Source organism: Thermodesulfobacteriota bacterium (assembly GCA_040753795.1).
Classification (GTDB): Bacteria; Desulfobacterota; Desulfobacteria; order Desulfobacterales; family Desulfosudaceae; genus JBFMDX01.
This window is the reverse complement of record JBFMDX010000021.1, coordinates 7,653-65,323: the sequence shown is the minus strand read 5'-3', so window position 1 is coordinate 65,323 and position 57,671 is coordinate 7,653. Positions and strand designations below refer to the sequence as shown.

The following is a 57,671-nucleotide window of genomic DNA, read 5'->3' as shown; positions in this document are numbered from 1 at the left end:
CAGGGAGACATCGGCCGATCCGGTACTCAGGGCCGACACCATTTCCGGTACCGCCAGCGGCGACGGGGTGATGCCCAATTCCTGGTAGAAGGTCGTTTCCAACAGCCCGAACCAGGACACCACCTTCTGTTTTCTCAAATCGGCCAGGCCGGTTATCTTGTTCCTGGAAAACAGGTAATGGAATCCGCTGTCGACCAGGGCGGCCAGGACGTAGCCCTTTTCCTCAAAAGCCCGGTCAAGCCGCTTTCTGAATTTTTCGAAGATGTAGTCCACTTCCTCATAATTGTTAAAGAGGCCAGGCAGCAGCAGCACGGACGCCTCGGGTGAGGCCGCCAGTACGCCCAGGCTGGAACAGCCGCAGCCATCCAACTGACCGCCGTCCATTTTCTTCAGGACATCCGTATCCTCGCCCATGACCCCGCCGCCGTAAATCTTTACCTGAATAGCGCCGCCGGTCAGCCTGTCGATCTCGGCAATGGTGAGGGTTTCCGGGACATTGATCCAGGGGGTACCCGGCGGCGCCAGGGTAGCGGTTTTAATGGTGACGGGGTTTTCTTTCTTAATCGGCGCGGAAGCCGCCCGCCAGAGGATCTGTTTGACATCCGACCAGGGCAGAACCGGCGAGAAAAGCGCTTCGACGCGTTCCGGCAACTTGTGCAGGTTGTATCGGGAGGTCTGATGCTGATCCAGCAGAAAACCGAACGACCTGCCGACCATCTCTTCCAACCCGGCCTTGTTCACCGCGCCGGAAGTCATCAGTTGCTTTAACTCCTGCTGCTTCCGCGCCAGTTCCGGACCGTAGTCTTCGCCCAGCCACATGGCCTTGAGGCTGTCATTAACGATGCCATAAAGTTCGCTTCCGGCTGTATCCGCTGCGCCGGCAGAGGGCATCGGTCCATAGATAACGATCATGAGAACAGCCGCGGACAACACCCGCGTCAGCGTTTTCCCGGACAACGATTCCCTGATACGCATAGCCCACCTCCTGATGATCGATGATAAGCCCTGATTTACCACAGCAGTCCCGGCTGGAAGAAACTTTTTGATCCGATATAATATGGGCATCTCTAAAAATTAGAATTTTGGTTCGAGGTCAAGGCGTGCGAGAATTTTAACCGGAGGAATACATTTTAGTATTTCGAGGATTAAAATTTGAGCACAACGCCGACATCGGGCCAAAAGGCAATTTTTAGAGATGCCCATATATCTTACAAGATCGGCAATAGGTGTCAATGGTTTTGAAATCCGCGTTGTCCTGCGTCTTGCGAAAGCGCCTCAGCCAACTTGTGAAATTCAGGTCAACCCGGTTCTTTGTGAATAAAGCAATAGATGATGGTCAGCAGAAACAACAGGGCGATCAGGCCGCTGAACATCTCATTCAGCACGGACCGGTGGAAGAAAGCGGCCGCCGCCAGCGGAACGCAGACGACAGCGGCCCCGGCAATAACACGGGAATAGAGACCGCCCCGGGAAAAATAAGGAACCAGGAGAAGGAAAACCAGGGTCAGACTGCCCCACTTGGCCCAGGTCATCATGTGCAGCCGGGCCAGGCAGGGCCCGATATCCATGGATGCCAGATTGGCGGTAATGCCCAGGAGCTGAATGTTTTCCAGGGCGTCGGCCGCCAGGGCGACTCCCGCCAGGCCCATGGAAAGATAAAACAGCTTCCGCCCGGTGATCCGGGCGCAGGTCCGGGAAAAGGCGGCCAGAAAGGCCGCGTATAAGACCATGTAGATATAGTCCAGCCGGTTGCCCAGGTCCATGGCCCTGACGATTTCCCGCCTCCGCGGCGAGTCTTCTGATCCAAAAATGGTTTGAACGTCGTCCGTCGTACGGACAAACTCAAAGGCGATGATCGGGGTGACAAAGCCCGTCGGCAATGAGGGCAACCTTGAGGGGAACACGCCCAGCAAAACTACGCTCATGACGATCACCGCCAGTCCGATTATTCCGGGCACGAAAAACGGTCGGGTCATATGGCAATCTCCGTCGATATCATGCTCATCGGGACAGGAGGTCGACATCGATCATGTCCTGGGGGCGTCCGGAAGCAAGTTTGGCGGTTATCAGGTCTTGGCGGGATATGATAAAGACCGGCAAATCGTCAAACCACACCGTTTCACGGCGTTCCCAGGCTTCGGAAAACGTCAGCCCGGGAATCCCCATAAGCAGGTCTACACGCACGGGCGGCACGCCCATCTGATAGAAAAAACCGTCTTCTGTAAAATCTTTTTCTGTCAAACCATTCAGCGGCGCGCCAAAGAGTTTAAGGGAATGGTACACGGCGGCGGCGTTTTCCGGCCCGGTTCGGATCCAGAGATCAAGGTCTTTGGTATATCGCGGTTCAGCGTATTGAATCAGGGCGTAACCGCCGATGACCAGATATTGAACGTTATTGTCGTTGAAAATTCTCAACAGTTCGCTGAAGTCGGAGTTGACGAACATGGTATCCTTTCACCCGCCCGGCGTGCACAATCAATTCCCAGGCGGCGTCAAAGCGGGCTTTGGGTTCCTGTCGCTGCCAGAACTCAATATCAAAGGAACGATCAAGGTCCTGGATACGCCCTTTTCTCATCATGGTAAATGGTTTCACCCCGGCACCTTATGATCTGGTTATGGCAAATGCCTATAATGTTACTTTACCATAAATTTCAAATATTTCAATACTCTTTTTCCGGCGCTGCCCCCGCCCGTTGCAGCGCCGCCGAGCGCGGGCGATTTTTTCGGAAAAAGCGGGCAGACTGTCCGAGCGCCGCAACCCGAAAAAACACAAAAAAATGAGCAATAATAAGTCACACGGAAATCGACTCCAGAGACGATTCTTAAGCGAGTTTCTGCCCGCGCCGAAAAAATTGCCCGCGCGAGGGGAGCCACGCCGGTGGCGTGGCCAAGCTGCCGGGCAATGTTTCTTTTAGTCCTTTTCTTTGCGCCAAAGAAAAGGACACATATAAGATTAAGAGAGACATTCACCTTCCCTGAAGGAGTATGTCTCTCTTCTGATAACACTGCTCGGCAAACACCGCCATCTCCGCCTCCAGGTTGGGGTTGGGCGAATCTCCGAAAAACCCATGGAGAACCGGAAACATGGCGTCCGGATCGCGGCGGCGCAGAGCGGTCGCCAGGGAATCGATCTTGGCCGCGGCCACCCCCTCCTGCATGCAGGTAAAGGGGCCGACATGGAACATGCCGGACAGATGGGCGCCGTTACGGGAGCGGACCCGATCGTTCATCAGAAAATAAGCCAGACCGATGCTTAAGGCCGCCTCCCCCGTAATCTGGCCGTGAAATTCTCCGGCCTCTTCCAGGATACGGATCAATTCATCGGCTTCGGGCAGAACGTGCCGGTCGGACAAATGGGCCGCCACCGGTTCCGCCAGTTCTTCCCGGGTTTTTTCGATTTTCCGGTAATTGGCCCGATAGAGCACCAGCCGCAGCAGCGATTGCGCCGCCCGTTTGAACTGCCTGCCCCGAACCGCCCATTTCCAGGCGCGCCGCATGACGCCGACATTGGTTATGTTGATATATTCGATCCATTCCATGACCGGCGGCCGGATCATCTCCAGCCCCTTTTCTTCCAGCCGTTCGATCACGTGGGACGTGTAGGGATCGTGCTTGCGCATGTAGATTTCCCCGGCATAAAGGACCAGGGGATAGCGCCGGCCGCGGTCGTATTGCCGGAATTTCTCCAGGGTCGAAGCGGCCCATTGCCGCAACCGGGCCATGTCGCCGCCGGCTTCCAGGACCGCCACCAGTTCGTCCAGGCATTGTTCCTTGAGGCGGTTGGCGGCCGCGCGGTCTCCGGCATAGGGCCGGTACCGCAGCACGATGTCGTCCAGCAGATCACTGGCCAGCACCGCTTTCATGACCAGGCGATAAAACCGCATCTTTTCGCGCAGGGAGTAGCCCTCGCCCAGCAGATCGGTGTAGTTGGTCTCGGTGGTGGGCCCGGCCACGGGCACCTTTTCAAACCCTTCCCTGTCCATGAACTGCCGCAGCACTTCACCGTACTTGCCGAACCGGCAGGGACCGCAGGTGGTCGGCAGGGCCAGCAGATAGCGGTTTTCCGTGGTCTCCTTGCCCAGGCGCCGGCTTTCTTCGGCAAGAAAGCTCAGGGTGTCGCCCACCACCCCTTTTAGCGGAAAACAGGTCTCGGTGTAGACATGCTTGTCGGCCATACGGAAGGCGTCCTCCCCGGCGGTGGGCAGGGCCCGGCTGTCAATGCCGAAATGCCGCATGGAGGCGGCCAGGACATGGCTGATATCCCCCATGTACGGAATCAAAAAAGTGCGGTGCCGCAGGGCCTTGCCGTAGACGCCGTTGTTTTCAGCCATGATAGACCCCCCCGACCACCCGCTCGAAGGCCTCGGTCCGGGTGACAAACGGCGCGTTATTGGTCTGGGCGTCCGTCAGCAGGGTCAGCATGGGCTTGCCGGCCCGTTCCTGGAACCGGTCTTCCTGAAACAGCTTCATGCTGTCCGGCCCGCAGCCGAAATTCATCATGCGCACCGGAAACAGATTGGCGCTGCCGGCGATAAACCGGTGGGCCTTGAGGATATCGACGCTCTCCACCCAGTATTCATTTTTCGCCATATCGTGAATGGACAGATGCTGATAGCGGTGATGCAGGAAAATCTGCGGGAGATAGTGCAGCCCGCGCAGGGCGGCGAACATGCTGCCGGAATTGGAACTGGCCTCGGGATCAAGAACCACGTAGTCCCGGCCCACGCCCACATAGGCGATTTCCCCGGCGGTCCGGGCCAGGAATTTATCCCCCAGCCCGGCCAGTTCCCGGAGGAACTCCGCTTCGGCGGCGTCGGCCCGGGCCAGGGCCCGTTTCATCCGGCGGCGGTCAATGGCCAGGCCGAGGCGCCGGAACTCCCTGATGAAGGTCTCGATCAGGGCCTCCGGTTCGCCGAACTCCAGGACCGGCAGGATCTGCCGCTCTTTATCCAGGGCCAGTTCGCCGTTGATCAGGTAGGGTTCGGATTCGGTGTAGACGCAGTATTTCAGGCTGGGATCACCGGCCACCTCGACAAAGGCCGGATTATAGAGGAGTTTTATCCCGGGATGATCCGCCAGCACCTTGGCGTGACCCGTGGCCAGCTTGCGGGCAATGCAGAAACTGGTCTGGGAATGGTCCACACCGATCCGGGCGATCTGCTGATCGCTTCGGGGTGTAACCACCGGATGCAGGCCCAGGCCGGCCAGCAGGGCGGCGCTCCAGATGCCCTTCGGGCCCAGGGTGGAGGTGCTGCGACGCACGCCGATGGTCGTGCCCGCGGACGGTGTTCCGTTCAGCAGGGAACCGTATCGTTTAAAATGCTTTTCGTAAACGGAATGATAAATATCCACGTAATTGGGCCGGGGCTTGCCGGTGGCCTCCGAGTTTCCCCGGGGGCAGAACCCGTTGCTGATAATGGTTTCCTCGCCGATCTTGAAAAGATGAAGCCCGCAATCCCTGATTCCGCAGGACTGGCTGCCGAAGACTTCCCGGCAGCTTCTTTTATTTTTGTCAAAGGGCATATCCATCACCGACCAGCCCCGGAAGGCGGTATCCCAGGCAGCGCCGCCTTCTTTCTCCAGGGACTGAATCTCCCGGATCACATCCAGGGCCGCGCCCCAGGCGCCGAATATCTCCCGGTCGGGATAGGCGTACAGGGTCCTGCCGGTGACCTGGCTCAGGGCGGCCAGAAACGCATCGCCCAGACAGGGCCCGCCCTGGGCCGAACAGGACTCGCCAACCTGCTGGGCCCCGCCGACAAACTTGTAAAAATAACTGGCCGCGGTCCCCCGCACGATGGCCGCCGCGATCTCTTCCCGGGAGAACCCCTCGGCAATGAGCCGGTTTTCGTCCATTTCCATGAAGACGCCGCAGGTGGCGTCGATAATCGGCACCCGCTCGGCCCGCAGGGCGTAGTCCTGAAGGGTGGAGGTGACATCCAGCCCGATCAGGTCGGCCATATTTTCCATGGTCTGGCCGGAGCCCGCCTGGCAACTGTAATTCATCTTGGCGTTACGCACGGCCCCGGTCTCGGTATTGAAGGTGGTGAACTTCATGTCCTGGCCGCCGATCTCAAAAATAGTATCGATACCCGGATTATAATATTGTACGCCCAGGGCGTGACAGGTGATCTCATCCGTCACCCGGTCGACGACCGCCCGGCCGTTCTTCTTCAACTCCTCGGCCCGTTTCCGGCTGATAAGAATTTTCTCGTACAGCTTGCGGGCCGATCCGGTGACGCCGATGCCCCTGACGATCACGTCCGACTGGTGGCGGCCCAGATACCGTATTACTTTTTTCAGGCTGCCTTCCGGGTCTCCGTGGGTTTTGATGTAGAGTTTATCCAGTAACCGGCCGGAGGAGAGATCGACCAGAGCGCCCTTGGTGGTGGTACTGCCGCCGTCGATCCCGATGACGATCTCCCGGCCGGCCAGGGTTTCATCCTTACGGTTTGGCTCAATTATCCTGACCCGGTCCAGATGATGATAAAGCGGCTCGGTGTATTTGCGCTGCCGCCGTCCATATTCCCGGGCCGACTCAAGCTGGCCGGGCGTGAAGACAAAATCGCTGTTTCGTTCCCTGGCCGCGGCAGCCGCGCCGATGGCCCCCACGTTTTGGTACCCTTCCGGCCGGGCAAGCGCCACGTCGAGAAATTCAGACAGGGCCCCGAGCACCAGCTTATTGGCGACAACGCCGCCGGTGGCCATGGCCCGGCGGCCTTGCAGGGACTCATTGCCCATGACGTCGATTTTGTAATTACGGGCCACGGTCCGGAAAAGACCGGCCAGGTTATCCGCCCGGTTGGCACCCTCGTTCTGCTTGTGGATCAAATCCGACTGAATGACCACGCCGCAGCGGGCCAGAAACTCACTGGGCGATGAAGACCTGGCCGCCTCTTTTTCCGCGGCTGCCAGGATGGCTTCGTCCATCTCCTGGAGCAGGTCGGCCCGGCGGTCCTGGGCGCTTTCCCGTTGATTCGCGTCCAGGCCCCCGGATTTTTCCGGATCGACACCGGCGACTTCATTTTGAAACAGGCGCCGGCATTGTTTCTGGATCAGGGTCCCGGTTCCGCCGCCGCATTTGGAACCGGCTTTCCAATCCTGCAAAATCGTCCGATCCTGCAGCCGGCGAAGCCGGAAGAAATAAGCGTCCTTGGCGCCGATATGGATGACGCATTCCGCCTCCGGATTCAGAATGATGGCCCCGGCAGGAATGCTGACGCTGTCATAAAGACAGACCGCGCCGGGCATGACCTCCGGAAAAAATTCCGCGCCGCTGCCCGTAAAAGCGGTCGCCTGGATGGTGTCACGCGGGAACCGGCCGACGACATCGGCCCAGGCCCGGCGGATGGCGCTGATAGGGTCGGCGAAATGCATGAACGGACGGGCGGAGTAGGCCACGGCACCGGAGCCGTCAATGACGGCATAATGAACGGCGCTGCTGCCGACGTCAAAACCGGCATAGTAAGAACGAGTCATGGGTCAAGTCCCCAGGGTATATTTTGGAAAGGAAAAGTATAGGCAATCGACCGGTGGCTGTCAATTGCTTTAAAATCGGTTTAAATTAATTTAAATCATTAACACAGGAGAATGCCCCGCAGGGGCACGGGGATATTCCGGTTGACCTGTAAAAGGCGGCCTGAAGGCCGGCCCTGCGGACAAACGTGCCATTCTTTTTTCTGAATTCGGTTGCGTTTTTATACAATATGATTCAAAACCGATAATGCACAAACGGCATGGTCAACACGTCTGATCCAAAAGGAGTTTTCATAATGTGTAAAAAAATTATATCCATCGACGAAAAACCCGGTTTTCTGAAGGCCGTTGTTCTGGCCATCTTCGGAACCGCCCTTTTTCTTTCAACCGCCGGATGCCTTCCGGGCATCAAACTTCAGCCCGACGCCACCGTCCCTTTGAGGGAATACACCCTGGAAGGAACCGGCCGGGAAAAAGTGGCCGTCATTAACATCAATGGCATGATTACGGACAAGACCGAAGAAAAATTCATGTCCGGTAAAGAACCGAGCATGCTTCAGGAGACCATCGCCCAGTTGAAACTGGCGGAAAAGGATCCGGACGTCAAGGCGGTAGTGTTGAAAATCAACTCCCCCGGCGGCACCATCACCGCCAGTGATATTTTGTATCACCGCATCCTGCAATACAAGAAAGCCACCGGCGCGACGATTATCGCGGCCCTGATGGACGTGGCGGCCTCGGGGGGATATTACATTGCCCTGCCGGCCGATCAGATCATTGCCCATCCCACCACCGTTACCGGTTCCGTGGGCGTGATCTTCGTTACGCCTCAGGTCTATGAACTGCTGGACAAGATCGGCGTCGGCGTCAATGCCCGCGTTTCCGGGCGGAACAAGGACATGGGTTCTCCCTTCCGCGCGGCCACAGAAGAAGAGGACGCTATTTTCAACGCCCTGATCCGCTATTACGCGGATCGGTTTATGTCCCTGGTCAAACTGCATCGCGACGGCCGCGGACTGACCGTTGAGAATGTGGAGACCGCCCGTATTTTCACTGCCGACGGGGCCCTGTCGGCGGGCCTGATCGACCGCATCGGCTATCTGGAAGAGGCCATCGCCGCGGCCAGACAAATGTCCGGTCTGCCGGCCAACGCCCGGGTGGTGGTCTACCGCCGGACCGCCTATCCCAACGACACCATCTACAACTCGCTGTCGGCCCAGTATGAAGGCAACGGCCCGGCGCTTGTCAACGTGGACCTTTTGAATGCCCTGCCCGTTTGCGAAGCCGGATTCTATTATCTGTGGTGGCCGAGAGCGCCGTAACGGAAGGGTTCAAGGGGTCGAGGGGCGTGGAAGGTACCCACCACTTAATCACTTAAAACTTAATCACTTAAACACTTAAAACTTAATCACTTAAACACTTAAAACTTAATCACTTAAACACTTCCTACAGGCGCTCGCGAAATCCTCGGGGTAGTGACCGTTGATCCAGCGGAGCTGGGCCTCGCTGAAGGCGCCGGGGGATTCCGGCAGCCGCGGCAGAAAACTGTAGATCAGCCGCTGATCCGGTTCCGTTGACGCTATCCGGCCGGCATATTCAATGGTGGTAATCATCCGGGCGCCCAGGCCGCCCAGTACGCGCACCGCCGTGTGAATCCCCCGGTCCAGGGATCGCCGGGTCCCGGTATCGGCCTGAAGAATATTGGCCACCGGTTTTACGGTCATCAACTGCAGTTCCCACTGGGAGGTCTGGGCCTTGGGAACGAACAGGAGCACGTTATCATCCCGATAAACCGCCAGACTGCTTTCTCCCGAACGTCCGTCGGTGCGGGTATTGTTGTCAATCGCCTCCAGGTATGCCTCGAAAAATTGCCGGCCGGTCTTCCGGAAATATTCTTGAATGAATTCCGCTACCAGGTCTCCGCAGGAATAGGACGGAATCTGCTGCCCGTCTAAAGTCTCCACCTTGGCCGGAGTCAGGGCGAACTGCTGATGGGTCTGCTGATGGGAAGCGTGAAGACGATAACCGGTCGGAGCATAATCAAAGCCGAAATTCCAGCCCCAGACCGTGGCGTCAAAAGGCAGGGGCCGATCTTTATCCGCGGCGAAGGCGGCCTCCAGAATCCGCCCCCGCAAGTGTTCCAGGTCTCCCTCCGTCAGGGTCCGCCGTCTTTCCGGAAAATCCAGGCCCAGTATTTCCGCTATTCGGACGAAAGTCCGCTGGTAATACAAATGACGCATCCCCCGCACGTCTTCCGGCGTCAGGTCGCTGATCCGGTAGCGGACGGCGTCATCGGCCATGTTGGCGGCATAATGGCCCCAGGGGATGTAGCTGTTCCGCCGCAGGTATTCAAAGACGTGGCCCGAATCCTCCCCGCGCCACTCCGCCGTGATTTCGCTGCCGCCCTGGGCACCCGGACGCAGTACCATGACCCGCTTGTAGTCATCGGGAAGCCGGGGGTTGTTGGCCACGGCTTCAAACAGCTTTTCATTCCTGATCTCCGGCCGCGCCGGACCGTTTTCACTGTTGGAATAATAAAGGCCGGCAGGTCGACCGGAAGTCCGATCCATCACGAAATCGCAGCTGATGGCCGCCAGCCTTACCAGATCATCCGGATCGGTCGTGGTCGTCGCCAAAGCCAGTTGCAGCGACTCCGGCAGCAGCGCCAGCAGAAGGTCGGGGTTGCCGCCCCCGCTCCACTGGCCGACCGTTTCCATGAACGAAACCCGGGGAGGACTTGGCAGACAAATCCGTTCCGGCGCGGCGGCGTTTTTATCCGCCCAACTTCCGGCGATATAGGTCACCCCCCGGAAAGGAAAGGGGTTACGAATCTCGTACACCCGATCGGCGTTCTCTTCGATCACATCCTTGGCCGGGAAGTTGGCCTGATTGGTATAAGGTCGTCTATCGCGGGTAATCCCCAGCGTATCAACGTAATCCTTTTCCCGAAAGTTCGCGACCCGGAAAGCGGCCCGGTGAACCCCCACGACAAACCGGCCTTCCGGCGCCACGCAGGTAGAAAGTTCTATCATTCTGGTTTCCTCGTCATCTTGCCCCTTAACCCTTGAACCCTGAGCCTTAAGCCTTGTACCTTAAACCCTGAACCTTAAACCTTAAACCTTTTTAAACACACGAACCACTGGACATCCATACACAAATTGATTTATATCATAGATAAACACCCAACCAATCCAGATTTTATAAATCCGACAGGTTTATGCCCTTGGAACTGCTGAAACCGACCCTGACAATCCTTATCCCCGCCATCGAAATTCTGGGTATCCTCACCGCCATGCACGCCATCCTCTTTATCCGGTCCGCCCAGGGCGCCATCGCCTGGGCCATTACCCTGGTGGTCGTGCCCTGGATCGCCCTTCCCCTTTACTGGGTTCTGGGTCGCAACAAGTTCTTCGGCTATATCGAGTCCCTGCGGGCGGGTAATATCCAGTCCCATCACCAGCTTGACCGGACCATCAAACGGATGGAACGGTATGCCAGCCCCATGGACGGGAACCAGATTGGAATAAACGCCGGTGACGAAGTATACGCCAGTCTGGCCGGCATTCCCTTTACCGGCAACAATACCGCCGAACTGCTGATCAACGGCCGGGCAACCTTTGACGCCATGTTCCGCCGCATGGACGCAGCCAGGCACTACCTGCTCCTGGAATTTTTCATTGTCCGTGACGATGAGATCGGCACCAGGCTTCAGGAACTGCTGATCCGGAAATCAGCGGAAGGCGTCAAAATTTTTTTTCTCTACGACGAAATCGGGTCCCGTAACCTTTCCGACAAATATATAGAAAGGCTTCGGGACGCCGGCGTGGAGATTTACCCCTTCTTTACCACCCGGGGATGGTATAACCGGTTTCAGATCAATTTCCGCAATCACCGTAAAATCGTGGTGGTGGACGGACAGACCGGCTTTGTGGGCGGCCACAACGTTGGCGATGAATACCTGGGCAGAAAGAAAAAATACGGGGCCTGGCGAGACACCCATGTCATGGTCGAAGGCCCGGTTGTACTGGGCGTCCAGCTGGCCTTTGCCGCCGACTGGTTCTGGGCGGTCCGCAGAAAACTGGAAATCGCCTGGAATGTGCATCCGGCCCCGGCAGGCGGGATGAATATTCTGCCCCTGGCCACGGACCCCAGCCAGTCGCTCGACACCTGTCTGCTCATGTTTCTGCACGCCATCCTCTCGGCCAGAGACCGCGTCTGGATCGCCAGCCCCTATTTCGTCCCCGATAACGCCATCATCAACGCTTTGCAGGTGGCTGCTCTAAAAGGCGTGGATGTCCGCATCATTCTTCCCGGCCGGCCGGACAAAAAAATCCTCTACCTGGCTTCGTTCTCCTTCTTCCCGGCCTTGCTGTCCGTTCCCGGCATCACGGTCTACCGGTATTCTCCCGGATTCATGCACCAGAAAGTCATGATCATCGATGACCATACGGCCATCATCGGCAGCGCCAATTTCGACAACCGCTCTTTCTATCTGAACTTTGAAATGAACCTGGTCATCAAAAACAGGGAATTTACGACCCGGGTGGAAAGAATGCTGCAAGACGATATCGGGCACAGCCGCCAGGTCATCTATCCGAGCAAGAAGACGTCGCTCCTGTTCAAGCTGATGGTGAGGCTGTCCAGCCTTTTTTCACCGATCCTGTAATACCAAACTGGAGGGTTCAATATGGGAACCAACAACCTTGTTTTTCTGGAAAACCTGGAATGGCTGGATGAAAGCGGCAAACAGCTCGTTCACCGCCTGCCGGAGACCGGCTCCGGAGAAATCAAATACGGCGCCCAGCTGACGGTCAGGGAAAGCCAGGCCGCGGTTTTTTTCTACCAGGGCCGGGCCGTGGGTGCTTTCGGCCCGGGGCGGCACACCCTCAAGACGGCCAACATCCCGATCCTGACGAAAATTCTCAGCCTGCCCTGGGGCATGTCCAGCCCTCTCCGGGCCGAGGTTTACTTCACCAACCTGAAGACGTTCACCAACCTCAAATGGGGCACCCGGGACCCGGTGGCTTTCAAGGACGCCGAACTGGGCCTGGTGCGGCTGCGGGCCTATGGCGTTTTCAACATCCGCATCGTCCAGCCGGTGCTGTTCATCAACAGCCTGGTCGGCACCCAGGGCCGCTATACCACCGACGCCATCGAAGATTATTTAAACCAGGTCATCGTCTCCCGGTTCAACGACCACATCGGCAGCCGCATCAAGACCATCCTGGAGCTGCCCTCCCGCTATAACGAACTGGCCGACGGCCTGGTCCTTTCCCTGAAGGAGGATTTCGGCCGGTTCGGGCTGGCCCTGACGGAGTTGTACATCAACGCCATCACCCCGCCCCCGGACGTGCAGGCCGCCATTGACGACCGCAGCCGCCTGGGCGTATTTGACGACATGAACAAGCTCATGCAGATGAAGACCGCCATGGCCATGGAAAAAGCGGCCCAGGGAGACGGGTCCGGCGCCGGTGCGGGCATGGGCATGGGGCTGGGCGTCATGCTGCCCGGCCTGGCCGCCCAGTATATGGCCACCGCGAAAAACGGCCCCGCCGCCGGACCGCCGACCGTAGCCTGCGCCGAATGCGGCAGCCCCATCCCGGCCGACGCCAAATTCTGCACCCAGTGCGGACACCAGCAGATCATCTTCCAGAAATGCGGCAACTGCGGCAAGAACATCACGCCGGGGGCCAACTTCTGCCCCCGCTGCGGCCACTCTACCGCCGAAAAGCGGCTACCGGTCAAATGCACCGGGTGCGGCTTTGAAAACCTGGCCGACGCCCTTTTCTGCAACCAGTGCGGGGAGAAACTGACGCTCTGACAGGGACATCCCGCCATGAATGATAAAAGAACAACTGGGGGGCTGACGCCTTCCGCTACACACCGGAGGCCGTCATCCAGTTTCAGGTAACCCATCAATGCCCCCAGTGCGGCGCTCCGGTCACGCTGGGCGAAGCGGACCGGTTCTTTATCTGCGGATTCTGCCGGGTGCGCTCCTGCATCGATCAAAAGCGCTATTTCCGCTACCGGTTCGAGCCGTCGGCTCAGGCGGCGGAACACAGGGAACTCGTCTTTATTCCCTACTGGCGGTTTAAGGGAACCCTTTTCTACGCCACCCGGGAAAAAGGCGTAGCCAATCAGTTTCTGGACATCAGCCGCATCGCTCTTCCTGCCGGTATCAACTTTCTTCCCGCCTCCCTGGGCGTGCGTTCCCAGGCCCTGCCGCTGAAGCTGGTCTCGGCCGACCATCAGGGCCGATTTCTGACGCCCTGCCGGTTACAGGAAACAATGGATGAATTCGACCGGGTCAACCAGGTTGTACGACTGAAAGTGGCTACCATCTTCAGGGAATACATCGGTGAGACCGCCAGCCTGATTTATTCGCCGGTATACGTCGAAAACAGGCAGCTCTATGACGCGGTCCTGGATCAGCCCTTGAGCCTGGCCATGCCGGATGACCGGGACGTCCGCGACATGGACACCTGCCGGCCGGAAGGAGAAACGATTTTTATTCCCGGTCTTTGCCCTGACTGCGGCTGGGACCTGGAAGGCGCCGCCCAGTCCCTGACCCTAACCTGTCTTAACTGCCGGAGCCTGTGGCGGCCGCGCCGCGGCGCGCTGGTCCGCGTCCGTTTCGGACTGGTGGCGTCGGACAACCCGGACGCGGTCTATCTGCCCTTCTGGCGCATGGAGGCGGACGTGGCCGGCGTTCCCCTGGCTTCCTACGCGGATATGGTCAGACTGGCCAATCTTCCCCGGGTCGTCCAGACGGCCTGGGAAGAAATGCCGCTGGCCTTCTGGTCAACGGCCTTCAAGGTGCGCGGCGACATATTTCACCGCCTGAATCAGCAATTGACCTGTGCCCAGCCGCGGACGGACCTGGCGGAGACCATCACCAACCGCCGGCTTCACCCCATCACCCTGCCGGCCGCTGAAGGACTGGAGAGCATCAAGATCACCCTGATCTCCATTCTGCGGCCGCCCGAAGACTGGCTGCCGCGATACCCGGACATCAGCGTCTTTCCCACCCGCGTCACCCTGGTTTTCCTCCCCTTTGAAGACCGCCGCCTTGACCTGTATTACCGCGACATCAATCTCAGCATCGACAAGAACGTCCTGGCCCATGCCGGCAACCTGTAGACGGCCCAGCCACCGGAAATCCCTATCAACCCGATCAAGGGGAACATTACACCGCCGGCCGGGGAAGCATGCCGGCACGTTCGGCGATTTCCGGGACCTTTTCCTCCCATTCGATGGCCATCAGATGAACGCCGGCAACGCCTTCCATCTCCTTGAACGCTTTGATCTGTTCCAGGGCGAAGCGGATGCCCTCTTCCGGCTGGGCGGCCTTGTCCACGCCCTTTAGTCGTTTGATGAGCGCGTCCGGAATGTCCATGCCGGGAACGTTTTTTTTCATGAAGTTGGCCATGCCGGCGCTCTTCATGGGCGTTACCCCGGCCAGGATATAACATTTTTCATGGAGCCCCATATCCACCGCCATTTTCATGAACTGGCGGAACTTGTCCATGTTGAAAATGCACTGGGTCTGGATGAAATCGGCGCCGGCGGCGATTTTGTTGGCCAGGCGGTATACCCGGTATTCAAAGGGGTCGGCAAAGGGATTGCAGGCGGCGCCGACGAACATCTTCGGCGGGCCGTCGATCGCCTCTTCTTTATCGTTCATGAATTTTCCCTCATCCCTCATTTTAGTCACCAGCCGGATGAGCTGCATGGAGTCGATATCGTGCACGTTCTTGGCCTGGGGATGATTGCCGAAGGTCTGATGATCGCCGGACAGGCACAGGATATTGCGGATGCCCAGGGCATAGGCGCCCAGGATGTCGCTGGTCAGGGCCAGCCGGTTGCGGTCCCGGCAGACCATCTGGAAATTCGGCTCCAGCCCCTCGTGAATCATGATATGGGAGGCCGCCAGGCTGGACATGCGCACCACGGCCGTCTGGTTGTCGGTGATATTGACGGCATCGACCTTGCCTTTCAGGTAGCCGAATTTTCTGGTCAGATGGTCCACGTTGGCGCCCTTGGGCGGACCGCATTCGCCGGTAAAGGCAAAATGCCCGGCTTTCAGCACCTTTTCCAGATTACTGCCTGATTTATATTCCGTCATGGGGTCTCTCCTTGTGGGTTTTGGATCAGCTCTTCCCGGATGCTCCGCCGGGGACCGCCGTCCCTGGCCGTGCGCCAATCCCTGGCGTCCTGCACCTGCAGCAGATCCGCCAGACGTCCGTGGGCCATCTTCTTTTTCACGATGGTGTCCCAGACGCATTCGGTCTCTTTGGACACTTCACAAACGCCGCCGGAAGATCCGCCGCAGGGACCGTGCAGAAGGCTTTTGGCGCACCGGGCGATGGGACATAACCCGTCGAACCGGTGAATGATACAGGTACCGCAGCCGGCGCACCGCTCCTCCCAGACCCCGTGACGAACGGCGCCGCCGTAGAAGGTGGTGTTGACCGTCGGGAAGAAACGCCGGTCCGGGTACATCTCGGACAGGAACTGCGGCCCCACGCCGCAGGCCATGGAGAACACCGCCTCATAGTTATTGACGTCCTCCCGCAACTGTTCGACATACTCCCGGTCACACTGCCTTTCCAGCACCCGGGTATCGATATTCAGCGGCTGCCCATCTTTTTTCCTGGCAATCCTCATGGCGGCGGCCAAAATCTCCACCTCCTTGGCGCCGCCCACGTTACAGACGGTAACGCATCCCTTGCAACCGACCAGGAGGATGCTGGCAAACGGCGAGGCCATGGCCAGCAGCTCTTCCATGGGTTTGCGATCGGCAACGATCATGGTTCACCTCTTTTTTGAATTCGAATGCGATAACAGTACCCCGGTCAGGCGGCCGCCTTGTTCACCCGGAGCGGCGAAGGACCGATGACTTTTATTCTTTCCACCATCTCCCGGGCGATCTCGGCAAACCGCTGTCCCTGGGCCGAGGAAAGGTTGAACATCTCCACCCGTTCCGGCTCCAGGCCGATATCCTTCAGAATTTTTTTCACGTACGCCACTTTTCTGGCGGTTTTCAGATTGCCGGTCCGGTAGTGGCACTCCCCTTCCAGGCATCCGGCCACGTAAACGCCGTCGGCCCCGTCCTCGATGGCGTTGAGCAGATGAATGATGTCGACCCGTCCGGTACACGGCACCTGAAACACCCTGACGGCCGCGGGGTAAGAAAGTCGCATGGAACCTGCCAGGTCCCCGGCTGCGTACGCTCAATACTGACAGCAGAAGGCGATAATTCTGGGCTCAAAAGTTTCCGTCATGATAATCTCCTCCAGGCATTAGGCTTCTTCGAATAAAGCGTGCGTTTTGGCCCTGATCTGCTCATCGGTAAAATGTTTCAGGGAGATGGCTTTGCCCGGGCATTCGGCCACGCAGGCGCCGCAGCCATGGCACTCAAACGGTTCGATGACGGCGTAGCCGTCTTCGTGAATATACGGAATTTCGTAAGGACAGGTGCGGACACAGGTCAGGCAGACGGCGCATCGGGTCGGGTCCACCACGGCCACCACCCCGCCCACCATGATGGTGTCTTTGGCGATAAGCGTAAGCGCCCGGGAAACAGCCGCCCTCGCCTGGGCGATGCTCTCCTCCAGGGGCTTGGGGTAATGGGCCAGGCCGGCCACGAAAAGGCCTTCCGAGGCGAAATCAACCGGCCTGAGCTTGGCATGGGCCTCGACCAGAAAGCCCTCGGCATTGACCGGCACCTTGAACAGCTCGAACAGCCGCTTGTTGTCCCCGGGAACGATGCCCGAGGCCAGCACCAGCAGGTCGGGCTTTATCCGGACGGGAATCTGCAGGACATGATCGACGACCGTCACCGTCAATTTCTTTTCCGGGCTCAAGGCCACCTCGGGCGCCCGTTCCAGGTCATACCGGATAAACAGCACCCCTTTCTGTCTGGCCTCCTTGAAAAGGTCCTCCCTGAAACCGTAGGAACGGATATCCCGGTACAGAATAAACACTTTCGTCCGGGGATTGCGCTTCTTGACCTCCAGGGCGCTCTTTAAGCTGTGGGTGCAGCACACCTTGCTGCAGTAAGGATGAGTTTCGTCCCTCGACCCCACGCACTGGATGAACACCATTGATCTGGCGCCGGTGATCCGGGCATCATCCGATGCCAGGGCCTGGTCCATGTCCAGATGGGTCAGAACGTCGGGATGCTGGCCGTAGAGATATTGTTCCGGTTTGTCTTCCGCCCCGCCGGTGGCGATGATGGTGGCGCCGTGTTCGACCGTAATCACTTCTTTTCCCGGACCCCGCCGGGTAACGGTGGAAACAAAATTCCCCAGGGATCCGGTCGTGGCCGTGATTTCGCTGCTCAGGAGCAGGGTTACCCGGGGATTGCCCTTTACTCTGGCGATGAGGTCGTCAAGATAGGCCGGGATGTTTTCGCCCTGCCAGGTGGCCCTCAGGGACCGGGCCACGCCGCCAAGCTCGGCGGTCTTTTCCACCAGGATGGCATCGAATCCCTGATCGGCCACGCCCAGGGCCGACTCCATTCCGGCCACGCCGCCGCCCACCACCAGGACGGACTTTTTAATTTCCAGGCTGACCTGATGCAGCGGCTCCACGTAGGCGACCTTGGCTACGGCCATGCGCACCAGGTCTTTGGCCTTGGCGGTGGCCCTGTCCGGATCATCCATGTGAACCCAGGTGTTCTGGTCCCGGATGTTGGCCATCTCAAACAGGTATTTGTTCAGTCCGGCATCCCGGATGGTTTCCTGGAAGAGCGGTTCATGGGTCCGGGGGGAACAGGAGGCGACCACCACCCGGTTGAGCTCCTTATCCGCGATGACTTTTTTCATGCGGTCCTGGGAGTCCTGGGAGCAGGTGAACAGATTGTCCTCCACGTGAACCACATAGGCCAGGGTGGCGGCATAATCCCGGACCGCCGGGACATCGGCCACGCCGCCGATATTGATCCCGCAATTGCAGACAAACACCCCGATCCGGGGAGACTGGCCGTCGAATTTTTTCTCCGGCGGGAGATCCCGGGTCCGGGTCAGGCGCCAGCGTTCCGACTTGAGTTTGCTGGAAGCCGTGGCCGCCGCGGCCGAGGCCTCCATGACGGAAAAGGGGATGTCCTTGGGCTCCTGGAAGGTGCCGCAGACATAAATGCCTTCCCGGGACGTGCTGACCGGCGACAGATTGCGGGTGGCGGCAAATCCGTGGGCGTTCAGTTCTATGCCCATCTTGCGGGCCAGGTCGGCGGCGTCCTGGCACGGCGACAGGCCCACGGACAGCACCACCATATCGAAGATCTCCTCGGCGGTGGAGCCGGATTCAGTGGCATAGACGATCCTCAGCCGGTCGTCGGGCAGGGGGAAAACAGAGTGGATCCTGGACCGGACAAACCGGACCCCGCTCTCGTCTTCGGCCCGGATCTGGTATTTGTCAAAATCCTTGCCGTAGGTCCGCATGTCCATGAAAAAGATGACCGTATCCAGATCCTGTTTGCTGTGTTCCTTGGCGATCACCGCCTGCTTGTTGGCATACATGCAGCAGACCCCGGAGCAGTAGCTGTGGTCTCCCTTGTTGATATCGCGGGAACCGACGCACTGGAGCCAGGCGATCTTTTCCGGCTCCCGGTGATCCGAGGGTCTGACCAGGTGCCCGCCGAAGGGGCCGGAGGCGGACAGAAGTCGTTCGAACTCCAGGCTGGTGACGATGTTCGGACTCTGCCCGTATCCGTAGGAGACATATTTGACCGGATCAAAGGCCGAAAACCCCGGTGAAAGAATGACCGCGCCCACCCGCAGGTCGATCTCCTCCGGCGCCATGAAGTGATCGACCGCTCCGGCCAGGCAGGCCTCCACGCACTGCATGCACTCGGAACAGTAGCCGCAGTTGAGACACCGGCCGGCTTCTTTCCTCCCGGCTTCTTCTTCATATCCCAGTTCGACCTCGTTGAAATTCCCGGCCCGCTCCGAAACCGGCAGCTCGCGAGTGCGATAGCGGTTCTCCTTCACGGGATGATCGGGAACCGGGCGGAAATCGGGCTGTTCCTTGATCGCCGGTTTCCGCCCCGCGGCCAGGTCTTCGCCCCGGAGGTAGCGGGAGATGGATTCGGCCGCCGCCATACCGGCGGCAACAGCGCCGATGGCCACGCCGGGACCGGTCTGCAGGTCACCGCCGGCAAAGACGCCTTTTGCCCCGGTTTCAAACGTAACGGGATCGACTTCCGTGGTCGCTCCCCGGGAAATTTTGATTCCAGCAATCCGCTCAATCGCGGAAACATCCGGACGCTGGCCGATGGCCGGAATGAGTTGATCGACTTTGATTTCATATTCGCTGCCGGGAATCGCTACCGGACGGCGCCGGCCGGAGGCATCAGGCTCACCCAGTTCCATTTTTATGCATCTGAGGCCGGAGACCTTGCCGTTTTTTCCCAGGATCTCCAGGGGCGCCGACAGGTAAGTGATTTCCACGCCCTCGGCTTCCGCCGCCTGGATCTCCTCTTCCCAGGCCGGCATCTCCTTCCGGGTCCGGCGATAGATGATGCGGACGTTTTCCGCGCCCAGGCGCACCGCGCTCCGGGCCACGTCAATGGCCACGTTGCCGCCCCCGATAATGGCCACATGACGGCCGACGGGAGCGGTTCCGGAGAGATTCATCTCCCGCAGGAAATCCACTCCCTGGCGGACACCGGCGAGGTCTTCTCCGGGAATATCCAGTTTCATGCCCTGATGGGCGCCCATGGCCAGAAACACGGCTTCATAGCCATCCTTGAAAAGGTCATCAATCGTAAAATCGACGCCGAGGCGCGTATTGACTTTGATCTCAACCCCCAGACGGGTGATCACCTCAATATCCTTGTCCAGCACATCCCGGGGCAGGCGATGGGCCGGTATCCCCACCCGCAGCATGCCGCCGGCAAGGGGCAGGGCCTCAAAAACAGTCGCCCCGATTCCTTTTTTGGCCAGATGATAAGCCGCCGTCAGGCCGGCCGGACCGGACCCGATAATGGCCGCCTTCTTCCCCAGTGGTTCGGCGCGGGGGATGTCAATCTCCCGGGGATCGGCCATGTCGGCGGCCAGCCGCTTCAGGTCCCGGATGGCCACCGGCTGGTCCACCTGGCACCGCCGGCAGGCGTCTTCGCACTCGTGCGGACAGATCCGCCCCAGCACGCCGGGCAGCGGCAGTTGCTCCATGATGATCTCAAGGGCTTCTTTGTACTTGCCCGTCTTGACCATCTGCACGTATCCCTGGACGTTCAATCCCGCCGGGCAGGTCAGCCGGCAGGGCGCCCGGTCGCCCTTTTCTATGGCAAAGGCGCTGGGCATGGCCTGGGGGTAAAGCTTGTAAGCCGCTTTCCGGTCACCGAGTTTCTCGTCGAACAAATTGGGCAGCTCCACCGGGCAGACCTTGGCGCATTCGGCGCAGGCGGTGCACTTTTTCAGATCGATATAACGGGCCGTCTTTCTGATTTTTACCGCAAAATTTCCGGCCTGGCCGGAGATGCTCTCCACCTCGGCCATGGTCAGCAGTTCAATATTCAGATGCCGGCCGGCCTCGACCAGTTTGGGAGAGATAATGCACATGGAGCAGTCGTTGGTGGGAAAGGTCTTGTCCAGCTGGGCCATTTTCCCGCCGATGGCCGAAGACTTGTCGACCAGATAAACCAGAAACCCGGATTCGGCCAGGTCCAGCGACGCCTGAATGCCGGCGATCCCGGCGCCCACCACCAGTACCGATCCGGTCACGTTGTCGGTCATTCTTCCCGTCCCTTCTTTTGAAGTATGTTGACGTCAGCCAGGTCCGGTCCCAGATAGACGCGTTCGTTCTCAGCCAGAACCCCCATGGCCAGACAGAGGATCGTCCACAGATGGACCACATGGTAATCACCGCCGTAATGGTCGCCCATGTCTTCGATCTGGGAGTGGCAGTTATGACAGGGCGCGATCACGTAATGGGCACCGGTGGCCATGATCTGATCGAACTTGACCTTTCCGTACGCCCGCCGCTGATCGGGATAACCGCCCTGAAGCGCGCCGCCGCCGCCGCCGCAGCAATAATTGTTGGAGCGGTTGGGAATCATTTCGACATAATTCTCCTCCCCCACCACGGTTTTGACCACGAACCGCAAATCGTCCACGATTTTGTCCGAGCCGCTTTTCCGGCCGATATTGCAGGGGTCCTGAATGGTAAACTTGGCTTTGATGTCTTTGTTCCAGTCGGAATTGACCTTGAGGGTGCCGTTTTTGATCCACTCGGCATAAAGCTCGATGATGGTCGTCAGCTGGAAGCGGTGGGGAATCTGATATTTTCTCAATCCTTCCAGGATTGAAAAGTAGGAATGCCCTCACTCGGTATTGACCACCGTCTCACACCCCAGAACATTGTCCACATGATAGACGAACTCCTCCATGATATAGCGCCAGCCTTCGTCGTCGGCCAGAAACATGCAGTAATTCTCGCCGCCCCACATGACCGTGGGATAGGTCCAGTCCGCGCCGACCATATGGAGCACCTTCCACAACGGGCCCAGTTCATCCGGTTCCGTGACCGGTTCCCGGGAGTTCTGGTTCAAGGCAATTTTGGCCCCGACCCGATCGACCGATACCTGGAGATCCTCAAACCCCGGATGCTCGTCCCGGATCTCCTGGGCCACGTCCTCGATGGTAAACCGGAAATCATCGGACGACACGCCCATGGCGTTCCCGGCCCGGATGTGCTGATCGCAGGAACCGCGAATGCCCTTGGGCCGCTTTTCCCGGGGCCAGGAGGCCCGTACATTGTAAATCAGCTTGGGAATGTCGATGTCCATGGGACAGGCGAACTTGCACCGGGCGCACATGGTGCAGACCCAGGCCCAGGGACTTTGCCTGACCTCATCGTCCATTCCCAGGAGCAGCATGCGCAGGAACTTTCTGGGATCCAGGTCAAACTGCTCCGAGGCCGGGCACCCGCCGGTGCAGGTGCCGCAGGTCAGGCAGAGATCGAAATTGGCCTGCGGCAGGCGTTCCAGGACCTCCTCTTTAAACTCACATACCAGTTCATCGACATCGAGCACCTTGGTCATGTCGGATCTTCCTTATTTGAGTTTGGCGGCATTCAGATAATCGGATAGTTTTTCTTCACCGCCGATGGTGATGATATGAACCCCCTGGCAGAGGTCCTTCAGCCCTTTGACCGTCTCGGCAAACAGTTCGATGCTGGCCCTGGTCTTGTCCGGCGACTGCAGGAGCCGTTGAATGACCCAGTCCGGTACAAGGCCGGAACGGAAATGACGATTCAAAAACTTGCCCATACCCGCGGTCCGCAAAATCATCACCTCGGCAATGACCGGCACGTTGAAGTCCTTGACCTGTTTCATGAACCGCTCGAACTGGTCCAGGTCAAACACCGGCGTGGTCAGAAAATAGCCGGCGCCGACGTTCATCATGTCTTCCATCTCCTCCAGCCCCTGCTTGGGAACATTTTTCCCGCCGGGAGTTTCCACGCCGGAACCCAGCACAAAGTCGATCTTTTTGGCCAGTTCCTTGCCGTCGATGGTCCGGCCTTCCTTGAGATGCTCCAGCACCGACGCCAGTTTTCCGGAATCCACATGAAAGAACATGGTCTCCTGAAGCGAATCGCCCGATATGCGATAGTCTTCGGTGAAAACCAGCAGGTTCTCCACTCCCGCCTCGCTGGCCTGAGTCAGGTCCTTTTGAAGCTGGAACCGGTTCTTGTCCCGGGTGGTGGTCTGGTAAATGGCGTTAAACCGGTTCTGCTTCAACAGGTCGCAGGTTTTGATGGTGTCGCCGACAATCCCTTCCAGTTCAATTTCCGATACCGACACGCCATCCAGCCGGCCTCTTATTTTTTTCAGATTTTCGATCAGCTTTTCAGGATCATCTTCACCCAGAGGCGACTGAACTTCCGAGGTGACGACAAAGATCTTGTTTTTCAACGCATCCCTTAAATTCATATCCGCCTCCTATTTTTTCATTCCCAGCAGGTTGGCCACTTCTTCCTTGAGCTTGGGCAGTGGCAGCGGCTTGGAAAAACAGACATCCGCTCCGTTTTCCTTCATCTGCTTGAATTTCTCTTCATCAAGATAGGCCGACAGAACGATGATTTTGATGTGTTTGGTATCCTCGCCGGTCTTGATTTTTTTACACACCTCATACCCCTTGATATCCGGCATCATGATATCGAGAATCAAAAGATCGGGGTTGAAGTGTTTGACCTGCAGCCCCGCCTCAAAACCGTCGGACGCGGAGATGACCTCGTAGTTGTATTCGTCTTCTTCCAGCGCCTGAACGATTGACTCGACGATGATGAGATCATCGTCCACTACCAGGATTTTTTTGCGGTCCCCCGCCTCCTTCTCCTGGGGGATGGGGATGCCCTGGTTGCGCATAAACGTTTCCAGGTCGTCTCGCTTGATGCGCCTGTGCCCGCCAATAGTCCGATAGGCCTTGATGTGCCCGGCATCCACCCAGTTGATGATGGTCTTTGGCGAAACATTGCAGTATTTGCTGGCGGTAAATACAGTCAACGTATCTTCCATTTTCTTTCTCCCTTTATTGACGATTGCCCCCGTAAATACACTTATTTTAGTTTTTATATTATTTATAGTTTTGTTTTATGTCAATATAAAAATGAAAAATCTGCATTATCTATAAAAACTGGACCGTGCCCGCATAAAAAGGCCCGTTTATTAAAATTCAATATACTTATTTAATTATGAAAAAATAACGTAAAGCAGACGGCGAGCAACCGTATCCGCAAAAAGGTATTTAATAATGGAATAGATGGGAATTCTGAAAAATTATGGGGATAACGAAAAACAGCAGGCTACATTTGGATGCAGCAGGACCGATGGAATGGATCAGGCGTCCTGGCTGATCGGCAGGGTAATAATAAAGGTAGCGCCTTCCCCCGGTTTGCTGACGACCTGAATATCGCCGCCATGGTCCTTGATAAAACCGTAACAGACCGACAGGCCCAGCCCGACCCCTTTAACGCTGTCTTTCTTGGTGGTAAAAAAAGAGTCAAAAATCTTTTCGATGTATTCTTCCTTGATGCCGGTGCCGGTGTCGGAAATGGTGATCACCATGCTGTCGCTCTTCCTGGCGGTGGCAACCTTCAAGCCGCCGCCATCGGGCATGGCGTCCATAGCGTTGGAAATGATGTTGATAAACACCTGGCGGAGCTGATCCCGGGAAGCATGGACCAGGCCCGGTTCAGCCGTAAATTCGGCCCTGGCTTTGATGCTGTTTTCCTTGAACCGCTTTTCATAAAAAAGCAGGATTTCCTCCAGCACGGTGTTGATATTGATATTGGACTTCTTGACCTCGTCCGGCTTTGAAAAAGAGAGCATTTTTTTTAACATATCCGCCAGCCGCTCGACCTCGGAAAGGGACATGTCCAGCAGCTTCCGCCGCTTGTTGGTCGGCGGGACTTCCGTTTTCAACAGTTCCAGGGTATTCATGATCCCGTAAAGCGGGTTGTTCAGTTCATGCGCGATTTGCGAAGTCAGACGGCCCATGGCGGCCAGCTTTTCAGACTGAAGCAGCTGCTGACGGGTCTGGCTGAGGGTGCGTTCAATCGTCAGCCACTCGCCCAGGTCGACGAAAATTCCCACGGTGGCGATTTCCCGGCCCTGCTCGTCATAAATAATGCCGGCCGAGAGATTGCCTTCTATCTCTTCTCCGCGAATATTTTTTACCACCAGCGGGTACGACCGCAACACTCCCTTGCCGCCGTAATCGTCGCTTCGCAGCATTTTCATGACCGTACGGGCCACTCCCGGGGGATAGACCTCTGCCACATTCATTCTGCCGATAACGTCCGCGGCTTTGTACCCGAGGATCCCTTCCGCCCCGTTGTTCCAGATGATCAACTCCCCCTTCAGATTGGCCGCCATGATGGCGTTGGGCGAGCATTGAATGGTCTTGTCGAGAAAATCGAGGGCTTCCTTCATTTTGTCTTCCATTTTTTTTCTCTCGGACTGATCGATAACAATACCCTCGTACCCTTCGATGTTTCCCTCCGGATCATAGCGGACATTACTGGTCAGCAGGACCTGGATAGTTGAACCGTCCTTTTTTTTCCATTCCACTTCGTAGCCGACCACGCTGCCTTTCTTCTCCACTGTCTCCTGATATTTTTTCCTGTCTTCAGGCTTGAGATATATAGCCGTCGCCAGATCCAGGGCGAGAAAGGCCTCCTTGTCGTCATACCCCATCATCCGCAACAGCGCCGGATTCACATCCAGAAAACGGCCCTGCTTGCTGCTGACAAAGACACCGCAGCCGGCGTGTTCAAACAGCCGCTTGTAATTTTCCTCCGATGACTTCAGCCGGGCTTCCTGTTTTTTGCTGTGGGTGATGTCCCGGTAAATCGAAATCTTGGACATGGAACCGTCCTTGTTGGATACCGGGCGTTCCACCACATGAAAGGTCCGATCGACTTTGGAAATATAGGTTTCGCTGTCCCGCCGGCTCCCGGAGGCGAGAATGTCCTGATATTTACACCAGGGGCAGGCGCTTGTTCTATCGTTCAACACCTCAAAACATTTTTTGCCCACGCCCTCCCCGAACAACTGGATCATGGCCTTGTTCATGTATTCGACGACGTAATCTTCTCCTACGATATAGATCCCGTCTTCGAGAGCATCCATGGCATCAATCAGCCTGAGCATACTTTGCGCGGCCATGATTTTTTCCTCCTAATGCAAATAGACTGCCGAAACTGATCTGTCTCCCCCTTCTGTTTGCGGGGTATCTCTAAAGTCAGCATTCCGGATCAAGGCCAGGGCATGCAAAAATTTTAACCGGAGAACTTGATGGGAATGCCGCGAGGATTAACCGTTATGTACAACAAGCCGTGGTTATGTGTCAACGGTTTTCCAGGTGCTTAACGTGCGTGAAAAAATTTTAGGTGGTGTAATTCCCCAGTCCGGCGCGCCTGATTTTCGCAGCCCTGAAGCGCAGCCCTCATATTCTGAGGCTAAACATCGATAACAAGGTCCTGCTCCACGCCGCCGACCTGTAACTGATCATGGCCATCTTCCGACGGGTGCATATCTTTATCCATTTTCCGCTGTTTCTTCTCTTCTTTTTTCTGCTTTCGCGCCAGTTCTTTCTGACGCTTATTGCGCTGAAACGTTGATCTTGCCATAATCCGCCTCCCGGAAACGAGAAAGGCATCCCTTCAAACATGAAGAGATGCCTTTCTTTATTAGGAATAAATTTTTTAAATTACGGTGACATTAGTAGCGGAAGGGCCTTTCTGCCCCTGCTCAACATCAAAAGAAACCCGGTCACCCTCATTTAGAGATTTGAATCCGGCCGCATTGATTGCTGAATGATGGACAAACACGTCAGGTCCGTTTTCCTGCTCAATGAATCCGAACCCTTTTTGGTCGTTGAACCATTTGACAGTTCCATTGGTCATGATAGCATCCTCCTTTCTTAATAATATTTCAATTTCGCAAACTGGAGGGTGCCACTTTCACAAATGGAAACTTCCTTCAGCAGGAACCGCCCTGAGAATCAAATAGATTCATCAGGTCTTAATTGATGTTGATACCATAACCCGTTCTTTTTGAATAAGCAAGATAATTATTTGTTTTTATTAATTATTTTTTTTCAACGACATAATATGACTTAATCATTAAATAACGACACGTTACGAGCCGATACCGGATGATTTTCCCCGGAGAACCATACCATCTTTGAGTGCCGCCATTAATGACTACCGCCATCAGGCTCCCTGCATCCGCTTCAAAAAGTTCGAAATGGCCCGGTTGACCGCTCCTGGCTGCTCCAGGGGGGCAAGATGGGCCGCGTCGGGGATGGTGACCAGCTCGGCGCCGGCGATGTGCTGGGCCAGGTAGGCAGCGTACTTGGGCGGGGTGGTGGTGTCGTCGTTGCCGCTGATGATCAGCACCGGCACCTTGATTTCCGGAAGGCGCGCCATGACGTCGAAGGTATCGCAAGCGGTAAAATCACGGATGGCCGTATCAGGCGTGCAGCGCATGGCCGCCCGGATCTTTTCGGCCATGGCCGGAGACTGATTGACGGCGGCCACCCCGCCGAGGTGGGAAAGATTGACAAAATCGTCGAAGTTGTTGCGGATGGCTTCAAAAATCAGGGGCAATACCCGCAGCCGGGCGCCGGTATTAATAAGGATGCCGGCGGCAAACCGGTCGGGATGATGAATCAGCAGATACTGGACGACCGCCCCGCCCAGGCTGAGGCCGCAGGGCACCGGCCGCGGCGGGGCAAGGGCATGGATGAAATCAATGACCGCCTGGCCGTAAGCGGCCATGCTGTCATGCCCGGCTCCGGGGCTGTCGCCGTGGCCCGGCAGGTCCAGGGCAATGGTGTTGAACTCTGCGGACAGTCCTTCCATTTGAGGCTGCCAGAAGGATTTGGACATGGCCGAACCGTGAATGAAAATCAATGTCGGCCGTTCTGGCGCCGGCGGCCAGGGGGCGGCCGTGAAACTGATGCCGTTTTGGGTCAGGGTGTTCATGCGTGTCCTCCTCATCCCGAAAATTTTTCCGACCTTCGGGTCGTGCCCGGAATCTGGAAGGCTGAAGCCTTCCCCTACATTTAGTCGGATTACATCTCGATCCCCTTGCGGGCTTCTACGCCGGTTTGATAATAGTGCCGGACCTCCTTCATTTCCGTGACCAGGTCGCACTGCCCGATCAAATCCGGCGTGGCGTAGCGGCCGGTCAGCACCAGTTCCAGGGCCGGATGTTTTACCGCGATCAGGCCGGTCACTTCATCCGCCGTGACCAGGGTGAAATACACCGCCGTCACGATTTCATCCAGCACCACCAGGGAATAGGCGTCGTCGATGACCGCTTCCCGGGACCGGGCCAGGCCCCGTCGGGCGAACTCCCGGTGAACGGCCAGATTTCCGGCCTCGGGAACACATAAGTCCGGACTGCCGTACTGCTCGATGCGGATCAGGCCGTTTAACCGTTTTACGGCTTCCAGCTCACTGTAGGGCCGGCCCTTCATGAACTGAATGATCAGCGACCGTCGGCCGGCGCCGGCCATGCGCAGCGCCAGGCCCAGGGCGGCCGTGGTCTTGCCCTTACCGTTACCGGTATATAAATGGACGTACCCGGTGGTCGTCATGGATTTTCCCGTAAAAAGCCCGAATCATTCTCATGTAAACGGAGAAGCGCCTCATTGGTGTGACCATACCATGAAATGCACCGGACGGAACAATCAAATTTTGTTACCGGCCGGGTTCATGAGGGAAAGGACGTTTTTAAACTGGACCCCGGCTCGGGGACCGGGGTGACGAAACGCATTTGCAATTCAAGTCAATTCACAAGCGTGCTATAATGCGTCGTAAGTGTGGATGGCGCCGTCATCCCGACCGGACCGCCGGATCAGATTCATAAAAAATAAAGGAGAAAATCCATGCCGGACGGAAAAAAACTGTTTGTTTCCATACTGCCGCTGGCCCTGCTCGGCGCCATGCTGGCCACATTCTGCGACGCCATTCACGCCCACACGGGCACCCTGGTCTATCCTGACCCCTGGCTGTTCCAGCAGGCCTTCTGGGTTTTTCCCCTGTTCTTTCTCACTTTTATCACCATGGCCGTGAGCTATGACCTGATCGTCAGGTGGCTGCCGGCCGCCATCGCCCATGATCAGTCCATGGGGCCGGGGACCCTGGCGGCCTGCGTCGAAACCCTGACCAGCTTCGGTCTGGTCTACCTGCTCAGCGGGTTCGGCAGCCGGGAGCCGGGGCTGCTGTCGGCCATATTCTACGGCGCTTTTGTCCTGCGGCTGGCTGTTACTTATGAAAAAGGGTTCCTGCTGCTGCTGGCCCTGATCATGGCCGTAACCGGAATGATCGCCGAAGGCAGCCTGGCGGTCTTCGAACTGGTTCACTACCGCCAGCCGGAAATCTTCAACGTCCCCTTCTGGCTGGGCGCCCTGTACATGCACGGCGCCTTCGCCCTGCGGGAAAGCATGCGTTTTTTTGTCTGGGGTAACGGCCGTTCATGACCTGACGACGATTATTGCGCGCCGCTAAAGATTCCATCCCGGTAGCCGGTTCGCCAGGGCCCGGTAGGCCCGGCGGCTGACCGCCCGTTTCTCATACACCAGGGTCCGCCAGATGGCCGCCTCGTTTTCATACGCCTGATCAGCCATTTTCCGGAGCGATTTGATTTGCCGCTGTTTCCGATTTTCCCCGGCCGGAAGCGTTCGCGCCAGGTCACGGAAAACCCCCGGGCCGAAACGGTTGTACCAGAGCAACGTGTGGGCGGTGGACAGGGAACCGGCCCAGGGATAGCGGTGAAGCCGGTATGCGCCGGAAAGGCGGGCAATGGCCCGTTCAACGGCATCGGCCTCCCGCTCCGTCAGCGGCGTAGTCTTCTCCGAGTAAAACAACGTTTTGATGAAGGCGTCTCCGGCCGCCGTCCAGACCGCATCCAAGCCGAACCGCTCCGGATGCCGGGCCACCCGCGATCCGGGAACCAGGCTGAACTCTCCGCAGATAAACAGGGCCAGTTGGTCGTAATGCCTTTCCAGAAAGCGAACGGTCTCCAATGCCTCGCCGCCGGTCTCCGTGGGAAATCCGGTAAAGGTCATGGCTTCCACCGCGATGCCGGCCCCGGCCAGATGGCTGATGACGGCCGCCATGTCGGACGGCCGGACGCCCTTGTCGATCAGTTTCAGCACCCGGGCGGAGGCTGATTCAACGCCCAGGGAAAAAGCCAGCGCCCCGCCGGCGGCCAGATCACGGCAGCAGTCCGCCGTCAGCGACGGTTCGGGACGGATGTCCGAAGCCCATTTCCAGGCCGCTCCGGCTTTCGCAAAGAGCCGGGCCAGTCTCCGGGCGCTTTGAGGAAGAATCGTGTCCTGGGAAAAGTAAAAAATCCGGCAGCGGTGCCTTTCCGACAGAGACCGGACATGATCCAGCACTTGTTGCAAGGATCGCTCCCGGTAGGGGGCCGTGCCGGATCCGGTCAGGCCGTAATGACAGAAAGCGCATTTCCCCCAGTAACATCCCCGGGTCGGGTCATAGGGCAGCACCGGCTCCGGGGACAGGTATTTGTCCAGGGGCAGGCCGTCAAAGTCCGGGGCCGGCACCGTGCCCAGGTCGCCTGCCGTTTCGCCGGCGATGATTCCGGCCGGGGTCTCTCCCCGGCCGATGGCGGCAATTAGGTTCGTCAGGGCCTTTTCGCCTTCGAACAGGACGATGGTGTCAAAAGGGTGCAAAACGGTTTCCCGTTCCGGTCCGGACAGGCGCGTCAGGATCTGGGTAATGGCCGGTCCGCCCGCCGTCAGATGCGTTGCCGGAAGCATCCGGCGGAGCATCATGGCCAGGGAATAGGCCGGCTGGACCTGGTTGATAAAAGCGATGGAGAGGCCGACCACGTCCGGAGACAGGGATGCCAGTCGCCCGGCCAGCTCACTGAAATAGTCGTGAAAGGGATCACGGCCGGGGCCGGCGCCGGCGGCGATCTCCTCCGGGCTCAGAAGAGAAAACGGGGTGCGGTAACCGCCGAAACCCAGCTCCAGCGGGGTGCAGGCGGCGCTGATCAGGGCCAGAGCGCTTTCAATCGTCTCCAGCGCGGAGGCATAGCAAACCGGATCATAAAAACGGGCGCCGGACCGATCCCGCATGACCGCCACCGCCTCGTCGATGGCGTCGCCGGTTGCCGCCGCTCCGGCACGGGCCTCCTGAAGGGCGATCCAGGCCAGCTGATCGGTATGCTTCAACACTTTTTTTTGACGCAGATTCCGGATCCGCCGTTCCAGGCGGCTGCGGAAGGTGAGCAGGGAATCCTTGTTCAGCAGCCGGTCCCAGGCTTCGACGTTGGCGTCAACCGGCACAACATCCATCCCCTTTGCGCGCAGGCAGCCGGTCAGCAGGGGCACCGAAATATAGGGCGCGGTGGGGTCGGTGGCGGGGGGATAAATCAGTGCGATTTTCATGGGCCGGCTTATCAGGAAAGAAGCGCCTTCTTCTGTTTTTCCTTTCCGGGAATACTTTTTTCCACGAACAGCGGCTCGCCGCCGGGAAAGGACTTTTCCGTGTAGTACATGAGCGTCGCCGGGGTGGAGGGGGAAGGCGTGAATATCTGCGCCTGTTCCGGCGCAAATCCCAGGGACTCACGGACAAACCGCTTCAGCCCCTGCATGTCCGCGAGCGTGCATCCCGGATAGGCGGCGATGAAATAGCAGGTCAGAAACTGTTTTTTGCCCGCCTCCCGGTTCAGCCGCCGGAACCGGTCGATGAACTGTTTGAGCATTTCCGCGTCCGGCTTGCCCATCAGATCCAGAATATGCTTTTCGGAATGCTCCGGCGCGATTTTCATCTGACCGGAAACATGGTGACCGATGACCGCCTCCAGATAGTCCTGGCCGTACTTGCCGTCGCCGAGGATCAGATCGTGCCGGATACCCGATCCGATGAACACCTTTTTCACCCTGGGCAGATTCCGGAGCTTTTCCAGCAGACGGATCTGACGGCGGTGATTGACGGAAAGGCGCCGGCAGGGTGACGGCGTCAGGCAGCGCCGGTTGCGGCAGGCGCCGATCTCTTCCCAGAGCCGGCAGTGCATGCCGTACATGTTGGCCGTGGGACCGCCCACGTCCTGAATGATGCCCTTAAAATCGGGATGATGGGTCAGGTGCCGCGCCTCCCGGACAATGGAGGACTCGCTCCGCTCGGCGATGCGCCGCCCCTGGTGAACGGCAATGGCGCAGAAGTCGCATTCGCCGAAACAGCCCCGGTGGGACGCGATGGAAAAACGGATGGTCTCCAATGCCCGGACCGGCCCTTCCGCCTCATGACAGGGATGGGCCCGCCGCTCATAGTTCAGTTCATAGATCCGGTCCAGTTCCTCGGTGGTCGCGGGAATCGGCGGGGGATTCTGAATCAGGTAGCGGGTGTCCTGTTTCTGACACAGCCCCTGGCCGGAGACCGGATCGCTGTTCCGGTAAAAAACGGTGAACATGTCGGTAAAGGCGGCCTTGTCCCGGGCCACCCGGGGGTGAGAGGGCAATTCGAGATACCCCTCCCTCTTTTCCGTCGATTTATAGCAGAGGCCGCGAATATCCATGACCGGCTTTTTTTTCTTCAGCCGTCCGGCGAGCTCCACAACGGTTTTCTCCCCCATGCCGTAAACCAGAAAGTCCGCCTTGGAATCAAACAGCACCGAGCGCCGTACGCTGTCGGACCAGTAATCATAATGGGAGACCCGGCGGAGGCTGGCTTCGATCCCCCCGATAACAATGGGCCGGGTTTTCCTGAAGGAGCGCCGGATAAGATTGACATAGGCGATCACGGCCCGGTCCGGCCGCCGCATGTTGCGGCCGCCGGCGGTCAGATCGTCCTGGTTCCGCTTTTTCAGAGTGGCGGTGTAGTTGGATATCATGGAATCCATGCATCCGCTGGTAACTCCCCAGAACAGCACCGGTTCGCCCAGACGGGCGATATCGTTCTGCCCGGAGGTGTCCGGCTGGGGAATAATGCCAACCCGGTAACCGGCATTGAGCAGGACCTTCCCGATCACCGCCACGCCGATATGGGGCGAGTCGATATAGGCGTCGCCGGTTACCAGAATGATATCCAGTGATTTCCAGCCCAGCAATTGTACCTCTCTTGGCGAGGTCGGCAGAAACATTCCTTAAGCCTTTCTCCGGTTGTCCCGGGAGATGATCACGACAGGCAATGCCAGCAGCATGGTCAGCAGGCCGCTGACCCAGAGCGGATGACCGTATCCGAAGGACGCCCCGACAGGGCTGTAAACCATGGCGCCGATGATATACCCCACCATGGAGAACAGATGCACCAGCCCGGCGTTGCCGCCCAGATGGGCCAGAGAAAACAGCCGGGAAATCCCGTAATACATGACCACCACCATGAAACCGTCGCCCAGGCCGTGCACCGCCCGGAAAAGAACGGAAACCGACACCGGTTTCATCACCATGCCGATATTTCCGAGACCGGACAGGAGCAGCCCCGAGACAGCCAGTTTCCTGAACCCGGCTTTCGCGCCCACGACCTGACCGGCCAGGGTCAGGGCGATGATAATGGCCACGTATTCAGCGGCAAAATACCAGCCCAGACCCCGGAAGCTCAACCCCAGGTCGTTCCGCAAAAACAGGGCGTAGCAGGTCTGCTCGGCACCCCAGTGACTGGCGAACAGCAGCACCCAGAAGGAAAAAAACAGCACCCGCCGGCTGGAAAAATCCGCCCGGTAGTCGGCCAGACGAACCCGGGCCACCACCGTGGCGGGCATGAAGGCCGACACCAGCGCAAGCGCGACGCAGACACCGGCCACGATGGTAAAAGCGCCGGAAAAGTTCAGCCGGTCGATGATATAACCGGTGCCGATGGTACCGGTGATCATGCCGGCAAACCGCCATGACTGGTAAAATCCGATCCGCCGGCCGATGGCGTTGCGGGTGTCGGTCTTTAAAAAATAAACATCCATGCTCAATCGGAATACCCAGCTGAACAGGCCCCAGGTCATGTAAAAAAGCGCCACTGCCGTAAACGACCGGGCGGTTGCCAGGGCGAAGAAACACAGGGCCTGGATCACCAGGCTGCCGGTGATGAGCAGATGGCTCGAAAACCGGTCGTTTCCGGCCCCGGCCGGAAACGCGGCCAGGATTCCCGTCATGGCCTGGATGGAGATCAGCAGGCCGATCTGAAAGGCCGAAAAGCCCATCGCCTCCTTGAAGAAAACCGTAACAAAAAAAGTGGTGATGGACACGGCCACGGTATAGAGGCTCAGAACGGCCACCGGAAACCAGTCCGCCCTGACGCCGGAGAGTGATTGATGTTCAGCCATATATGCCATTACGTGATAACGGGATGATTTTTGTGACGGAGACGGAATCTATCACATCCAGAATAAAAAACCAGACAATTATTTGCGGAGCAACGCGCGAAACCGGATTAAATGATGCGCCGTTAACAAAAGAATGGGAAAAGGGGTAAAACGATTCAGGACCGGATACCGGCCAGCGCCTGGTCCAGTTTGTCCCCGTTCACGGGCTTGGAGAGGTAGTCGTTCATGCCCGCCTGCAGGCACCGCTCCCGGTCACCCTCCAGGGCATGAGCGGTCATGGCCACGATGTGCACGTCATGATCCAGAACACTGGAACGCGGATCCCGGATAATGCGGGTGGTTTCGAATCCGTCGGGCGCGGGCATGGAAACATCCATGAGAATCAGGTCATAACGCCGCCGCCGCAGTTTATCGAGCACTTCCTTGCCGCTGCCGGCGGTATCGACATGGCAGCCCCTTTTTTTCAGCATGGTTTCCATCAACTTCAGACTGGCCGGGTTGTCTTCCGCCACCATGACATAAAGCCCTTCCACCACATAATTTACGGCTTCCGTCCCCTTTGCCTCGGACGTTCCATCATCGCTGGCCTTCAGCGGCAGGAAAACCGTAAATGTCGATCCCTGCCCCACCCGGCTTTCCAGTTCGATGCGGCCGCCCATCAGTTCAGCCATGTTTTTGGCGATGCTCAGGCCCAGGCCGGTGCCTTCGTACCGCCGGGACACGCTGCCGTCGACCTGGCGGAAGGATTCAAATACGGTCTTTTGCATGCCCTCGGGGATGCCGATGCCGGTGTCACTGACGGCAATGCGGAAACAGGCGGTTGCCTGATGATAATCCACGCGGATGGTCACCTGCCCCTTGTCCGTGAACTTGACGGCGTTTCCGGTCAAATTCGTCAGAATCTGCCGCACCCGGGTCTTGTCGCCCAGCACCCAGCGGGGGGCCAGGTAATGAACAGTCAGGTTCAGCCCCTTGTTTCTGGCCGGATAATCCAGAATTTCCCGGATGCCGTCCACGCACTCCTCCAGGTTGAAGATCTCCTCATGAAGGTTCATTTTCCCGGATTCGATCTTGGAAATATCGAGAATATCGTTGATAATTTCCAGCAGGCTGGAGGCGGACTGATAAATGGTATCGGCATAATCCATCTGCTCCGCGTTCAAGCCGGTGGACTTGAGCAGTTCCACCATGCCCAGGACGCCGTTCATGGGCGTGCGGATTTCATGAGACACATTGGCCAGAAACTGGGATTTGGCCTGGTTGGCCTGGTCGGCCAGCTGCTCGGCCCGGCGCAGTTCCAGTTCCACCTGCCGGCGCTCCGAGATATCGCGGCTGATGCCGATGATGCCTTCCGCGCGCCCGTCCCGGTTGCGCAGCCAGTTCATGCTCATTTCCATCCACTTGGTCGATCCATCCTTGCAGAGGGCCTCCACCTCCAGAATATAAGGTTCGGTTAAAAGCTTTCCGGAGGATTCTCTTGCCATCGCTTCGGAGAACATCCTCCTTACGCGTTCAAGGGAGTCCGCTGTCAGGGACTGTTCCGGCGACCGGGCCATTTCCTCTTCGGGCGTAAACCCTCTTATCCGCTCAATCGCGCGATTGATATAGACAAGATTCAGATGCAAATCCCTGATCCAGATGATATCGTTGGCGTTTTCCGCCAGCAGCCGGAACTTTTCCTCGCTGGCGCGAAGCAGATCCTCGGTTGTCTTGCGTTCGGTTATATCGCGGCTGACACCGAGGATCCCCTTCACGCCGCCGCCCTCATCCCGAAGCCAGGTGGCGTTAACCTCGGTCCAGACCGTTGCCCCGTCCTTGCGGACCATCTCCACAACCAGTGTGGTCGGGCGGCCCTGGCTGACGGTGGCCATCCGGTCCAGTTCATCATTCATCACCTTCATGGCCTGCTGATAGGACTCCGGGGTTACCAGTGCCTGAACCGGCAGGGATTGAGCCTCCTCGGGAGAATACCCCAGGACGCGCTCCACCGATGGGCTGATATAGGTCAGCCGCATCTTCATATCAGCGGTCCAGATGATATCGGTGGCGTTTTCCGTCAGCAGACGGTAGCGCGCTTCCCGGTCCCTCAATTCGGCTTCGGTACGCTTCAGGGCGGTGATATCCTGCAGGGTGGTCATGGCCCCCGTCATCGTTCCCTGTTCGTCCAGGAGCGGCGATGCCGTAAAAAAAAGCCATTTACCCTCATCCCCGAAACGGGGGAAAAAGTCCAGCGCTTCATACCCGCCGGTCAGCGGCGAAGGACGGTATTTCCCGGCGTAATAAGCTTCGATCCGGTCCAGGTCACCGTCCAGGATCAAATCCGCCATGACCGGTCGCTCCTTATCGTAAAACGCGCGCCATTGCCGGTTCGTACCGACAATTTCCGCCGCCGGGATACCGGTCAGGTTCTCCAGGCTGCGGTTCCAGTAAACGATCCGGTGGTCTTTACCCAGAACAAACGTCGCAATGGGACTGGCCTCGATGATACCGCGGTAAAACTGCCTGATGGTTTCCGTCATGACTGTCTTAAGACCTTTACTTACAGATTAGAGCCGGTGATCCGCTTCTTTGATGAACGCTTTTACCACCGGCATGAGCCGCTTGGCCTTTTTCCCGGGGCTGTTGAACATGATGACATACTGAAACCGCCGTCCCGAATCAGCGGTGATGTAGCCGGCCCGGGTGCTGACATTGGTCAGGGTGCCGGTTTTGTAATATTCGTCCGCGTCTTTTTTCATCAGTTCCTTATACGGCGCGAAAGCATCCAGGAGCCGGCACATGGTCGCCGCCGAAACCCGGTTTTCGGGCGACAGGCCGGAGCCTTCGGTCAACTGGATATTTTTGATATTTAACTCCTCCTGCAGGTAAGATTGAAGCGCCCGCAAGCCCTTGTCCAGCGTGGCGGGCGGACCGTATTTTTTGACGCCGCAGGCGAACAGCAGTTGATTGGCCGTAAAGTTGCTGGAATAATGGAGCAGCTGCGCCACGATCTGCCGTAAATTTTTACGGGAAGGATGCTGATAAACCAGCCGGTCTTTTTTCGGATCGACACGGTATTCGCTTATCGGACCGCGGACCGGGCAGCCATTCCGTCCAAGGAAACAGGCGAACAACTCACCACAGTAAATTGCCGCTTCTTTCTCGCAGTTGATCACCATGACCCGGCCCTGGGAAAAAGGCAGGGAACGGATCCGTTCCAGGGCGAACGGCACCAGGGGGGTCTGGGGCTCACCGCTGACATAGGTCCCGTTCTTCTGTTTTTTATAAGAGACGGTGTTGTAGTTCACGCTCAGGGCGCCGATAGGCGCGTCATAGGGTTCCAGGGAATTACAGCACCGTCCGGGAAGATCACAGGCGGTGAAATAAGAGTAGTCCACCGCCAGGGCGGTCGTCTTCCCGGCCAGGGAAGCGACCGTTCGGGCCATGAGCTCGAGGTCTTCTGATACCAGGGAAGGATCGCCGTATCCCTTGATCACCAGGGTACCGTCCGGCCGCTGATAGCCCTCAGTTGGAAAACGATACTCTTCCCCCAGATAATGCAGCGCGGCCAGGCTGGTGACGATCTTGAGGATCGAAGCAGGGACGAGCGGTTTGTCGCTGTTTTCCGAAAACAGAACGGCCCCGTCCTTTACCCTTCGGATAATAATGCTGTCGTTACTGCCGATCTGGGTAGCCAGAACCTGTTTGGGCGGCTGCTTGACCGCTGCCGGTTTCTGCCGCGCGGAAGCCGTCTTCTGACGCGCCGCCGCCTGACCGGCCACCATCATCATGCCTGCCAATACCAGAACGAAAACTGTCTTGAACCGATTTGTCATTTGACCATTCCACAAAAAATCTGATTCCATCCACAAGGTGAAAAGGCAACAGGCAGCGGGATCGCCCTCCCTTGCCTTTAGCCATACTATTCCGCCTCAAAAAACGCCTGATAGGCCTGAGCCGTCATAACCACATCGCCCTTGCTGGAAATTTCAAAAGGAGAATGCATGGACAGCAGGGCCGGCCCGCAATCCACGATATCCATGCCGTACTCCGCCAGAAATTTGGCGATGGTGCCGCCTCCGCCCTCATCCACCCGGCCCAGTTCGCCGGTCTGCCAGATAATTCCTGAACGGTTGAAGATTCCCCTGACCCGGCCGACGAATTCAGCGCTGGCGTCATTGGCCCCGGACTTGCCGCCCGAGCCGGTGAATTTTGTGATGCACACGCCGTATCCCAGGCGGGCGGCATTCCGTTTTTCATGCACCTCCTGAAAATCCGGATCAAGGGCGCCGTTGACATCAGCCGAAAGCGCGGACGTCCGGGCCAGGGCCTTGCGCAGAGCCCGGGCGTCCATGGTTTCTCCGGCCAGAACACCCAGGTCGGAAACAAAGTCTTCCATAAGGATGGACTTGGCCCCGGAACTGCCCTCGCTGCCGATCTCTTCCTTGTCGAAAAACAGGGCCACGGCCGTTTTTCCCGGCTGCCGCAACGCCGTCAGCGCCCGCAGCAGCGTATAAGCGCAGACCCGGTCATCCTGGCCGTAAGCCCCGATCAGGCTGCGGTCAAAGCCGATATCACGGGCCGGACCGGCCGGCACCGCTTCGATTTCGGCGCTGATCAGGTCTTCCTCAACCATCTGGTACCGGTCATGAAGATAATTCAAGACCGTCAGTTTGAAACGGTCACGGGCTTTGGCGCCGCCCATGGGCAGGCTGCCCGCCACCAGATTCATCTTTTCTCCTTCAAAAACGTCCGCCAGTTTCTTGCTGTCCTGGGATTTTCTGGCCAGATGGGGCAGCAGATCGGCGATGGTAAAGACCGGGTCACCCGGTTCATCGCCGATGGCGATATCGACGGCGCTGCCGTCATTGCGGATTACCTTGCCATAAAGCGCCAGCGGCCGGGCCAGCCACTGGTATTTGCGGATGCCGCCGTAATAATGGACCTTGAACATGGCCAGATCGACTTCCTCGTACAGGGGATTCTGCTTCAGGTCCAGCCGGGGGGAATCCACGTGAGCGCCGATCAGATGAAGGCCGTCCCTCACCGGCCTCCGGCCGACAACCGCCGCCGCCACGGCCTTATCCCGGTAAAGGCTGTAAACCTTTCGGTGCTTCCGGGTCGCTTTTTCCATATTCACAAAGCCATGGGACTCCAGATCCTCCACAATGGCGGCCACGGCCAGCCGTTCGGTCTTGGCCCCGTCCAGAAACCGTTTGTATGGTTCCGCGAAATCATAGGCCCGTTTTTTTTCCGCGGCCGTAAACCGGTCCCACACCAGAACCGGCTTGCGAACCATTTTTTTATGCAGGGCGTCCGCGGCCTTGTCGGTATTCTTTTCCGTCATATTTTCTCCGTCAGCAGTAAACGCATTTATTTGCTTCCGCCGGAAACGGGCCCGTCACGCCATCCGGCTGTCCAGCACAATGGTCACCGGGCCGTCGTTGATCAGGGACACATCCATCATGGCGCCGAACCGGCCGGTGGCCGTCGTCACCCCCGCCTCTCTTACCCGGCGGGTAAAATATTCGTACAGGGGCACGGCCCTGTCCGGCGGCGCGGCATTGGCAAAAGAAGGGCGCCGGCCCTTGCGGCAATCGGCCAGCAGGGTGAACTGGGAGACCACCAGCATGGCGCCGCCCGTGTCCAGAAGCGACCGGTTCATCTTGCCGGCATCATCCTCGAAAATCCTCAGCTGAACGATCCGGGAGGACAGATAATCCGCGTCGGATTCCGTATCATCATCGGCCACGCCAAGCAGAACCAGAAGCCCGGCGCCGATCCGGCCGACGATCGCTCCGTCAACGGCCACCGAGCTTTTTTTGACCCGCTGGATCACCGCCTTCATTTATTAGCCGTATCTATTGAAAAAGTCTTTTCCATTATAACTATATCATTTCATTCATGGCCATCAGCGCCATCAAATAACCGGTCTTGCCGAAACCGGCGATCTGGCCGGTGACCACATCGGCCATCATGGACTCCCGTCGGAAGGCCTCCCGGTTGTAAATATTGGACAGATGGACCTCGACCACCGGGATCTTCAGCAGCAGCAGCGCATCGCGAATAGCCACGCTGGTATGGGTGTAAGCGGCCGGGTTGATGATCAGGCCGGACACCTCCGCGTCGACCAGGGCCTGAATCCTGTCCACAATGGCCCCTTCGCTGTTGGACTGAAAGCATTCCACCGCCAGACCGAATTCCCGGCCGCGCTTACTGATGGCGTCGTCAATTTCGGCCAGGGTGTCACGGCCGTACTTTTCGGGTTCCCGTCTGCCGAGCATGTTCAGGTTCGGCCCGTGGATCACCAGCACACGGCGCGTTTTCCCCCGGCCGCCGCTGCCGCGCTTTTTCTCCGCCTTCATGATGTCCCCTCCCGCCGTTACTCGGCCAGTTTTTTCAGTTCCTCGATGGTCGCCCGGTAATCGTCACTGTGAAACACCGCCGACCCGGCCACCATTACGTCCGCCCCGGCGGCGGATACCGCCGCCACGGTGCCGGCATTGACTCCGCCATCCACCTCGATCAGCGTCGACAAGCCCCTTTCCGCAATCATGGATTTTATCGCCCGGATCCGCTTCAGGGAGTTGGGGATAAATTTCTGCCCGCCGAAGCCGGGATTGACGCTCATGATCACCACCAGATCCAGATATTCCAGTACCCAGGCAATGGTTTCCAGGGGCGTAGCGGGATTGATGGCTACACCGGCCTTGGTACCGGTATCCTTGATCAACTGGATGGTCCGGTTCAAATGGCCGCCGGTTTCCACATGAACGGCGATATAATCGGCTCCGGCCGCCGCGAACTCCTCCACATACCGTTCCGGTTCCCGGATCATCAGGTGGACGTCCAGGGGCAGTGAAGTGACCCCCTTGACCGCCTTGACGATCATCGGCCCGATGGTGATGTTGGGAACAAACCGGCCGTCCATGACATCCACATGAATCCAGTCGGCGCCGGCCTTCTCCACCGCCCGCACCTCTTCGCCCAGCCGTGTGAAATCCGCCGAAAGAATCGACGGGGCAATGCGTTTCATAGGCTTATATCTCCTTATCCGCCGCTGAAAACTTCCGTTATGATCAGTTCCGAGTCCCTGTAAACAAAAACCGTGGCGTCCCTCTGGGACGGCACCACTACCCATACTTCCTCGCCCGGTTTCATCAGACCGTCGATAATAGGCAGGGACAGACCGTAGCAGTGCAATATGACTTTAATATGCCTGTTCACAAACCCGTTTTCAAGTCTATACCGGAAAAGATTGGCGCCGCCGCCGGACAAAAACGGAGAGGGTTCGTTCTCCAGCGGCCGGTTAATGGTCAGATTCACCCGCGCCCCTTCCGCCACCCGGGCCCCGGGCTCCGGATCATGGCTGATGACCGCGTTCCGGGGCAGCTGATCATCAACGGCCAAGGAGACATCGCCGATGGCCAGCCCGGCTTCTCCCAGCAGGAGTACCGCCGATGAATAAGGTACCCCGTTCAGGTCAGGCATGATATAGGCCGTCGGCCGGGGCCCCAGGCTGACCAGCAGATTGACGGTCGAGGTCCGGGGCACCATTTGGCCGGCCTGAGGTTCCTGGGCAACCACCCGGTTCTGCCCCAGGCGGTCGTGATACGTCAGAGAAACGATTCCCGGATGCAGCCCGTTGGCCTCCAGAATGGAACGCGCCTCCTCCTGGACGACGCCTTTGAGGTCCGGCAGTTGCAGATATTGTTCCCCCTTGGAAAGGAACAGGTTAATATCCCGCCCTTTTTTTACTTCCTGGCCGGGTTCGGGATATTGATCGATGACATGGTGTTTGGGAACCGTGTCGCTGTATTGCGAATCCTTGACTTTTATATCCAGCCCCAGGTCCGTCAGCAACTCCAGGCAATAGACCACGTCCTTGCCGACCAGGTCGGGGACGACCACCGTCTCCTCGCCTTCGATAAGCAGGACGATTGTAAAATAAGCGCTGAACGCGATAACCAGCGTAAACAGGATGGCCGTCAGAATCAGTCTGATAATCCGCATCATGATCGTTTCTTTTTCAACCGCGCCCCGAAAAACCCGTCCAGGTCATGGGGGTAAACCGATGTTTTAAAATAACTCCGGTCATTGATAAATTGCTGTAAACCGACTTCCGTATCGGCCGACGCCGGATCAATATGAAAATCCTTCCGGTCGTTTAAAAAGCGTTCGACGACCGCTTCATTTTCTTCGGGCTCCGTGCTGCAGACCACATAGAGCAGCCGGCCGCCGGGGCGGACATGGTCGGCCAGAGCCGATAATAACCGGACCTGATTCCGCCGATGACGTCTCAACCGTTCAGGTGTAGCCGACCATTTGATATCCGGGTTACGACGCAGAACGCCCATCCCGGAACAGGGACAGTCGGCCAGGACGCGATCGAATTTTTCACTTTCTTCCCGGGCGGTCTCCGCCAGCCAGTTGATCCGCCGGGTTTCCACGATAGACACGCCCAGACGCTTCATTTCCATGACCAGCGCCTGCAGTTTTTTCGCGTCGACATCGGCCGCCGTCACCCGGCCCCGGTTTTTCATCAACTGCGCCAGGTACCCGGTCTTCCCTCCCAGGCCGGCGCAGGCGTCCAGGATCCGCTCCCCGGGTTGCGGATTCAGCCATCGGCAGACCAGTTGGGCGGATTCGTCCTGGACCTGAAACCAGCCGTTCTGAAAGCTTTCCATTTCATCCACCGATCCCCGCGGAGAATAAAAAGATATGGCGTCCGGTGAATAGCGGCCGTCCTCGATCCGCTCCGCCTCACCGGTTAAAACTTCCCTGAGCCTGGCATATCCGGTTTTCAACGTGTTCACCCGTACGGTAATAGGAGGGATACGGTTGGCGCCGTCACAATACTGCACGGTGTTTTCCAGTCCGTACCGGTCGACCCACCGTCGCACCATCCATTCCGGAAACGACCGGGTGATTGACAGCCACACAACCGGATCGGTTGCCCGATCCGGCCAGGCCAGACGGTCGTGCTGGCGGACCGCGGCCCGCAGAACGCCATTAACAAATCCGGCCGCGTGCGGAGACGCCGTGGTTTTGACAAAACTGACGGCGGCGTTCACCGCGGCATAAGCGGGAATCCGGTCCAGATACAGAATCTGGTAAAGTCCTACCCGGAGAATCGTGCGCACAACCGGATCGATTTTTTCAAAGGCGGTGGCGGAAAGCCGCTGGATCACCCAGTCCAGGGCCATTCGCTGGCGCAGTACCCCGTATACCAGAGTGGTGGCCAGTGCCCGGTCCCGTTTTTCCGGCAGCGCTGTCCGGTTCAGCGCGGTTCGGACAATATCGTCCAGGGTATTTCTCCCGGTTTCCAGCGAGTTGAGAACGGTTATGGCCGTCTGGCGCGGATCGGATTTCATGGCATCAGATTCTTTTCCGTTTTCGCGGGAAAAAGGCTAAAGGGTTCAAGGGGCCGAGGGTTCAATGGCCTTCTGTAAAAAAACCGATCCTGCCGCAATGGGAAAGCCTCTCAAAAAATCGGCGACCGGCAACGCTTTTCCGGACTGGCTCTGGATTTTCAGCACCGACAGCACCCCGTCGCCGGCGGCAACACGGAGCTCTCCGGGGAAACTCCGCAGCACCGTTCCGGGAGGCCCGCTGTCGCTGGTCGCGGCCGTTTCGGCCCTCAATATCCGGTACCGCCTGTCGTTTAAAAAGGTATACGCGCCGGGCCAGGGGGTCATGCCGTGGATAAACGCCACCAGTTCCCGTGCCGGCCGGGACCAGTCGATCCGGCCGTGGCTCTTGGTCAAGAGGGGCGCAAAGGTCGCCCGGGAATGGTCCTGGGGCGTTCTCCGGGCCTGCCCCGCCGCCACCATCCGGATGGTCTGCTTCAGCAAGTCCGAACCGATCACCGCCAGCCGGTCATGCAGCTCACCGGCGGTTTCCCCGGGATCAATATCGGTTTTCACCGAAGCGATCATGTCGCCGGAATCCATCCCTTCATCCATATAAATACTGGTCACGCCGGTAACCGTCTCCATATTGACGACGGCCCACTGGATGGGTGACGGCCCCCGGTAGGCGGGCAGAAGCGATGGATGAATATTGACGGCCCCGAGCCGGGGGATGTCAAGCAGGGCTTTGGGCAGAATCCGGCCGAAGGACACCACCACCAGCAGGTCAGGGTTCCAGCCGGCCATCTCCCTGATAAACGCCTCATCCCGGACGGATGCCGGCTGAAGCACCGGGATTCCCAGCCTCCGGGCGGCTATTTTTACCGGCGGGGGCGTCAGTTTGCGGCCCCGTCCGCTGGGCTTATCGGGCTGGGTGATCACCAGCGGGATATCATAGCCTTCGCCGGCCAGTGCCTCCAAACCGGGAACGGCATAGGCCGAGGTGCCGATAAACAGGATACGAGACTTCTCCGTCATACCGTCCGGGCCTTTTTTTCGCACTTTCTCTTGTAAAGCTGCCGCTTCAGGCGACTGGCCTTGTCCAGAATCAGCACGCCTTTTAAGTGATCGATCTCGTGCTGCAGGACGACCGCCTCCAGGTCTTCGGCATCCACCCGGACGGGATTGCCCTCCCGGTCGAGGGCCTCGACCTGAACGCAGGCGGACCGGTTGACATCCACCCGCAGTTCAGGCACGCTCAGGCATCCTTCCTGTTCCGATAGAAATTCCCCTTCCGCGGACACGATCCGCGGATTGAGCAGCGCTTTGTAAAGACGCTTGTCCCTGTCTTCGGAAACATCATAAATAATCACCTGCCGGTCGCTGCCCACCTGCACCGCGGCCAGGCCAACGCCGGCATTGGCATACATGGTATCGGCCATGCTCTCGATCAACTGCTGCAGTTCCGCATCGACCCGCTCCACCGGTTCGGCCCCTTTTCTCAAGATATCCGCCGGGTAGGTAAAAATCTGAAGCATCGACATGATTCTCTCCTTGCTACCGCAACAGGCTTCTGGATAGATCGATATCCTTTTGAATCTGCAGTTTTAATTCGTCGATTCCGGAAAACTTCTTCTCTTCTCTTAACCGTTTCACGAAATCGACCCGAATGTTCTCTCCCCTGATCTGCCGGTCAAAATCCAGAATATGAACTTCCACCGTAAAAATATGATCATCAAAGGTAGGGCTGTAACCGATATTGGCCACGCCGGCAAATCGTTCCGACCGGTAATGGACATAAACGGCATAAACCCCGGAAGGCGGGCACAGTTCATCGGCCAGTTCCAGGTTGGCCGTGGGGAAACCCAGGCTTTTCCCGCCGCGGTCGCGGCCCGCGACCACCTTCCCCCGGATCTGGTAATAACGGCCCAGCAGCTGATAGGCCGACTCCATGTCCCCGCGGCCCACGGTCTCCCGGATGACGGTGCTGCTGATCCGCGGCAGACCGTCGGCGGAAGGTACCTCCTCCGCGCAGATCACCTCAAAGCCGCGGCGGGCGGCACAGTCCCGCAGAAAGGCGACATTCCCCTCCCTGCCCTTACCAAAGGCGTAATCCTTCCCCACCACAATCACTTTCATGCCGAGCCGGCCGATGAGGATATCATCGACAAATTCACCGGCCGGTATCTCGGCGAACTCCCTGGTAAAGGGGATGCAGAGGCATACATCCATCCCGCAGGCGGCAATCAGTTCAATTTTCTGCTCATACATGGTAATCAGCGGCAGGCGACCGTTACCGCCGACCACCCGGGCGGGATGAGGTTCAAATGTGATGACCACCGAGGTGCCGCCGATCCGGCCGGCCGTTGCCCGCACGATCCCGAACAAGGCCTGGTGGCCTTTGTGCACCCCGTCGAAATTGCCGATGGTGACGACCGCGTTCTTATACGGCCCGTTGATGTTTTCCAGCCCTTCTACCCGTTGCATTTTCCGCTCTGACAACCTCGCTTATGTAAATATTTCATTGTTGAACATTAGGTCTTGACAGACCACTTAAACCTATTTATATAGAAAAATTCAGTCGGAGACGCAATCATTAAATTGACGGCGTCCAAAACGGGCCGAAGTGGCGGAATTGGTAGACGCGCTAGGTTCAGGGTCTAGTGGGGGTTCCCCCGTGGGAGTTCAAGTCTCCCCTTCGGCACCACAAATTAATAACCGCAGCTTGCTTACAGGCTGCGGTTTTTTTTTGAAACCCTTTTTCATCCCGTTTCTTGAAAGGATCCGGGGAGCGATACCGGCCTTAGGGGTGGATTTTTTGCAGCATGGGATTCGCCCTTTCAAACGGTTTGACGTTTGATGACCTTTATGGTATGTAAAAGCGTTAAATAAGGATGTCATTAAACTTATATCGCTGAAAATTCGTGGGGAATCGAGGGGAAAAGCGGCGTGATCCGCCGAAAAAACCGCGTTTGCCAATTTCATGGAGGGTGATCAATGATCTTCTCGCAACTGTTTGACATGGTGAATCTGGGCATTATCATTCTGGACAGGGATCTGAAGGTCCAGAAATGGAATCGCTGGCTGGAAATGCACACCCGGATCACCGCCGCGGAAATCGTCGGTTCATCGCTGCCGGATCACTTTCCCAATCTCAATAAAAACTGGTTTATCAAAAGCTGCAAATCCGTCTTCAACGTCGGTAATTTCACCTTCCTGTCTCAAAAACTTCACAACTATTTTATTCCCATCACGCCGGTCCACCATTTTGATCCGGAATTCAAGTACATGCAGCAGAACTGCACCCTGGGTCCCATATACAACGATAAAAAGGAAATCGAGTACATCTACATGATCATCCAGGATGCCACGGAAGTGGCGGCTTATGAAGCCAAAATTCTGGATATCAACACCAAGGACAAGCTGACGGAAATCCAAAACCGCCGGTATTTTGAATCCAAGCTGAAACATGAAATCGATCGCCATCGGCGGTACAAAAGGCCCCTGTCTCTGATCATCATCGACATCGACGCGTTCAAGAAAACCAACGACACCTTCGGCACCCAGGCCGGGGACAGTGTCCTGATCCAGCTGGCGGCTCTGTTTATCAACCGTCTGCGGGTGGTCGATACCATTGCCCGGTTCGCCGGGGAAGAATTCGCTATCATCCTGCCGGAGACAACGCTTCATGGGGCTGAGGTGGTTGCCGGACAGCTCCGCGATCTGGTCAGGAACACCCGGTTTACTTTCGGCAATGAGACCATGAATATCACCATCAGCCTGGGCGTGATCGGCGCCACCGGCGACGAGGTAACCGTTGAAAGCCTGCTGAAAAAAATCAGGGGCGTCCTTGAAGACGCCAGAATCAAAGGCCCCGACGCCGTCATTATTCCGGCGGCATAAACCGACCGATCGCTCGCGCATTGATAAACCAGGAAATCGGCTACATTCTCAAGAAGGAAACGACCCGGCAGCAGACCGGGTTTTTTGTCGTCGCGCCTGACGACAGGGGCATGACCCTGGAGGCCGCCTTAAAGCTGCTGGAAGAGCGGCCATTGGACAGTTATCTCCACCAGCATGTAATAACGGCCCTCACCGGGACGGCGCCGGACAGGGCCGGGCAGTTATTGAATCCGCCGGATGCGGGAGAAAACATCATCCGTCGGGCACTGGAAGCGGAATATCTGCTGCTGACCAGGGGTCGAGATCATCTTTTGCAACATGTTTCAGCGGATACGATCCGAGACTTGAGCCGGCTCACGCCGCTGATTTATCTGCGTTCCGTTCTGGAGCCGGATCAGCCCCTTCATTGCCAATGGACGGCGTTTTTCAGGGAAAACATCCGGCGCCATCAGCCCCTTTCACCTCCGGATCAAACCGGCCTGCCGCCGCTGGCTTTTGGGAAAAGGTCGTCCGCACCGACCGTTACGGTGGCTGCGCTGGCTGCTTCATTACCGAAACCCGGCGGGCCGTCGTCAAACCCGGTTCCTCCCGGCATCACGGCCGATCTGGCGGCCGAACGGCTGGATCGGTCCGGCGTCAGCCTGGGGCCGCTCATGCGCCACGAAGCCAGTTTGAGCCCCATCGGCCTGCTGCGGACCTGGCGAATGGCGATCCGCGTTGACAACGGCCGCAACCGATACACCCTTGGCGGCGAGCAGACGGCCTTCGGACGGGGCCTGTCCCTGGACGCGGCCCGGGCTTCCCTGATGATGGAGATCGTGGAACGGTGCTCGGCCTTTGCTTCAGTGTCCGCCCACGGACTGGAAAATTATCGCAACGGATATACCCTGCGCCGGGCTTCATACAGCGAGTTGATCCGGGAAGGCACGGACCAGGACGGCGCCGGAACCGCTGATGTTCTGGATCCGGCGAGTCTGGCCCTGGAAGCGGCCTACCGGGACCAGCCCCTGCACTGGGTAAGGGGTGAAACGCCTGTACCGGACCGGGAAGGAGTCGGCACCCGGCCAATATGGATCCCGGCCCAGTGCCTCTTTCTCTTCTGCAACCTGGATGAACCCGACCTGTTTTCCGGACTGGGCTCCACCGGTCTGGCCGCCGGCAACACGCCGGCCCAGGCCAAAGTGGCCGGCCTCATGGAAATAACCGAGCGGCACCAGGCCGCCACCGTGCCCTTTGACCCGGCCACCTGTTTCCGCCTCCTGGCGCGCGATCCACAAGTAACCGACCTGCTTGAAGCCTATCGCCGGGCGGGCATCGATCTCTGGTTCCAGGACATTACCCCACCTTGCGGTATTCCCTGCTGCCGCTGTTTTGCAGTGGAGAAAAGCGGCGAAATACACACCGGCGCGGCCGCCCACCTGGACGCCCGGCGGGCCATCCTGTCCGCCATAACGGAAAACACCTGCCCCTTCCCGGAAGCACCGGCCACACGCCCGGCGCCGGCAGACCTGACGCTGGTCGGTTATGAAAACCTGCCCGATTATTCCACCGGAGATCCTGCCGCTGACCTGGCTCTTGTGGAAACCCTGCTTTTAAAAAACAACTACCGGCCGTGTTACGTCGATCTGACCCGGTCCGACATCGATCTGCCGGTGGTCCGGGCGATCATACCGGGCATGGAATTGCTGGGCGATTTTGACGCTTATTCCCGAATACATCCGGACCTTTACCGCAACTACTTGGCGCTGTTTTAAAACAGATGTCCAGACGGGGAAAGACAAGTCAAATATTTAAATATAAATATTAATAACAGAATGTTGGCAACATCCATGTAAAAATCACTTTTGATCTTTTTCCTGTGGTCCACGCGTTCAACAAAGTGATCGACAGGGTCCGGATAGAGGGGTTCAAGAAAGCCAGAAAGTCAGAATCCTGAACCATTACCGGTATCCGATTCATACCAGTAAGCTGGAAGGGGTTAACAATCAGATTAAGGTCATTGAGCGAAAGGCCTATGGCTTTCATGATGATAGATACTTTGTATTAAAGGTCATGCAGGCCTTTTCCTCCAACTAATTTGGAAAGGAACTATAATAAGTAAAGGAGATCAAACTTGAATCTTTTTGATATGCGGACCATCTTATTCGGTCATCTTATCACAAGCATCGTCTGTGCAGTGATTGTCGTGCAACTGTGGCGACAGAACAGGACCCGTTTTGCAGGCCTAACGTTTTGGATGATTGACTTCATCTTTCAGGTGGTGGCCGTTCTACTGGTCATCATGCGCGGCGTCATACCGGATTGGACATCTATGGTTTTCAGTAACACCCTGGTCATTTCGGGCGCTATCCTGGGCCTCATGGGCATGGAACGCTTCCTGGAAAAACAAGGTACGCAGATTCACAACTGTTTTTTGGTGATCATTTTTATCTTCGTCCACAGCTATTTTACCTTCGTTCAGCCCAATCTGTCAGTGAGAGATCTCAATCTATCCACTGCCTTGCTGCTCATCTGCCTCCAATATGTTTGGCTCATATGGCACCGCGTCGAGCCAGGCCTGCGATCCCTGGCCTTCGGGGTCGGCGCGGTGAACTTTCTTTACTGCCTGGTCAGTTCCATCCGGATAGTGAATTTTTTCATCACGCCGCATGAGGACAGGAGTTACTTTCAACCGGGCATTTTCGATATATTGATACTTCTGTCCTACCAGGTACTCTTCATCCTGCTGACCTATAGTTTTGTGTTGATGGTCAACAAACGTCTGTTGGCGGACATCAGTTTCCAGGAAGAAAAATTCTCCAAGCTGTTTCAGTCCTCTCCCTATGCCATCATACTCACCAGGATGTCCGACGGATGCATCATTAATGTCAATCAGGGGTTTGTTGCCCTTACGGGATACCAGCGTGAAGAAGCTGTCGGAAGGAAATCACTTGACTTCCCTTTTTGGCAAAACAAAGAAGATCGCGACGCTGCCATAGCGGTATTGTTGAAGAACGGCCGTGTACGAGGGATGGAATATCAATTTCATACAAAAAACGGCGAAAGGGTTGTTGTCCTCCTGTTCATGGAAATTATCCTGATCAATGGCCAGCAACACGTCTTTACAAGTTTCAATGACATCTCCCAGCGTAAGCTGGCCGAAGAGCAACTTCATGAACTTAACGAGAACCTGCAAAAGCGGGTCGAATTGGAAACTAAAAGGCGGATGGTCCAGGAACGCCTGCTCACCGAACATTCCCGCCAGGCGGCCATGGGGAATATGATCGGTGCGATCGCTCACCAGTGGCGTCAGCCTCTCTCCACGTTGGGCATGATGATTCAAAGAATCTCCGCTGCCGGATCCATGCAGGAACTGACCGGCCAACAGATGGATGATTTCAAAATAAACGCCATGCGGCAGATTGAATATATGTCTGATACCATTGATGAATTTCGCAATTTTTACCAGACGGAGAAAACAAGGAGTCCTTTTCAGCCCCGGGTCTGCTTTGAAGATGCCATCCGACTTCTGGAAAATCAACTTGCCAGCCGTAATATCACCGTGACCATGACCTGCCCCAAGGAAGCAGATATCTTTTTAAACGCCTATCAAAATGAATTCAAACAGGTGGTCTTGAATCTTTTAATTAATGCCAGGGATGCCATCCTCGATCGGCGCACCTTTAGCGGTGCACCGGAAGCAGGGCTTATTGAAGTGTCCTGTTTCCTCTCCCCTGAAAATACATGGGTTATGGACATCCACGACAACGGCACCGGGATACCGGATCAAATCGTCGAGCTCATATTTAATCCCTACTTCACGACCAGACAAGACAAGGGGGGGAGCGGCATCGGTTTATATATTTCCCGCTTAATCATCGAGGAAAGCTTCAAAGGGCGCATCAGCCTGACGCACCGTAAAGAAGGGGCAACGTTCAGAATTGAGCTGCCACTGGAGGAGGAATCATGAAAGACCTTAAAAAATTTAATGGTTTAACCATTCTGCTGGTTGAGGACGAACCGGATCTGCGCCGCGAAACGGCGGCGTTCCTCGAGCTGTATTGCCGGCGTGTCATCCCGGCGGCCAACGGCCGCGAAGCCGTCGATTTATTCGGACAGCATCAGCCGGACATCGTTATCAGCGATATTCGCATGCCCGTCATGGACGGGATCGTCCTGACGGAACATCTCAAGCGGACGTCGCCCGGCACGCCCGTCATTCTCTGCACGGCCTATACGGAAACCGCTTATCTTTTAAAGGCCATTGAGTTGGGCATTGCCGCTTTTGTACGCAAACCGGTACATGCCGAAGATTTGCTGGACGCGGTCAACAAATGCGCTCTGCCTTTAATTCAGCGGCAGGAAATTGAAAATCTTTCCAGCGAACTGAACGCAAGTGTAACCGAATTGCTGGGAGGAACCCCGGCCCTGCAAACCATCGCGGATATGACCGCGAGAGTCGCCCGCACTTCTTTCAATATTCTATTGCAGGGGGAAACCGGAACGGGCAAATCCCGCCTCGCCGGCATTATTCACAACCTGAGTACGCGCAGAGAAAGCCCTTTTATCAAGGTTCACATGGGAGCTATCCCCGAGCCGCTTGCGGAAAGCGAACTTTTCGGCCATCTCAGAGGAGCATTTACCGGCGCCGACAAGATGCGCTCCGGCCTGATGGAGGCTGCCCAAGGTGGAACCGTCTTTCTGGACGACGTTGAATCCTGCCCGATAGGCCTGCAGGTGAAACTGCTGCATTTCGTGGAAGACAAACGCTTTACGCCGGTGGGAAGCAACCGTGAGACCGAAAGCGACGTGCGCATCATCGCGGCCAGCAACCGGGACCTTAAAGAGGAAGTCGCCAAAGGACAATTTCGCGAAGATCTTTTTTATCGCCTGGCCGATTATACCATCACGCTCCCTCCGCTTCGGGAAACCCCCGACATTATCGTCCCTCTGGCGCTTTCTTTTTTAAGAACGACCTGCGATGAACTTGACCGCGACGTTCCCGCCATGGATACAGCCGCCCGGGAAGCGCTGACCAGGGCGGCCTGGCCCGGCAATATCCGCCAGCTCAAAAGCGTAATCCGCCGCGCCACCCTCAACGCAGACAAAGCGATCACGGCGGACATCTTTGCCTCCGTCATGGATACCCCCGCCCGGAAACCCGCCCGCAGGGCTACGGATGAGCACCCGCCGGTTATTCCACCTCCCTTCCCGTGCAGCATGGATCAACTCGAGAAATGGTCACTCGAACAGGCCCTGAGATTCTGCGGGGGAAAACGCATGAAAGCCGCCGCGATGCTGGGAATGAACTACAACACCTTCCGACGCCGGCTTGAAAAGCACGGACTCGCCAAAGAATAATAACCGGCCGCCTCTGGGTTTTCAGTCATTGTTTTTGTTTTTGACTATCCATTTTTACTATCCGTTTCAGATAGTGGTATGCATCATTCCCGCCGCAACAAACCCTCTTAATATTTTCATCTATCTGCAATATCAGTTGATTCAAATATTGGCACGGCCTGTGCTTCATGTGCTGGAAATGAAAAGCAGCCCCCCCGATATCGATGTGGCAAAATACCTCTGCCCGCACGCGCTCGATCCGTTCGAGATCTGCTACTGTCGAACCGTCACGGGGCGCAACATTCCGAAAATTGCCCGTTACTGCATAGGCAGCTATCAAGACTGCCCCGTCTATAAAAAATGGCCGGAAACCCGGCTTCGAAAGGAAATCATTTCATGAAAAAAATAAACGAATGGATGGATGGGGAAGATTGTGATCATTGCGGGGTATTCGCTGTGATGACGCATGCCTCGCTTCCGGTACTTGCGGCCGACGAAGCGCCCGCCACGAAAAGCCAGCCGACACAGGCCGCTATGAAACCCGACAATCAGGGCGTTCATCCCTTTACTCAAGCCGCGGTCAACGCGGACGTTCTGGGGTGATCCACACCAGATGAAGGTGGATCATGAATACGGTACACTATTGTCCAAAAACGATTTTTGGACAGCATACCGATAATAGCGTAAAATGCAAAAATGAATACGGTGTGATCCATGTCGATAACTTTCCATGGACTCAACTATACCAGTACGCGTTAAAACTGTCACCTAAAGGTGAGGGTTTTAACCCTCCCAAAGTGGGACAATAAAAACATGCAAATTTATATTCAATAAAATTCAATTGGTTAATTATCTCCCTACTGTAAACCGGAAACCATCCCGTTTTTGATGGCACACAACTTGCTAATAATTTTAATCATATCCGGTATTTTTATGCCGGACGGATTTGCCTATTTTAAAAGATCAATTTCCCGATAAATTTAAATAAGAAAGATTATCTCCGATGAGAAAGATCTCATGTCTTCTGCCAAGGCCGGTAGTGGGAGTGCTGACATTTATCGCCATTACCCTGCTGTCAATCCTGTCCGCCAACGCGGCCGCTGTTCTGACCGTGGAACCGATCACCTGGAACATCGTCGGCCTGGACAGCAACGATGTCAACGCCGGCCCCAATAAGTTCCCGGTGGGCGTACGGATTACCAACACAGGCGATGTGGCCGCCACGAACGTCGCTGCCACGTTTGTGTGGGAAGACGCCAACGACCTTTATTCCGACGATCCCAGCCCCGACCCCTACATCAACCTGCGGCCGGGCACCCTGTCGGTGATCAGTTTTTCCTCGATAGCCGCCGGCAGCTACAGCGACGCCTATTTCGAAGCCCAAATCACCCGCAACGCCGGCGCCTATGACAATACCCGCCGTTATCATGTGGCCGTGACCGCCGACGGCGGCATATCCGAATCATCCCCTACCCCGCGGGAATTGTATGTCGAGCATCTGATTTCCCAGGCCCGGAATGCAGTTCTGGATGTGGAACTGGACGGGGTTTCCATTCCCAACGGCGGCACCATGAACTTAATGGTGGGCGAAGATTACCAGATCGTCGTCCATGGGTCGACCGCCACCCAGGGGTATAACCAGCTGGAAGAATTTATTTCCATGCCCAACACGATCTTTCAGATCCTGTCGGTGAGCACCCAGTACTCGGCGGAAACAGGCCTGGAGTCGAACCCGAACCCCAAGCTTTACGGAGATGCCTGCGGCTGGGAGAACGACCCGAACAGTCCGGACTACCGTTCCTGCGTGGGCGGGGACGGCAAGAACGGCGGCACCGTTGACGTCACCTACCAGGTCAGGATTCTTTCCGTACCGGGCGCGCCGCTGGTGAACCCCGAACCCATGACCACCCTTGTCCACGACTTTTCCGGCAGCAGTTTTCATTATAACGCCGATTACGGGATATCCGCCCGCTATGCCATGGTTTATGGCCCTTCATCCGTTACGATTGACAAGGCCTTTGCGCCGACAACGATTGCTGCGGGCGGTACATCGGTCATGACCATCACCATCACCAATCCCACGCCGGCAACGATTACCGGCATCAATTTTTCAGATGCTTTTCCGTCCGGTATGGCGGTGGCCGGAACGCCCGGCGTTACCATCACCGGCCTGGGCGCCGGGGCTTTTCTTTCCTCCACCACGCCGGCCAAGACAGCGCTGGCCGGCGGTGAAACAACGGTTTATTTCCTGGACGGCACGCTGGCCCCGAACAGTTCCGGCACCATCCAGGTGAACATAACGGCTGATTCCACCGCCGCGTCATACCTGAACACCACCGATAACCTCTATATTGACGGCACAACGGATACCGGCAATACCGGCAGCGCCACGCTGTACGTCAGCACGGCCCCGCCGCCCCCCGCCAACTGCGCCAGCCCGGTGAGCATCGCTACCTGGACCATGCCGCTGGCAGGGCAGGGCAGCGGCGGCCCGCCGCCGCCCTACACGACCCAGGCCTCCGGCGTCACCGCCACGGCGGTTGATTCGGCGGCAGGCGCCTGGTCCATCGTCGCGGCTCCGGCCGGCGGAGGCGGAACCAACGCCTGGGCTTCCACCTGGAATAATCCCACCGGGACCTCCGGCACGGCAACTCCTCCCGATCCCAACACGCTGACCCTGCCTTACTTTGATATCGAGGTGCAGTATCCTGCGAATCAGTACAATGGAGTAACCATATCCTTTAAAGTTTATCTGGGCGGTAACGGCGACTGGGGCGCCAACGCCAACAACTATGTCTATGTTTATGAAAAAGCGGATAACGGCGCGTTCAACGCCGGAACGGCTTTTCAGACGGATAAAGCCAGCTGGTTTACTTACAGCCGGAAGGCGGCGACATCCGGCACAACCAGAACCCGGTTCAGGGTCACGTATCTCGGCACGGGCGCCAACAAGAACGCGACGGCCTATCTTGACGATATATCCATCACCGGCTGCGTCAACCCCAACCCGCCCGCGATTACCAAGTCATTCCTGACGGACCCCATCGCCCAGGACGGAACTTCCACCCTGCGATTCACCATTACCAACCCTAACGCCGGATCGGCCTTGAGCGGCATCGCCTTCACGGACGTGTTGCCGGCAGGACTGACCGTGGCGGACGGCTCATCGGCGGCGTGCGGCGGCGGTACGCTGACCACCACGGCGGCGACCGGAACAATTGAAGTGACCGGCGCCTTCCTGGCCGCCAGCGGCAGCTGCACCATCGACGTCACCGTGACCGGCGCGGAGGCCGGTTCGTACACGAACGTCAGCGGCAACGTCAGTTCCACGGAGAGCGGCACCAACACGGGTGCCGGCGGATATGCCACCGACACTCTCACCGTGGTCGCGCCGCCGGAATTTTCAAAATCGTTTTCGCCCGGCTCGATTTATACCAACGAATCATCGACATTGACCTTCACGATTTCCAATCCCAATTCAGGCACGACGTTAAACGGGATCGATTTCACCGACAATCTGCCGGCCGGGGTGGTGGTGGCCACGCCCAACGGTTTGACGGGCGGGTGCGGGGCCGGGACCATTACCGCCGTGTCCGCAACGAACGTGATCAGCCTGAGCAATGCCTCCCTGGCGCCCGGTGCGTCCTGCACGTTCTCCGTGGACGTCACCGGTACGTCGGCGGGCACCAAGACCAACTCGACCTTCGCCACCTCCACCGAAGGCGGTGCCAGCGCCATTTCCTCCACTGAATTAATTGTCGTCGACCGGACCCCGCTGATCGATCTGACAAAGCAGATTTCCACCAATATTGGCGGCCCGTGGTCTGCATACACTCCCGTGGTGGCGACCGGTAATGTTTACTACCGGTTCAAGGTTTACAACAGCGGCGATGTTCCGTTTACCGGCATCAGCATCACCGATGACCAGTATGCGCCCGGTTGCGATTACAGCGCATCGCTTCCCCTGGCCGTCGGTGATGAAGCCAGCTGCGTTTATGGGCCGGTAACGGCGGATCAGGACACGCTCGTCAATACAGCCCACGCCACGGGCACCCATGCCACCGGCACCAAAGACTCCGCGGACTCCTCCGCCGAGTATGCCACTACCGCCCTGACCATCAGCAAAACCTCGACCGATGCCTCTTATAGCTCCGCCGGCGATGTGCTGGACTACAGCTTTACCGTTTCCAACACTGGTTTCGCGGCTCTGGAAGGCCCTGTGACCATCGATGACGACAAGGCGGCGGACGAAAGTTGTCCGGACGTCGACACCGTCGGAGACAATGATAACTATCTGGACCCAGGTGAAAGCATCATCTGCACGGCGACATATACGGTAACAGCCGCTGATGTGGCGGCCGGCTCCGTGACCAATACGGCCACGGCTACGGCAGAAGGAACGACTTCATCTCCCGACAGCCTGACCATAAATAAAGCCGATGACGCGCCGGTGGCGGCGGACGACAGCTATACCACCACCGAGGACACGGTGCTAAACGGCGATGTCTCCGGCAACGACACCCCGTCCGGTGACGGCGGCAACGTCTGGTCCAAGCTGACCGACCCGGCCCACGGCACGGTCACGGTCAACGCCGACGGCACCTTCACCTACACCCCGACCGCCAACTACAGCGGCGCCGACAGTTTCACCTACCAGGTCTGCGACACCGACGGCGACTGCGACGACGCCACGGTCAGCATCACCGTCGACCCGGCCGATGACGCGCCGGTGGCGGCGGACGACAGCTATACCACCACCGAGGACACGGTGCTAAACGGCGATGTCTCCGGCAACGACACCCCGTCCGGTGACGGCGGCAACGTCTGGTCCAAGCTGACCG

The 57,671-nt window shown here is 57.5% G+C and carries 45 protein-coding genes, 1 tRNA gene and 1 pseudogene (1 of these 47 only partly in view); 15 read left to right on the top strand and 32 right to left on the bottom strand.

What is annotated here, in order from left to right; all coding sequences use genetic code 11:
- From dctP to AB1724_17915, 3 genes are all read right to left on the bottom strand, one after another.
- Positions 1 to 975: the 5' portion of a TRAP transporter substrate-binding protein DctP gene (gene dctP / locus AB1724_17925; GenBank protein ID MEW6079689.1), read on the bottom strand. The gene continues 417 nt to the left of window position 1, outside the view; the window shows 975 of its 1,392 coding nt (coding positions 1-975); it begins with the start codon at positions 973 to 975; its stop codon lies beyond the left edge, outside the window.
- Between the two features lie 323 nt (positions 976 to 1,298).
- Complete coding sequence (locus tag AB1724_17920; GenBank protein ID MEW6079688.1) at positions 1,299 to 1,976, bottom strand: hypothetical protein; 678 nt, start codon at positions 1,974 to 1,976, stop codon at positions 1,299 to 1,301.
- Between the two features lie 25 nt (positions 1,977 to 2,001).
- On the bottom strand, positions 2,002 to 2,445 hold the full coding sequence (locus AB1724_17915; GenBank protein MEW6079687.1) for a DUF6036 family nucleotidyltransferase: 444 nt from the start codon (positions 2,443 to 2,445) through the stop codon (positions 2,002 to 2,004).
- On the opposite strand from AB1724_17915, the gene AB1724_17910 reads away from it, so the two are divergent.
- Positions 2,444 to 2,608 (top strand): hypothetical protein, encoded by a 165-nt coding sequence (locus AB1724_17910; protein MEW6079686.1) that lies wholly within the window; start codon positions 2,444 to 2,446, stop codon positions 2,606 to 2,608. The two genes, AB1724_17915 and AB1724_17910, sit on opposite strands and share 2 nt — an antisense overlap.
- A 358-nt stretch (positions 2,609 to 2,966) precedes the next feature.
- Here AB1724_17910 and AB1724_17905 read toward each other — a convergent pair whose 3' ends face one another.
- Both AB1724_17905 and AB1724_17900 read right to left on the bottom strand, forming a co-directional pair.
- Complete coding sequence (locus tag AB1724_17905) at positions 2,967 to 4,331, bottom strand: hypothetical protein (GenBank protein ID MEW6079685.1); 1,365 nt, start codon at positions 4,329 to 4,331, stop codon at positions 2,967 to 2,969.
- Entirely contained in the window at positions 4,324 to 7,479 is a 3,156-nt protein-coding gene (locus AB1724_17900) for a BadF/BadG/BcrA/BcrD ATPase family protein (GenBank protein MEW6079684.1), read from the bottom strand. Before AB1724_17900 ends, AB1724_17905 begins: the two co-directional genes overlap by 8 nt.
- Before the next feature lie 293 nt (positions 7,480 to 7,772).
- On the opposite strand from AB1724_17900, the gene sppA reads away from it, so the two are divergent.
- Complete coding sequence (gene sppA / locus AB1724_17895) at positions 7,773 to 8,798, top strand: signal peptide peptidase SppA (GenBank protein MEW6079683.1); 1,026 nt, start codon at positions 7,773 to 7,775, stop codon at positions 8,796 to 8,798.
- Positions 8,799 to 8,903: 105 nt separating this feature from the next.
- Here the strand turns inward: sppA and AB1724_17890 are convergent, their stop codons facing one another.
- A complete protein-coding gene (locus tag AB1724_17890) occupies positions 8,904 to 10,508 on the bottom strand; it encodes a hypothetical protein (GenBank protein ID MEW6079682.1) in 1,605 nt (534 codons plus the stop codon).
- A gap of 191 nt (positions 10,509 to 10,699) precedes the next feature.
- Here AB1724_17890 and cls point away from each other — a divergent pair, with 191 nt between their 5' ends.
- The 3 genes from cls to AB1724_17875 all read left to right on the top strand — a co-directional run bounded on the left by cls (position 10,700) and on the right by AB1724_17875 (position 14,616).
- The gene (gene cls, locus AB1724_17885) at positions 10,700 to 12,142 is read left to right on the top strand and encodes a cardiolipin synthase (GenBank protein ID MEW6079681.1); all 1,443 of its coding nucleotides are present in this window, start codon (positions 10,700 to 10,702) and stop codon (positions 12,140 to 12,142) included.
- Between the two features lie 21 nt (positions 12,143 to 12,163).
- Positions 12,164 to 13,297: an SPFH domain-containing protein gene (locus AB1724_17880; protein ID MEW6079680.1), complete on the top strand. Its 1,134-nt coding sequence runs from the start codon at positions 12,164 to 12,166 to the stop codon at positions 13,295 to 13,297.
- A 167-nt stretch (positions 13,298 to 13,464) separates the two neighbouring features.
- On the top strand, positions 13,465 to 14,616 hold the full coding sequence (locus tag AB1724_17875; protein MEW6079679.1) for a hypothetical protein: 1,152 nt from the start codon (positions 13,465 to 13,467) through the stop codon (positions 14,614 to 14,616).
- 46 nt (positions 14,617 to 14,662) lie between these two features.
- On the opposite strand, the gene AB1724_17870 is transcribed toward AB1724_17875, so the two are convergent.
- From AB1724_17870 to AB1724_17815, 12 genes are all read right to left on the bottom strand, one after another.
- The gene (locus tag AB1724_17870) at positions 14,663 to 15,601 is read right to left on the bottom strand and encodes a methylenetetrahydrofolate reductase (protein MEW6079678.1); all 939 of its coding nucleotides are present in this window, start codon (positions 15,599 to 15,601) and stop codon (positions 14,663 to 14,665) included.
- Complete coding sequence (locus tag AB1724_17865) at positions 15,598 to 16,287, bottom strand: methylenetetrahydrofolate reductase C-terminal domain-containing protein (GenBank protein ID MEW6079677.1); 690 nt, start codon at positions 16,285 to 16,287, stop codon at positions 15,598 to 15,600. The genes AB1724_17870 and AB1724_17865 overlap by 4 nt, the downstream gene beginning before the upstream one ends.
- Positions 16,288 to 16,331: 44 nt before the next feature.
- A complete protein-coding gene (locus tag AB1724_17860; protein MEW6079676.1) occupies positions 16,332 to 16,763 on the bottom strand; it encodes a hydrogenase iron-sulfur subunit in 432 nt (143 codons plus the stop codon).
- A 15-nt stretch (positions 16,764 to 16,778) separates the two neighbouring features.
- A complete protein-coding gene (locus tag AB1724_17855; GenBank protein MEW6079675.1) occupies positions 16,779 to 21,215 on the bottom strand; it encodes an NAD(P)-binding protein in 4,437 nt (1,478 codons plus the stop codon).
- Positions 21,212 to 22,522, bottom strand: a complete 1,311-nt coding sequence (locus AB1724_17850) for a (Fe-S)-binding protein (protein MEW6079674.1) — start codon at positions 22,520 to 22,522, stop codon at positions 21,212 to 21,214. The genes AB1724_17855 and AB1724_17850 overlap by 4 nt, the downstream gene beginning before the upstream one ends.
- Before the next feature lie 12 nt (positions 22,523 to 22,534).
- Positions 22,535 to 23,413: a methylenetetrahydrofolate reductase gene (locus AB1724_17845; protein ID MEW6079673.1), complete on the bottom strand. Its 879-nt coding sequence runs from the start codon at positions 23,411 to 23,413 to the stop codon at positions 22,535 to 22,537.
- 9 nt (positions 23,414 to 23,422) lie between these two features.
- Complete coding sequence (locus AB1724_17840; protein MEW6079672.1) at positions 23,423 to 23,998, bottom strand: response regulator; 576 nt, start codon at positions 23,996 to 23,998, stop codon at positions 23,423 to 23,425.
- A 321-nt stretch (positions 23,999 to 24,319) separates the two neighbouring features.
- The gene (locus tag AB1724_17835; GenBank protein ID MEW6079671.1) at positions 24,320 to 26,149 is read right to left on the bottom strand and encodes a PAS domain S-box protein; all 1,830 of its coding nucleotides are present in this window, start codon (positions 26,147 to 26,149) and stop codon (positions 24,320 to 24,322) included.
- 293 nt (positions 26,150 to 26,442) lie between these two features.
- On the bottom strand, positions 26,443 to 26,613 hold the full coding sequence (locus AB1724_17830) for a hypothetical protein (protein ID MEW6079670.1): 171 nt from the start codon (positions 26,611 to 26,613) through the stop codon (positions 26,443 to 26,445).
- A 75-nt stretch (positions 26,614 to 26,688) separates the two neighbouring features.
- A complete protein-coding gene (locus AB1724_17825) occupies positions 26,689 to 26,889 on the bottom strand; it encodes a cold-shock protein (protein MEW6079669.1) in 201 nt (66 codons plus the stop codon).
- A 309-nt stretch (positions 26,890 to 27,198) separates the two neighbouring features.
- Positions 27,199 to 27,972 carry an alpha/beta fold hydrolase gene (locus tag AB1724_17820; protein ID MEW6079668.1) on the bottom strand — a complete coding sequence of 258 codons (774 nt, stop codon included), beginning with the start codon at positions 27,970 to 27,972 and terminating at the stop codon, positions 27,199 to 27,201.
- Between the two features lie 89 nt (positions 27,973 to 28,061).
- Positions 28,062 to 28,589 (bottom strand): cob(I)yrinic acid a,c-diamide adenosyltransferase, encoded by a 528-nt coding sequence (locus AB1724_17815; GenBank protein ID MEW6079667.1) that lies wholly within the window; start codon positions 28,587 to 28,589, stop codon positions 28,062 to 28,064.
- A 291-nt stretch (positions 28,590 to 28,880) separates the two neighbouring features.
- Between AB1724_17815 and AB1724_17810 the strand changes: the two genes are divergently transcribed.
- Positions 28,881 to 29,474: a hypothetical protein gene (locus AB1724_17810; protein MEW6079666.1), complete on the top strand. Its 594-nt coding sequence runs from the start codon at positions 28,881 to 28,883 to the stop codon at positions 29,472 to 29,474.
- Positions 29,475 to 29,498: 24 nt separating this feature from the next.
- Here AB1724_17810 and AB1724_17805 read toward each other — a convergent pair whose 3' ends face one another.
- From AB1724_17805 to AB1724_17740, 14 genes are all read right to left on the bottom strand, one after another.
- Positions 29,499 to 31,412 carry a radical SAM protein gene (locus AB1724_17805; protein ID MEW6079665.1) on the bottom strand — a complete coding sequence of 638 codons (1,914 nt, stop codon included), beginning with the start codon at positions 31,410 to 31,412 and terminating at the stop codon, positions 29,499 to 29,501.
- An 11-nt stretch (positions 31,413 to 31,423) separates the two neighbouring features.
- The gene (locus AB1724_17800; GenBank protein ID MEW6079664.1) at positions 31,424 to 33,106 is read right to left on the bottom strand and encodes a YgiQ family radical SAM protein; all 1,683 of its coding nucleotides are present in this window, start codon (positions 33,104 to 33,106) and stop codon (positions 31,424 to 31,426) included.
- A gap of 3 nt (positions 33,107 to 33,109) precedes the next feature.
- Entirely contained in the window at positions 33,110 to 34,279 is a 1,170-nt protein-coding gene (locus AB1724_17795; GenBank protein MEW6079663.1) for an MFS transporter, read from the bottom strand.
- 155 nt (positions 34,280 to 34,434) lie between these two features.
- Complete coding sequence (locus AB1724_17790; protein MEW6079662.1) at positions 34,435 to 36,798, bottom strand: PAS domain S-box protein; 2,364 nt, start codon at positions 36,796 to 36,798, stop codon at positions 34,435 to 34,437.
- 27 nt (positions 36,799 to 36,825) lie between these two features.
- Positions 36,826 to 38,094, bottom strand: coding sequence for a D-alanyl-D-alanine carboxypeptidase (locus AB1724_17785; GenBank protein ID MEW6079661.1), 1,269 nt, complete (start codon positions 38,092 to 38,094; stop codon positions 36,826 to 36,828).
- Positions 38,095 to 38,180: 86 nt separating this feature from the next.
- Positions 38,181 to 39,605, bottom strand: a complete 1,425-nt coding sequence (locus AB1724_17780; GenBank protein MEW6079660.1) for an aminopeptidase — start codon at positions 39,603 to 39,605, stop codon at positions 38,181 to 38,183.
- A 54-nt stretch (positions 39,606 to 39,659) separates the two neighbouring features.
- Complete coding sequence (dtd, locus tag AB1724_17775) at positions 39,660 to 40,106, bottom strand: D-aminoacyl-tRNA deacylase (protein MEW6079659.1); 447 nt, start codon at positions 40,104 to 40,106, stop codon at positions 39,660 to 39,662.
- Between the two features lie 40 nt (positions 40,107 to 40,146).
- Positions 40,147 to 40,623, bottom strand: a complete 477-nt coding sequence (gene aroQ / locus AB1724_17770; GenBank protein MEW6079658.1) for a type II 3-dehydroquinate dehydratase — start codon at positions 40,621 to 40,623, stop codon at positions 40,147 to 40,149.
- 17 nt (positions 40,624 to 40,640) lie between these two features.
- Complete coding sequence (gene rpe / locus AB1724_17765) at positions 40,641 to 41,294, bottom strand: ribulose-phosphate 3-epimerase (protein MEW6079657.1); 654 nt, start codon at positions 41,292 to 41,294, stop codon at positions 40,641 to 40,643.
- Positions 41,295 to 41,308: 14 nt separating this feature from the next.
- Positions 41,309 to 42,274, bottom strand: coding sequence for a PASTA domain-containing protein (locus tag AB1724_17760; GenBank protein ID MEW6079656.1), 966 nt, complete (start codon positions 42,272 to 42,274; stop codon positions 41,309 to 41,311).
- The gene (gene rsmB, locus AB1724_17755) at positions 42,271 to 43,632 is read right to left on the bottom strand and encodes a 16S rRNA (cytosine(967)-C(5))-methyltransferase RsmB (protein MEW6079655.1); all 1,362 of its coding nucleotides are present in this window, start codon (positions 43,630 to 43,632) and stop codon (positions 42,271 to 42,273) included. Before rsmB ends, AB1724_17760 begins: the two co-directional genes overlap by 4 nt.
- Before the next feature lie 45 nt (positions 43,633 to 43,677).
- Positions 43,678 to 44,646, bottom strand: a complete 969-nt coding sequence (gene fmt, locus AB1724_17750) for a methionyl-tRNA formyltransferase (GenBank protein MEW6079654.1) — start codon at positions 44,644 to 44,646, stop codon at positions 43,678 to 43,680.
- Complete coding sequence (gene def / locus AB1724_17745; protein ID MEW6079653.1) at positions 44,643 to 45,152, bottom strand: peptide deformylase; 510 nt, start codon at positions 45,150 to 45,152, stop codon at positions 44,643 to 44,645. Before def ends, fmt begins: the two co-directional genes overlap by 4 nt.
- 13 nt (positions 45,153 to 45,165) lie before the next feature.
- Entirely contained in the window at positions 45,166 to 46,095 is a 930-nt protein-coding gene (locus AB1724_17740) for a bifunctional riboflavin kinase/FAD synthetase (protein MEW6079652.1), read from the bottom strand.
- A gap of 133 nt (positions 46,096 to 46,228) precedes the next feature.
- On the opposite strand from AB1724_17740, the gene AB1724_17735 reads away from it, so the two are divergent.
- The 9 genes and pseudogenes from AB1724_17735 to AB1724_17695 form a co-directional block, all read left to right on the top strand.
- A tRNA-Leu gene (locus AB1724_17735) sits at positions 46,229 to 46,315 on the top strand.
- A 290-nt stretch (positions 46,316 to 46,605) separates the two neighbouring features.
- Positions 46,606 to 47,511, top strand: a complete 906-nt coding sequence (locus AB1724_17730; GenBank protein ID MEW6079651.1) for a diguanylate cyclase — start codon at positions 46,606 to 46,608, stop codon at positions 47,509 to 47,511.
- A 20-nt stretch (positions 47,512 to 47,531) separates the two neighbouring features.
- Entirely contained in the window at positions 47,532 to 49,265 is a 1,734-nt protein-coding gene (locus tag AB1724_17725; protein ID MEW6079650.1) for a YcaO-like family protein, read from the top strand.
- A 175-nt stretch (positions 49,266 to 49,440) separates the two neighbouring features.
- Positions 49,441 to 49,587 (top strand): annotated as a pseudogene (locus AB1724_17720) (transposase).
- A gap of 37 nt (positions 49,588 to 49,624) precedes the next feature.
- The gene (locus AB1724_17715; protein ID MEW6079649.1) at positions 49,625 to 51,460 is read left to right on the top strand and encodes a PAS domain-containing sensor histidine kinase; all 1,836 of its coding nucleotides are present in this window, start codon (positions 49,625 to 49,627) and stop codon (positions 51,458 to 51,460) included.
- Positions 51,457 to 52,851 (top strand): sigma-54 dependent transcriptional regulator, encoded by a 1,395-nt coding sequence (locus AB1724_17710; protein ID MEW6079648.1) that lies wholly within the window; start codon positions 51,457 to 51,459, stop codon positions 52,849 to 52,851. The genes AB1724_17715 and AB1724_17710 overlap by 4 nt, the downstream gene beginning before the upstream one ends.
- Positions 52,823 to 53,230 (top strand): hypothetical protein, encoded by a 408-nt coding sequence (locus tag AB1724_17705; protein MEW6079647.1) that lies wholly within the window; start codon positions 52,823 to 52,825, stop codon positions 53,228 to 53,230. The genes AB1724_17710 and AB1724_17705 overlap by 29 nt, the downstream gene beginning before the upstream one ends.
- Positions 53,227 to 53,433, top strand: a complete 207-nt coding sequence (locus AB1724_17700) for a hypothetical protein (GenBank protein MEW6079646.1) — start codon at positions 53,227 to 53,229, stop codon at positions 53,431 to 53,433. Before AB1724_17705 ends, AB1724_17700 begins: the two co-directional genes overlap by 4 nt.
- Before the next feature lie 400 nt (positions 53,434 to 53,833).
- Positions 53,834 to 57,671: Ig-like domain-containing protein (locus AB1724_17695; protein ID MEW6079645.1), on the top strand; the 3,838-nt coding region annotated here is incomplete at its 3' end.

Coding starts and splice junctions, on each gene's coding strand:
- AB1724_17920 (MEW6079688.1), bottom strand. CDS start 1,976: ATGACCCGACCGTTTTTCGTGCCCGGAATAATCGGACTGGCGGTGATC.
- AB1724_17910 (MEW6079686.1), top strand. CDS start 2,444: ATGGTATCCTTTCACCCGCCCGGCGTGCACAATCAATTCCCAGGCGGC.
- AB1724_17915 (MEW6079687.1), bottom strand. CDS start 2,445: ATGTTCGTCAACTCCGACTTCAGCGAACTGTTGAGAATTTTCAACGAC.
- AB1724_17905 (MEW6079685.1), bottom strand. CDS start 4,331: ATGGCTGAAAACAACGGCGTCTACGGCAAGGCCCTGCGGCACCGCACT.
- AB1724_17900 (MEW6079684.1), bottom strand. CDS start 7,479: ATGACTCGTTCTTACTATGCCGGTTTTGACGTCGGCAGCAGCGCCGTT.
- sppA (MEW6079683.1), top strand. CDS start 7,773: ATGTGTAAAAAAATTATATCCATCGACGAAAAACCCGGTTTTCTGAAG.
- AB1724_17890 (MEW6079682.1), bottom strand. CDS start 10,508: ATGATAGAACTTTCTACCTGCGTGGCGCCGGAAGGCCGGTTTGTCGTG.
- AB1724_17880 (MEW6079680.1), top strand. CDS start 12,164: ATGGGAACCAACAACCTTGTTTTTCTGGAAAACCTGGAATGGCTGGAT.
- AB1724_17870 (MEW6079678.1), bottom strand. CDS start 15,601: ATGACGGAATATAAATCAGGCAGTAATCTGGAAAAGGTGCTGAAAGCC.
- AB1724_17865 (MEW6079677.1), bottom strand. CDS start 16,287: ATGATCGTTGCCGATCGCAAACCCATGGAAGAGCTGCTGGCCATGGCC.
- AB1724_17855 (MEW6079675.1), bottom strand. CDS start 21,215: ATGACCGACAACGTGACCGGATCGGTACTGGTGGTGGGCGCCGGGATC.
- AB1724_17845 (MEW6079673.1), bottom strand. CDS start 23,413: ATGAATTTAAGGGATGCGTTGAAAAACAAGATCTTTGTCGTCACCTCG.
- AB1724_17840 (MEW6079672.1), bottom strand. CDS start 23,998: ATGGAAGATACGTTGACTGTATTTACCGCCAGCAAATACTGCAATGTT.
- AB1724_17835 (MEW6079671.1), bottom strand. CDS start 26,149: ATGGCCGCGCAAAGTATGCTCAGGCTGATTGATGCCATGGATGCTCTC.
- AB1724_17830 (MEW6079670.1), bottom strand. CDS start 26,613: ATGGCAAGATCAACGTTTCAGCGCAATAAGCGTCAGAAAGAACTGGCG.
- AB1724_17825 (MEW6079669.1), bottom strand. CDS start 26,889: ATGACCAATGGAACTGTCAAATGGTTCAACGACCAAAAAGGGTTCGGA.
- AB1724_17820 (MEW6079668.1), bottom strand. CDS start 27,972: ATGAACACCCTGACCCAAAACGGCATCAGTTTCACGGCCGCCCCCTGG.
- AB1724_17815 (MEW6079667.1), bottom strand. CDS start 28,589: ATGACGACCACCGGGTACGTCCATTTATATACCGGTAACGGTAAGGGC.
- AB1724_17810 (MEW6079666.1), top strand. CDS start 28,881: ATGCCGGACGGAAAAAAACTGTTTGTTTCCATACTGCCGCTGGCCCTG.
- AB1724_17805 (MEW6079665.1), bottom strand. CDS start 31,412: ATGAAAATCGCACTGATTTATCCCCCCGCCACCGACCCCACCGCGCCC.
- AB1724_17800 (MEW6079664.1), bottom strand. CDS start 33,106: ATGTTTCTGCCGACCTCGCCAAGAGAGGTACAATTGCTGGGCTGGAAA.
- AB1724_17795 (MEW6079663.1), bottom strand. CDS start 34,279: ATGGCTGAACATCAATCACTCTCCGGCGTCAGGGCGGACTGGTTTCCG.
- AB1724_17790 (MEW6079662.1), bottom strand. CDS start 36,798: ATGACGGAAACCATCAGGCAGTTTTACCGCGGTATCATCGAGGCCAGT.
- AB1724_17785 (MEW6079661.1), bottom strand. CDS start 38,094: ATGACAAATCGGTTCAAGACAGTTTTCGTTCTGGTATTGGCAGGCATG.
- AB1724_17780 (MEW6079660.1), bottom strand. CDS start 39,605: ATGACGGAAAAGAATACCGACAAGGCCGCGGACGCCCTGCATAAAAAA.
- dtd (MEW6079659.1), bottom strand. CDS start 40,106: ATGAAGGCGGTGATCCAGCGGGTCAAAAAAAGCTCGGTGGCCGTTGAC.
- aroQ (MEW6079658.1), bottom strand. CDS start 40,623: ATGAAGGCGGAGAAAAAGCGCGGCAGCGGCGGCCGGGGGAAAACGCGC.
- rpe (MEW6079657.1), bottom strand. CDS start 41,294: ATGAAACGCATTGCCCCGTCGATTCTTTCGGCGGATTTCACACGGCTG.
- AB1724_17760 (MEW6079656.1), bottom strand. CDS start 42,274: ATGATGCGGATTATCAGACTGATTCTGACGGCCATCCTGTTTACGCTG.
- rsmB (MEW6079655.1), bottom strand. CDS start 43,632: ATGAAATCCGATCCGCGCCAGACGGCCATAACCGTTCTCAACTCGCTG.
- fmt (MEW6079654.1), bottom strand. CDS start 44,646: ATGACGGAGAAGTCTCGTATCCTGTTTATCGGCACCTCGGCCTATGCC.
- def (MEW6079653.1), bottom strand. CDS start 45,152: ATGTCGATGCTTCAGATTTTTACCTACCCGGCGGATATCTTGAGAAAA.
- AB1724_17740 (MEW6079652.1), bottom strand. CDS start 46,095: ATGCAACGGGTAGAAGGGCTGGAAAACATCAACGGGCCGTATAAGAAC.
- AB1724_17730 (MEW6079651.1), top strand. CDS start 46,606: ATGATCTTCTCGCAACTGTTTGACATGGTGAATCTGGGCATTATCATT.
- AB1724_17710 (MEW6079648.1), top strand. CDS start 51,457: ATGAAAGACCTTAAAAAATTTAATGGTTTAACCATTCTGCTGGTTGAG.
- AB1724_17700 (MEW6079646.1), top strand. CDS start 53,227: ATGAAAAAAATAAACGAATGGATGGATGGGGAAGATTGTGATCATTGC.